Here is a 55974-nt window from a genome sequence, read left to right on the forward strand (position 1 = left end):
CGATTCCACACCGGCCGTGGCGCCGGTAGACAGGGAAGGACCCATGCGACAGGTACTGAGCCGACAGGTACTGGGCAAGGGGATGCTCACGGCGGCAGCCGCTTCGAGTCTGCTGTCGATCGCGACCGGCGCGGCCTACGCGCACCCCGGAGCGACGGCCGAGGCCTCGCATTCACCGGGCGTGCTGGCCGGCAACAGCGTCTCGGTACCGATCACCTTCGCACCCAACGTGTGCGGCAACAGCGTGGACGGCGGTGCGGCGCTCAACCCTTCGATGGGGAACACGTGCGTGACCAGCACCGGCTCGCACCGGGACGACGGCCACGACTACGGCCGCTACCTCAGCCCCGAGCACGCCGAGGCGTTCGAGCGCTACCTCGACGAGCGCGGGGGCGGCCGGCACGCGGTCCCGGAGCAGCGCCACGAGAACGGGTACGAGCAGCCCCGGCAGGAGCGGCCCCGGCACGAGGGACCGCGGCACGCGAAGCCCCGCCACGAGGAGCCCCGCCACGAGGGCGGCTACGGCGGCCAGGGCGGAGAGCGGGACAAGGAGGAGGAGTGCGACGACCACCCCGGGTCCGCGCCGCCCCCGCCGGTCCACCACGCTCCCCCCGCGCCCGAGCAGCCGCACCCCAAGCCGGAACCGGTCCAGGAGCACCCGGCCCCGCTCCCCGCCCCGGAACCGGTCCAGGAGGCGCCCGCGCCGCTTCCCGAGACCCCGCCCGCGCCCCCCGCGCCGCAGCCCCCGGCGGAGGAGGCCCCGGCCCCGCTGCCCGCCCCGGAGCCCTTCCCGGAACCGGAGGCGCCGCACACACTGCCCGCCCCGGCCCCCGGCCCGCCGCCCGTGGTCGAGGAGGGCCCCCCGTCCGGTCCGCCGCACGGCAGCCTTCCCGTGGAACACCCCGCGCCGGCTCCGGCGCCCGCGCCCGGGGTCGTACCGCCGGCGGACCAGCCGCCGGCCGCCCCCGGTGGTGACACCCCGGCCGGCCTCCCCCCGGCACCGCTCCCCGCTCCTGCCCCGGCGCCCGCTCCCGCGCAGCCGGCGGCTCCCGCTCCGGCGCACGTGACCGGCCCGATGCTGGCCGAGACCGGCGCGGGTCAGCCCGCGGCCGCGGCCGCCCTCGCCAGCGCCCTGATCCTGGGCGGCGCCATTCTGTACCGGCGCTCCCGCGTCTCCTGACCGGCAATACCGGTAATCAGAAGAAATATCGGCCGGAGAATCCTCACCGGATTCTCCGGCCGCTGCCATGCCCCGCCCCTTGACCGCGTGCGCGTTCGCGTTTCCGCAGCGGCGGGGAATCGTTACCCAGGGCGAAAGTGGCGCGACGGTCGCCACGACACCTCTGTCCACTAAAAGAAGAGGATTTCGATAATGAAGCTCACGAAGGTCGCCGCTGTCGTCGTCGGCTCCGTCGCCGCGCTCGGCGCCTCCACCACCGCCTTCGCCGCCGACACCACGGCTGCGATGCCCCCCATGAGCCTGACCGGCGGGGTGACCGAGACGCTGAACTCCGTCGGGCCCGTCTCCGAGTCGCTTCCGCAGACCGTGGGCAACGGACTGGCCGAACAGGGCGACACCGTCAACAAGGTCGTGGGTACCGCCCAGAAGGTGAACAAGGTCCGCAACGACGTACCCGGCACCGTGCTCGGCCTCGCCAACGGCGCCACCCAGGCCAACCCGATGCTCGGCGGCGTGAAGCTCAACGGCGGCCAGGGCTGAACCGTCCCGGCTGAACACCCGCCGACACGACTGTGGGCGCCACCGGCAAGGCCGGGGCGCCCACGGTCGGTTGTTCTGCCGACGTCAGTTGTTGACGCAGACGTTGCCGAAGGCCGGGTTCAGCAGGCCGACGACGTTCACGCTGTTGCCGCAGACGTTGACCGGAACGTGGACCGGGACCTGGGCCAGGTTGCCGGAGAGGACGCCGGGGGAACCCACGGCCGCGCCTTCGGCCGACGAGTCGGCGGCGGCGGAGCCGGCGGCACCGGCCGCGGCGAGACCGGCGGTGGCCAGAACCAGGGCGGCCTTCTTGGCAGAGTTCATGGGAAGTGCACCTTCTGTTCGATGTTCTGCCCCGATCCGGGGCTCACACCGAGCGAAACGGTCCATCTTCCCGGACGACACGGTCACACACGCAATGAGACCTGTTCGGCTCAATTGTCGTAACCATCGGACGGGTTCGGTCCGCGACCGCTCCTACGGGACGGCAGGAAGGGCCGGGGTCACGGGGACCGCCGGCGTCACGGGAAGCTCCGGGGTCGCGGGCAGCTCCGGGAGCGCCGGAACCTCGGGGACCGCGGGCAGTTCCGGCACCAGCCCGTCGACCGGCGGAACCTCCACCGGCAGCTCGGGAATGAGGCCGGACAGGTCGGGGAGGGTCAGCTCCGGGAGCTTCGGCAGTTCGATGGGCGGCAGCTTCACCCCGGCGGGCAACAGGCCCCCGACGGAGGCGAGAAGGTCCTGCAGCGTCTTGGTGAGCCCCGCCAGGAGATCGTCGATCGGACCGGCCTTGGCGCGCTGCTCGATCTTCTCGACCTGGCGCTGGACGGAGGCGACTCGGCCGCTCAGGGCCCCGGAGCCGTCGACGTCCGCGGCGACCGCGGGAGCAGCCGCGCCGGACAGTATGACGACGGCGAGGGCCGACGGGACGAGGAGGCGGGCGCGGGACGGCTTCGTGTGGTGCATGGATGTTCCTTCTCGGTGGGGACACACAAACGGACCCGAATGATCCGCTTCCTCACCCACCGTGCGAACACCTCGTACGGAGCGCAACCGGAACCTGCACGGATGCGCGCTGCGTACGGGCTTCGCGCACGCGTCCGGAGGCTCCTCACCCGGGCCGGGGAAAACCTCGACACGCGCAGGCCGTTTGAGTGAAGCAGCGGAACCAACCCCCCGGTCGGGCAGTTGACCAGGGCGCTCCATCAGCGGGCACTCGTGCGACAGAAGGAACAAGATGTTCAAGAAGTTCATGACCGCCGCCGCGGTCTCCGCCGTTGCGATCGGCGCGGGCGCTGCCGCCGCGGCCCCGGCCATGGCCATCGGCAACGACAACGGGGTCAACACCGTCAACGGCAACGGCGCCGTGCAGGCCTACGGCAACCAGAAGACCGCCGGCGACATGAGCCCGCAGCTCAGCCTGGTCCAGGGCACCCTCAACAAGCCCTGCATCGGCCTGCCCGCCAAGGTCAACGCCCAGTCGCTGATCGCCGCGCTCAACATCGGGGTCCAGGACATCAACGTCCTGTCCAACCCGCAGAACCAGCAGTGCACCGAGAACTCCACCCAGGCCAAGGGCGACGAGCCGCTCTCGCACATCCTGGACAACATCCCGGTCCTGTCGGGCAACCTCTCTGCCAACAGCTGACCTGCTCCCCCGCCCTTCGGGCGATCGCGGGCCGCTGAGCCTGTGGAGTGAATGACGAGGGCCCCGGCGACGTCCAGCCGCCGGGGCCCTCTTCGTACGCCGCCCCGGCGGTCAGCCGGTCCAGAAGTCCCACCAGCGCGTGAGGATCAGCATGCCGATCACTCCGATGTGCAGGGCGGGCGGCGCCCAGCCGAACTCGGTGAAGAAGCCCCGCAGCGGGCCGGGCGCGGGCAGGACGCGCGTGCGGACGTTGTGTGCGGTGACCGCCCAGAACATGAGCAGGGTCGCGATCCAGGCCAGGCAGCACCAGAGGCAGAGCGCGTTGATCTCGTAGAGCGACTGGACCATCAGCCAGGTGCAGAATCCGACACCGAAGAGCGTGCCGGCGTTCAGTCCGAGCCAGAACCAGCCGCGGTAGCGGGCGCCGGCGAGCAGACCCGCGCCGACACAGACGACGACGCCGTACGCGACGAGCCCGAGCATCGGATTGGGGAAGCCGAAGGCCGCCGCCTGGTCGCTCTGCATCACGCTGCCGCAGGAGACCACCGGGTTGAGACTGCACGCCGGTTTGAAGTCCGGGTCCTCCAGCAGGAGGAACTTGTCGAGGGTGATCACCCAGGAGGCCAGCAGCCCGGCCGCCCCGGTGACGGCCAGCAGCCAGGCCAGCCCTCTCGGGGCGGTGTTCGGCTCGCCCTCGTGTCCACTGCGGGGCCGTACCTGCTGGCGCGGGAGGCCCACTGTATTCGTTGCCATGTGCCCCATAGTCCCGCGCTCCCTACCAGATCGGGCCCAACCGTGCCCATCCGTACGCAAGTTGACCTGAAGGTGTGGCGGGAACCTCCGATGCTTCCCGGACGTTTTACCGAACCCCGGACGTGATGTCAGAACCAGGGGTTACGTTGAGCTTCCGCGAAGTAACAAGCTGCGACGGCCTGGAGACCCACCTTGAGCGATCCGTACGAGACAACCGAGGCGCACCTCGAACGACTCCTCGGCCGCGCCCTCAACTCCTTCGACCTGCCCGACAGGTTGGTCGAGCGCCTCGGCACGGCGCTCGCCCACAGCTCTTCGCTCTACACCACCCACCACAGCCCGGAGTCGGGAATCCGGCGGGAGACCCACCGGCACACCTACCTGCTGAGCGACGGCGGATCCGTCTCGCTGTGGGAGCTGACGTACCGGCTGGTGGGCGACCGGACCTTCCGGCACGAGGTCTTCGCGAGCAAGGCGGAGACCTGCCTGGCCGTGACCCGGCTGTTCGGCGAGGCGTCCGCCGGGGCGTCGCCCGACCCGGTGCTGGTGCCGGGCGAGGAGGAGCCGGTGAACGACGTGTCGGTGCTGAGCGCGCTGTATGCGGCCTCGGCGCCGGTGCAGCGGCACCGGGAGTACGTGGTGGAGCAGTCCGCCGACCATGCACGCCGGGTGCTGCGCCGCGCGGAGAACGCCGATCGGCCGGGTGAGCCGGTGGCGACGCTGCTGCGGTCGGCGTACGGGCACCAGATCACCCAGGCCTTCGGTGCGCGGCAGTGCCCGGCGGACGGGCGCAGCTCGGGCGCCGGATTCAGCCTGTACGAGCACGCCTTCGTCCTGCTGGACGGAACGGAGCTCAGCCTGTGGGAGGTGGAGCACACGGCGACGCCGGACGGACGTCACATGTGCGAGGTGTACGCGAGCGAGGCGGCCGCACGCGAAGCGATGGAACTCCGCGCGCGCGTCCGGTGAACCGGGCCGATCGGAAGGCCCGGGCCGTCTCTCTCTGATCCTGCGGGCCCGGCAAGAACCGAGAGAGTCGGCCTAGAACCCGTCGTCGAGGGGCAGGTCCAGGGGCGGGTCCTGGGTGATGCGGACCTGATCGGGGAGCAGGTCCGCCGGGGTGGGCATGACGCTGCCCGGCAGCCGGACGGCGGCCGCGCCGTGGGCCAGGGCCGAGGCGAGGGCCTCCGGTCCGGCCCCTCCCGCGATCAGGAAACCGGCCAGTGAAGCGTCTTCGGCCCCTACGCGGCTGCGCACCGCCGAGGTCGGGGCGGTGCCGTGGCAGGCGCCCTCCGCCGAGACCAGGAGCCTGCCGTCCCGGCCGAGGGAGACCAGCACGGCTCGGGCGCCGAGGGTGCGGAGCTCCTCCGCGGCCTTGATCGCGTCGCCCAGGGTGGGCAGCGGGCGGCCGACGGCCGACGCGAGCTCGGCCGCGTCGAGTTCGATCACGTCCGGGCGGGCCGCCAGCGCCGCGGGCAGCGCCGGGCCCGAGGTGTCCAGGGCGATGCGGGCGCCGGCCGCGTGGGCCCGGTGGACCAGTTCGGCGTACCACCCGGGCTCCAGGCCGCGCGGGAGGCTGCCGCAGCAGGCGATCCAGGCGACCTCGGCGGCGCAGGAGCGGACGGTGTCCAGGAGGAGGGCGGACTCCTCCCGGGAGAGCTCCGGACCGGGCGGGTTGATCTTGGTGAGGGTGCCGTCCGGCTCGGCGAGCGCGATGTTCGAGCGGGTCTGCCCGGCGATCGTGACGGCCGTGACGTCCACGCCCTGCGCACCGAGGAGTTCGGCGAGCAGCACGCCGGGGGCGCCGCCCAGCGGGAGGACCGCCGTCGTCCGGACGCCCGCGGCGGCCACCGCGCGGGAGACGTTGACGCCCTTGCCCCCGGGGTCGGCCCGCTCTCCGTCGGCGCGCAGCACCCGCCCCCGGGTCAGCGCGGGGACCCCGTAGGTGCGGTCGAGGGAGGGGTTGGGGGTGACGGTGAGGATCATACGAGCACAACTTCCGTACCGGCGGCCTCGATGGAGGCCTGGTGGGCGGGGCCGAGCCCCGTGTCCGTGATGAGCAGGTCGATGTCGGAGAAGGAGCCGAAGCGCGCGAAGTGTTCCTGGCCCGCCTTGGCCGAGTCGGCGAGGAGGACGACGCGGCGGGCGGCGGCCATCGCGGCGCGCTTGACGGCCGCCTCGGCCTGGTCCGGGGTGGTCAGGCCGCCCTCGGCCGTGAAGCCGTTGGTCGCGAGGAAGAGCACGTCCGCGCGGATCTCGGCGTACGCGCGCAGCGCCCACACGTCCACGGCGGCGCGGGTGCGGTGGCGGACGCGGCCCCCGACGAGGTGGAGGTCGATGCCGGTACGGCCGGCGAGCCGGGCGGCGACGGGCAGCGCGTGGGTGACCACCGTGAGCACCGCGTCGGCGGGGATCGCGGCGGCCAGCCGGGCGACGGTGCTGCCGGCGTCCAGGACGACGCTGCCGCCGTCGGGGATTTCGGCCAGTGCGGCGGCGGCGATGCGGTGCTTCTCGTCGGCGGCGGTGGCCTCGCGCTCGGTGAGGTCGGGCTCGAATTCGAGGCGGCCGGCCGGGATGGCCCCGCCGTGCACCCGGCGGAGGAGGCCGGAGCGGTCGAGGGCCGTGAGGTCCCGGCGGACGGTCTCGGCGGTGACCTGGAACCGGTCGGCGAGGGAGAGCACGTCGACGCTGCCCGCCTCGTGGGCGAGACGGAGGATCTCCTGGCGGCGCTCCGGTGCATACATGTGGGTTTACGTCCGTTTCATGCCCGAATCAGTGGATTCACCCCACCGTACTCACCTTTGTGGCGAGAAACAAAAAAGAACGGACATGTCCGCCTCCAGGGGCGGACATGTCCGTGCGGTGGCGCCGGCGGACCGGGTCAGCCGGCCGGGACCTTCTCGGGGGTCCGGCCCGCGTGCTCGGAGCCGCCCTCGCGCTGCTCCATCGGGAGCGCCCGGCGCGGCAGGACGAACATCACCGCGAAGATCACGACGAGTACGGCCACGACCCACCACAGTGCGCCGCGGAAGGCCTCCACGTAGGGCGGGCCGAAGACCATGTCGTCGTCGATCAGGCCGAAGAAGACGACGGAGGTCAGGGCCAGGCCCAGGGCGTTGCCCATCTGGCCGGTGGTGTTGATCAGACCCGAGGCGGATCCGGCGTGCTCGCGCGGCACCTCGGAGAGCACGGTGTCGTTCAGCGGGGCCACGATCAGGCCCATGCCGACGCCCATGACGACCAGCGGGGCGGCCATCTGCCAGGAAGCGATCTCCATGCCGTAGTGCTGCGACTCCCAGATGTAGAGGAGCAGCCCGGCGCCCATGATCAGCGCGCCGGCCTGGAGCACCTTGCGGCCGAAGCGGGGCACGAGCTTCTCGACCGAGAGGCCCGCGGCGACCGAGACGGCGATGGAGAACGGGATGCCGGTGAGACCGGCGCGCAGCACGCTCCAGCCGAGCCCCATCTGCATGTACATCGTCCAGACCAGGAAGAAGATGCCGGTGGCGATGCCGAAGGTCAGCTGGACGGCGATGCCTCCGGCGAAGCTCTTGACCTTGAAGAGGGAGAGCTCGACGAGCGGGGAGCCGTCCTTCTTGATCTTGTACTTCTCGTACGCGATGAAGGCGGCGAAGACGAACGGCGCGGCGATCATGCAGCCGAAGCCCCAGAGCGGCCAGTCGTTCTCGTGGCCGTGGGTCAGCGGGAAGATCAGCAGGACCAGGGCGAGGGTGGCGAGGACGACGCCGACCAGGTCCAGGCGCAGCGCCTGCGGGGCCTTGGACTCGGCGATGAACTTGCGGCCCAGGATCACGCCCATGATGCCGACGGGCAGGTTGATCAGGAAGATCGGGCGCCAGCCGAGACCGAAGAGGTCCCACTCGATGAGCAGCGCGCCGAGCAGCGGGCCCGAGACGGCCGCGAGGCCCACGATCGCGCCGAACATGCCGAAGACCTTGCCGCGCTCCTGCGGCGGGAAGGTGACGTGGATGATCGCCAGGACCTGCGGAACCATCAGGGCGGCCATACCGCCCTGGAGGAGGCGGGCGACGACGAGCACGTCCGGGGTCGACGCGATGCCGCAGAGCAGCGAGGCCGCGGTGAACCCGGCGATGCCGATGAGGAAGATGCGCTTGCGGCCGTAGATGTCACCGAGACGACCGCCGGTGATCAGGCCGGCGGCGAAGGCGAGCGCATAGCCCGCGGTGATCCACTGGATCGCGCTGGTGGAGGCGCCGAAGTCCTCGCGCATGGTGCGGATGGCTATGTTGACGATCGTGACGTCGACCAGGTCCATGAAGGCCGCGGTCATCACGATGGCGAGCGCCAGCCAGCGGCGGCGGTCGGCGGTCGAGCTGGGTGCGTCGTGGGCTACGTCGTTCCGCTCTTCTTGTGTGGGCCCGTTCTCTCTTTCGGGCGATGTCTTGGGCGTCTCGGTGCTCATGAGGAGAAACCTAGACGGCGTCTAGGTCAGTCTGTGTCCTATTTCGCTGGCAGCCTTGATTCATGACCGACACCCCCGCACGGCTGCTGTCCCTGCTGTCCCTCCTCCAGACCCCGCGCGAATGGCCGGGGAGCGAGCTGGCGCTGCGGCTGCGGGTGAGCGCCCGCACGATCCGGCGCGACATCGAGCGACTGCGGGAGCTCGGCTACCCGGTGGAGGCCACGCTGGGCGCCGAGGGCGGATACCGGCTGGTCGCGGGCGCGGCGATGCCGCCGCTGCTCCTCGACGACGAGGAGGCCGTGGCGATCGCGGTGGGGCTGCGGGCGGGGGCCGGGCATGCGATCGAGGGGGTCGAGGAGGCCTCCGTACGGGCCCTGGCGAAGCTGGAGCAGGTCCTGCCCTCGCGGCTGCGGCACCGGGTGAGCGCGCTCCAGTCGGCCACGATCGCCCTGACCCGGGGCGACGGCGCGAGCGTGGACCCGCGCACGCTGACGACGATGGCGGCCGCGGTGGCCGGGCCGGAGCGACTGCGGTTCGCGTACCGGGCGGGGAACGGCGCCGAGTCGCGCCGACTGGTGGAGCCGTACCGGCTGGTGAGCACCGGGAGCCGGTGGTACCTGGTCGCCTACGACCTGGAACGGGAGGACTGGCGGACCTTCCGGGTGGACCGGGTCGACGAGGCGTTCGCGACGGGCGCCCGGTTCGTACGGCGGAACCTGCCGATGGAGGCGGAGGAGTTCGTACGGCGGGGGCTGCGGGGCGGCGAGAAGCAGCCGTACCTGGTGGAGGTCAGCTTCGCGGCGGCCCCGGCGGAGCTGCCGGCCTGGCTGCGGGCGGTGGCCCTGCCGGGGGCGGACGGCGAGACCCCGGTGCGCTTCGAGAGCGCGGACGCGCCGGAGTGGACCGTGGCTCGCCTCGCCCTGACGGGCCTGCCCTTCACGGTGCGGGAGCCGGCTGCGCTGCGGACTGCGGCGGAGGCGCTGGCCGCGCGGCTGACCGGGGCAGCAGCGCCGTAGAGCGGAGCTCCGCCCCGGTCCCCGCCGAGGAGGGGGGCTGCATCATGCCGGGCAGCCGGGCAGGAGAGAGCCCCGGCGCCTGGGGGGGGATAGGCACCGGGGCTCGTTCAGGGGGCTTGGCCGCGGGCCGCTCTAGGCCACGGCGTCGAAGCCGGTGTCACGCGCCATCCGCTTCAGCTCCAGCAGTGCGTGCTTCTCGATCTGGCGGATCCGCTCGCGGGTCAGGCCGTGCTGCTTGCCGACCTCCGTGAGGGTCCGCTCGCGGCCGTCCTCGATGCCGTACCGCATCTTGATGATCGACGCCGTGCGCCGGTCGAGCTTGCCCAGCAGGTCCTCCAGCTCCTCGCTGCGCAGCAGGGAGAGCACGGACTGCTCGGGCGAGATCGCCGAGGTGTCCTCCAGGAGGTCACCGAACTGGGTGTCGCCGTCGTCGTCGACCGCCATGTTCAGGCTGACCGGGTCGCGCGCCCAGTCCAGTACGTCGCCCACGCGCTTCTCCGTCGAGTCCAGCTCGGCGGCGATCTCGGCGTGTTCCGGGTCGCGGCCGTTCTCGCGGTTGAATTCGCGCTGGATGCGGCGGATCCGGCCGAGCTCCTCGACCAGGTGGACGGGGAGGCGGATGGTGCGGGACTGGTCCGCGATGGACCGGGTGATCGCCTGACGGATCCACCACGTGGCGTACGTGGAGAACTTGAAGCCCTTGGCGTAGTCGAACTTCTCGACCGCGCGGACCAGGCCGGCGTTGCCCTCCTGGATCAGGTCGAGCAGGGGCAGACCGCTGCGCGGATAGCGCCGGGCGACGGCCACCACGAGGCGGAGGTTGGAGCGGATGAAGACTTCCTTGGCGCGCTCGCCCTCGGCGGCCAGCACCTCCAGCTCCTCGCGGGCCGGGGTCTCCCCGTCCCGCTCTATCGCCCCGTCGAGGATCTGCTGGGCGTAGACGCCCGCCTCGATGATCTGGGACAGCTCCACTTCTTTGGCCGCGTCGAGCAGCGGGGTGCGCGCGATCTCGTCCAGGTACATGCCGACCAGGTCGCGGTCTGCGATCTCCCCGCCCACAGCGCGTGCGCTGCTCGTGGACTGACGACGGGCGACGGCGCGGGTTGCCATGCGTGCTCCCTTGCGAAGTGTTCGGTCGCGGTGCGGCTGGTGGACGCCTCCGGGACGGCTGCCAACCGGTCCGGAACGTCACGGACACTCTCCCGAGTGCCCGCTTCCGAAGGAAACAACGACTGGAATCGGGACAGAATTCCCACGCTGCTCCCTCTTTCTCGAGATCTTGCAGTATCCTGCCCCGCCCGCGCCGCGTCCGCGACGGAGCCGGAATACCACGAGAGCTCGAAGGAGCGCAGGTCAGGACCGGTGCGGAGGCGAATTCCGGAGGCGCATGTGGGCCTTTACCTCCACCACACCTCTGAGACCGCCGTCACCATTGACACGACCCCGTTCACCCCGGAAGAGCGCCGATCCCGGCCGCACTCCACCCCTGAAGACGGCCTTCACGGGCTCCCGGTTGCCTGGACTGACGATCGAACGCCTGAATAGCCCACAAGAGCCGCATTCCGGGCGAAAGGGTCCACCGCTCGCCGGGACCGGACGGGAGGGCTAGCCGAACTGGAGGGAGCGCTTCGAGAGGCCCATCCAGAAGCCGTCCACCGGGGTGCGGGCAGCCGTCAGGTCGGATGCGGCCGCGCCGAGGGTGACGAAGAGCGGGGCGAAGTGCTCCGTGCGGGGGTGGGCCAGGCGGCCCGCCGGGGACTTGTTCTCGAAGTCCAGCAGGGCGTCCAGATCGGACGCCGCCAGGGCCTCGCGCCCCCACGCGTCGAACTCCGCCGACCAGGCGGGGACGCCCGGGCCCGTGTGGCGCAGGGCGGCCAGGTTGTGCGTGAAGAAGCCGCTGCCGACGATCAGTACGCCCTCGTCGCGCAGCGGGGCCAGCTTGCGGCCGAGGTCCATCAGCCGGGCCGGGTCCAGGGTGGGCAGGGAGATCTGCAGGACCGGGATGTCGGCCTCCGGGTACATCTCCACCAGGGGGACGTACGCCCCGTGGTCCAGGCCGCGGTCGGGGATGTCCTGGACGGGAGTACCGGGGGCCCGCAGCAGTTTGCGGACCGAGGCGGCCAGCTCCGGGGCGCCGGGGGCGTCGTAGCGGACCCGGTAGTAGTGCTCCGGGAAGCCCCAGAAGTCGTACACGAGCGGGACGCGCTCCGTGGCGCCGAGGGCGAGCGGGGCCTCCTCCCAGTGGGCGGAGACCATGAGGATCGCCCGGGGGCGGGGCAGACCGGCGGACCAGTCGGCGAGCTCGCCGGGCCAGATCGGGTCGTCGGCCAGCGGGGGTGCGCCGTGGCTCAGGTACAGGGCCGGTATGCGGGTCACCGGGGCGCTCCTCCGCTTGGTTGAAATACGTAGTGAAAACAGACTAACCCCATCTCGTTCAAATTTGAACGAGATGGGGTCGTCAGTCATTCCGAAGGGCCCTCGGCCCCGATCAGTGAGCGATCACCGGAACCTTGAGCTCGGCGTCCTCCGCGGAACCGGAGGCAACCGGGCCGCCCGCACCCGGACGGCCGGTGTTGATCAGCGCCAGGGCGATGGCCGCGCTGGCGGCGAGGATGCCGACCGCCCACCAGATGGCGGAGGCGTACCCCTCGACCATGGCCTGCGCCTGGATCAGCTGCCCGGCCGGGCCGCCCGCCGCGGCCTCGGCCGCGTGGTCGGTCAGGTAGGCGGTGGTCGCCGAGGCGGCGATGGTGTTGAGCAGCGCGGTGCCGATGGCGCCGCCGACCTGCTGCGAGGTGTTGACCATGGCGGAGGCGACACCGGCGTCGGCCGGGTTCACCCCGTGCGTGGCCAGGGACATCGCCGGCATGAACGCCGTACCCATGCCGAGGCCGAGCAGCAGCTGCGCCGGCAGGATCAGCGCCGGGTAGGAGGATCCGACCTCCAGCTGGGTCAGCAGCAGCATGCCGAGGGCGGCGACCAGGAAGCCGGGGCCCATCAGCAGGCGCGGCGGGACCCGGGTCATCAGGCGGGCGCCGATCTGGGTGGAGCCCGTGATCATGCCCACGATCATCGGCATGAAGGCGAAGCCGGTCTTGACGGGCGAGAAGCCCTTCACGACCTGCAGGTAGTAGGTGAGGAAGAGGAACAGGCCGAACATCGAGATGACGGCGAGGCCGAGCGAGAGGTAGACACCGCCGCGGTTGCGCTCCAGCAGGACGCGCAGCGGCAGCAGCGGGGACTTCACCTTGGACTCGACGAGGACGAAGGCGGCCAGCAGCAGCGCCGAGGCGACGAACATCGTGATCGTCAGGACGTCCGACCAGCCGGCGGACTCGGCGCGGGTGAAGCCGTACACGAGGGCGACGAGACCGCTGGTGGACAGGACCACGCCCGGGATGTCGAGCGGCGCCCGGTTGCGGGAGCCGGCGGGCTCACGGATGACCATCCAGGCACCCACGGCCGCGACGATCGCGAAGGGGATGTTGACGAAGAAGGTCCAGCGCCAGTTGAGGTACTCGGTCAGGAAGCCGCCGAGGATCAGGCCGACGGCGCCGCCGCCGCCCGCGATGGCTCCGTAGATGCCGAAGGCCTTGGCGCGCTCCTTGGCGTCGGTGAACATGACCGCGAGCAGCGACAGGGCCGCCGGCGCGAGCAGTGCGCCGAAGGCTCCCTGGAGGGCGCGGGCGCCGAGCATCATGGCCTCGCCGTTCGCGGCGCCGCCGAGCGCGGAGGCCAGGGCGAAGCCGATGAGTCCGACGACGAAGGCGTTCTTACGGCCCCACTTGTCGGCGATGCGGCCGCCGAAGAGGAGCAGTCCGCCGAAGGCCAGCGCGTACGCGGTGATGACCCACTGGCGGTTGCCGTCCGAGATGCCGAGGTCGGTCTGGGCGGAGGGGAGCGCGATGTTCACGATGGTCGCGTCGAGGACGACCATCAGCTGGGCCAGGGCTATGAAGACGAGTGCCTTCCAGCGGCTGGGATCGGCAGCCGGCGCGAGGCTCGCGGCTGTTTTTGACATGGAGGTACCCACTTCACTGTGCGGAATGACTGAAAAAGACTAGTTCTTGAGCTTTGTGCGAGTCACATGGTTTTCTGCCGCAGGTCGTCCAGCGTGGCTGCCGAGCCCGGGAGTTCGGAGCGCGCCGGGGCCCGCAAGCCGTCGAGGAAGAGCTGGAGATGGCGGTGGGCGAACCGGTCGGTGTCCAGGCATCCGACGCCCGGGAGGGGGCGGCTGAGCTGGGACAGGGCGACCATCAGGTCACCCGCGCCGATGTCCGTGCGGACCAGTCCGGCGCTCTGGCCGGCGGTCAGCAGGGTCACGACGGCCTCCTCCAACACGGTGCGCGCCTCGATGAGTTCGGGGTGTTCGCCGTCGAAGCCGTCGGCGAGCATCGGGCACAGGGCGCCGATCCGCTCGTCCGCGGCGGCGTGCGTGAACCGGCAGAGCGCGGCGAAGGCGTCGGGCTCCTCGGCGAGGGAGGCCTCGGCCGAGGCCGTCACCCGGCCCATCGTGAAGAGCACGACGTGGTGCACGAGGGAGGCCCGGTCGGGGAAGTGCCGGTAGAGCGTGGCATTGCCGATGCCGGCCCGGCGGGCCACCTCGTCGAAGGGGGTCGTGGAGCCGGATTCGACGAAGGCCTCGCGGGCCGCCGCCAGGATGCGCTCGCGATTGCGGACGGCGTCGGCGCGCGGACGCGGCACCGCCGTCGTCGCCGGCGCCGGTGCCGGTGCCGTCCCCGTCCCTGTCGTCGTCGCCGTCGCCGTCGCCGTCGCCGTCGCCGTCGCCGGGTCCACGCTCGCCGCGGGGGCGGGCCGGACCGCCGTGGCGGTGCTGGTGGAGCGCTTCATCGCGGTGCCTCCCTGGTGCGGACTCGTGGACTCGTGGTGCATGTGGTGCGTGCAGTGCGACCGCCCCAAACGGGGAGCCACTCCCCGCTTGGCGGGACTCACGTACAAACGGGGATCCGGTCCCCGGTTATTTCACTCCTCGGCGTGACCTGGGTCACCACCCCGTCCACGTTCGGCCTCTCCCGACGCGCGGGCGCGGCGCGCCCGGCGGAGGGTGATCGAACAGAGCGCAGACCGGGCAGGGCCGGCTGCCGCGGACCCGAAGGCGATCTCCATGCCGCAGACCCGCCAGCGGATACGCAGACCACGCCGCACCAGCGCGTACATCGGCCTGACCGCGCTGGCCCTCGGTGTCACGACGACCGCGAGCACCGGCATATCCAGCCGCGGGCATTCGGCGGCCGGAGCGGTGGCGACGACCGTGGAATCGGCTCTCGCGCCCTGTCGGATCGCGGGCACCATGGGGGTGCAGATGTCCGAGGGCATGCCGACCCCTCCCGGGTACGCGCGCTCGACCGGCGAGGTCCGGGCCCTGAACCTGATGGTCGACTTCCCCGACGCCAAGGGCGAGGGCACGGCGGCGGACCGGATGGCCGAGTTCTTCCCGCAGACGGCCGAGTGGTTCCGCACCAGCTCCTACGGCCGGCTGGCCTACCGGGCCGAGGCGCCGATAAGGGACTGGTTGCGGATGCCGATGCCCTTCGCGGCGTACGGGATCGAGCGCGGGTCCGCGTACGAGCCCGGCTACCGGCAGCTCGTCGAGCACATCGCGAAGGCCGCCGACCCCGAGGTGGACTTCAGCCGGTACGACCTGATCAACATCCTGGTCACGCCGAACGCCGGGCCGTCCGCCCTGGACACCGTCCTGTCGGTGACCTTCTCGGGCAACGGCGAGGCACCGGTCGCCGACGGGGTGCCGCTGGCCAACACGTCCTTCGTCTACAGCCGGCAGGACGACGGCTCCGGCACCTACCGGGAAACCGGCTACCGGGTGCTCCCGCACGAGAACGGGCACGTCTTCGGACTGCCCGACCTCTACACCTCCGACGGCGGGAGCACGGTCGGGCACTGGGACATCATGAGCGAGGACTGGGGCGCCAACAACGACCTGATGGGCTGGCACAAGTGGAAGCTGGGCTGGCTGGACAGCACGCAGATCAGCTGCGCGTCCAAGTCGGGCACCAGCGACCACACCCTCTCCCCGCTGGGGGTGCGGGGCGGCACCAAGATGGCCTTCGTACCGCTGTCGGAGAGCGCCGGGTACGCGGTGGAGGTGCGGACCCGGGCCGGCAACGACGAGGCCGTCTGCAAGCCCGGCGTCCTCATCTACAAGGTGGACTCCGACGTGGACACCGGGCAGGGCCCGATCACCGTGTCGGACAGCGCGAACGCGAGCGGCGGCTGCACCCGGCGGCCCAACGTCCACGCGGAACTCTCGGACGCGCCGTTCCGGCCGGGCGAGACGTTCACCGACGAGAAGGCGGGCATCAGCGTCTCCGTGGTCGGCGAACTGCGCAACGGCAGCTACCAGGTCCGCATCATCCGGCCGTGACCCCGGCGCCGGGGAACGGACCCGTGCGCCGGGCCTGCGGACATGCCGGGGGCCCCCGCCTCGTGCGAGGGCCCACCGGCATGTCCGCAGGCCGCCGGGGACGGGTCAGCGGTGGACTACGCCTCCCACAGCCCGCTCACGGTGATGTTCGCCGAGGCGGCGAAAACGGCCGCCGCCGCGGGATCTCCCCGCGGGGGAGGCCGTCGGCCGCCGCGCTCCGTCAGTTGTCGGCGAGCGCCCGGCGCAGGACCTCCGCGACCGTGGGGCGGTGCTCCGCGGCCAGCAGGAAGAAGTGGTCGCCGTCGAACCGCAGCACCTGACACGATCCGGTCGTGTGGGCCGCCCAGCCGTCCAGCGGCTCGTGCGGGACCAGCGGGTCCGCCGTGCCGCCGAGCACGTGCAGGGGCACGTCGATCCGTACGTCCTCGAACCCGACCGCGGCCTCCCGACCCAGGTCGAGGTCGGCCCGCAGGACGCGCGTCACGTGGGCCAGCATCTCCGGATCGTGCAGCACCCACTCCGGGGTGCCGCCACCGTCCCGCAGCAGCCGGACGGCGTCCTCCTCGGTGGTGGTCGCGTGCGCCCGGCGCGGGGTCCGGCCGGGTACCTGCCCGCTGACGACGGCCGCCCGGCAGTGCGGGCCGAGCAGGCGTGCGGCGCGGGTGGCCAGGAGCGCGCCGAGGCTGTGCCCGAAGACCACCGTGGGCAGCGGGTCCCGGCCGAGCACCTCGTCGGAGACGGAGTCCAGAACCTGGTCGAGCCGGCAGCCGGGCGGCTCGCCGAACCGGCGCTCGCGGCCGGGCAGCGAGAGCCCGAGCACTTCCACGTGGTCGGGCAGCGACTCGATCACGGGGAAGAGGGTGTTGGGGCCGGACCCGGAGTGCGGGAACACCAGCAGCCGCACGCGCGGTGCGGTCACCGGCTCCCGCTGCCGCAGCAGCGGCCACCACGGCACGGCGGGGGAACGCGTCGTCGTCACGCCGAAGGCCCCCATCACGGGCAGTTGATGATCTGGCCGGCGTAGGACAGACCCCCGCCGAACGCGAAGAGCAGCACGGGCGATCCCTTCTCGATCTCACCCCGTTCGACGATCTTGGACAGCGCCAGCGGGATGCTCGCGGCCGAGGTGTTGCCCGAGTCGACGACGTCCTTGGCTATGACGGCGTTGACCGCCCCGATCTTGCGGGCGAGGGGCTCGATGATTCGCAGGTTGGCCTGGTGCAGCACGACGCCGCCCAGCTCCTCCGGCTTCACACCGGCCCGCTCGCAGACCTCCAGCGCGACCTTCGGCAGCGCCGTGGTGGCCCAGCGGTACACCGACTGCCCTTCCTGGGCGAAGGTGTTGGAGGGCGCCTCGATGCGCACGGCCCGCCCCATCTCGGGTACGGACCCCCACACGACGGGGCTGATCCCCGGTTCCTCGGAGGCGACCACGACGGCCGCGCCCGCACCGTCACCGACCAGCACGCAGGTGGTGCGGTCGGTCCAGTCGGCGAAGTCGGTGAGCTTCTCGACCCCGATGACCAGGGCCTTCGTCGCGGACCCCGTGCGTATGCTCTGGTCGGCCAGGGCCATGGCGTGCGGGAACCCGGAGCAGGCCGTGTTCACGTCGATGGCCGCGGGCGCCTTGGCCCCGACCGCGGCGGCCACGCGGGCCGCCGTGTTGGGCGAGCGGTCGAGCGCCGTGCAGGTGGCCACGATGACGAAGTCGATGTCCGCCCCGGTGAGTCCCGCACGGGCCAGAGCGTGCTCGGCGGCCTTCGCGGCCATGTCCGCCACCGACTCGTCCTCGGCCGCCACACGACGCGTTCTGATCCCGACCCGGCTCTGGATCCATTCGTCGCTGGTCTCGACCATCTGTTCAAGATCCGCGTTGGTCAGGACCCTTGACGGCTGATAGTGCCCGAAGGCAAGGACGCGCGACCCGACCATCAGTGTTTTCTCCTCGCTCCGTGGACCCGCTGCGGGTCCGGATTGACCAATGGTCAGCCTATGCAGCGGACCGCCTTACAGCGCCACCCATAGGTAGGCGTAGAGGTTTCCCAGGTGGAACGGCGGCCGAGGGACTCGAAGGCGGGTATGCCGCGCAGGCCCTCCAGCACCTGTCCGCGCCACAGCGAGATGGCCTGATCCATAGTTTTGGAAGCCTTTCCCTGCCGTCCGCCCTACGGCACTCCCGCGCGACTCCCAGCGGGGAGCGGAGGTCGAGCGCTCCCGCCGGGGACTGCCCGTACCTGGAACGACCGGGGCGGCCGGGGCGGCCGGGGCGGCCGGCCTTTGTATCCGTCGTGTATCAGCCGGCGCTCGGCTGCCGATCGAACCGCGCACCCGGCACCGACCGCGCTCGCCGTGCCCGGTGCCTCCCGTATCGTTCCGTTCGGTCGCCGGCCGCGCGTGGGTTCACGCCCGGAGCGGCATGTCGCCCGGCCCGTACGAACAGGAGTCACCCGTGACCTCGCCCGCCCCGGCCCCGGAATCTCAGCCTCCGGTCCGTGTGCTGCTGGTCGAGGACGACGACCTGATGCGCCGGTCCTTCGCCGTCGCCCTGGAGCGCTACGGCTACCGGGTCACGGCCGCGGCCGACGGTCTGACCGGGCTGGAGCACTTCCGCGACCACGACGACTTCGACCTGCTGATCCTGGACGTGATGCTGCCCGGCCTCGACGGGATCGGCCTGTGCCGCAGGGTCCGGGAGACCAGCCTGGTGCCGGTCCTGATGATGTCCGCCCGAGGCGACGGCCTCGATGTCGTCGCCGGTCTGGAGGCCGGGGCCGACGACTACGTGGTCAAGCCCGTGGAGACGAACGTCCTCGTGGCACGCATCCGCTCGCTGCTGCGCCGGGCGTCCTACGCGCCCGCCCCGGGCGGCGAGCCCGACGCCGGCCAGGAGGACGGCGTACTGGTCTTCGGGGACCTGACCGTCGACACCGGCGGGATGGAGGTCTCCGTCTCCGGCAGCCCGGTGGCGCTCACTCCCACCGAGCTGAAGCTGCTCCTGGAGTTCGCGGCCCACCCGGGCATCGTGCTGGAGCGGCACACCCTGCTGCGCAACGTCTGGGAGTACGGCTGGGACGGCGACAGCCGGGTCGTGGACCTGGCCGTGCAGCGGCTGCGCAGGAAACTGGGCCGGGAGCGGATCGAGACGGTCCGCGGCTTCGGCTACAAGCTCAGGCGCTGAGACCCGTGCGCCTTCTGCCCCGGCCGTGGTGGCCGGCCCGCGTGCCCCTGCGCTGGAAGATCGCCGCGCTGGCGGCGGCCACGGCGTGCCTGGTCGCCCTGGCGGTGGGCGTACTCGTCCACCTCTGGACCGCGCGGGACATCCGCGACCGGGCCGAGATGGAGGCCACCAACTCGGTGTACTCCGCCATGGACGTCTACCGGCGCACCGGCACGCTGGCGGGCGGCGCCGAACTCGATCCGGCCGAGCTGCCCGCCGCCCTGCGCCATCCGTCCGACGGTGACCGGCGGGTGGCCCACGACGGGCACATCGACGGGAACCTGGGGCCGAGCGTCTGGGGCGCCCAACGGGTAGCCGGCCCGGGCAGCCCGGTGCTGGCCGTCCGGATCAACATGAGCCCGCAACTCCACGACCTGGGCCGGCTCGACGCGAGCATGGCGGTGGCCTCCCTGGTCTCGCTCGCGGCGGCCCTGCCCCTGGCGGTCTACGGGGCCGGGCTGGTCGCCCGCCGGCTGCGCCGGGTCGCCGAGACCGCGGCCCGGATCTCCGCCGGGGACCTCGACGCCCGCACCGGCGCCCGCACCGCCGGAGGCGAGGACCACGCCGGCGGCCGCGACGAGGTGACCGACATCGCCGCCACCGTCGACCTCATGGCCGACAGCCTCGGCCGACGGCTGCGCATCGAGCGGCAGTTCACCGCGGACGTGGCCCACGAACTGCGCACCCCGGTCGGCGGCCTGCTGGCCGCCGCCGACCTGCTGCCGCCCGGCGAGACGGAGGACCTGCTGCGGGCCCGCGTGCGCGATCTGCGCGGCCTGGTCGAGGACCTGCTGGAGATCTCCCGGCTGGACGCGGGCGCCGAGGCGCCGGTGCACGCCCAGGTCCCGCTCGCGGCGGTGGTCCGCGAGGCGGTGGCCCGTACCGGCCTCGACACGGAGGTGGAGGCCGGGGCACGTGGCGCATCCGGGGTGTCCGTGGAGGCCGGGGATCCCGGGGAGACCGGGGATCCCGGGGAGACCGGGGAGACCGGGGAGACCGGGGAGACCGGGGAGACCGTGGAGACCGACCCGCGCCGCCTGGAGCGGATCGTCGGCAACCTGGTCGTCAACGCACACCGGCACGGACGGACCCCGGTGCGGGTCACCGTGGCGGGCGGGACCGTCGTCGTCCGCGACCACGGCCCCGGCTTCCCCGCCGACCTGCTGCTCGACGGCCCGCGCCGCTTCCGTACGGGCGCCACCGAGCGCGGCACGGGGCACGGCCTCGGCCTGACCATCGCCCTGGGACAGGCCCGGGTGCTCGGCGCCGAACTGCTCCTGGACAACGCCCCGGACGGCGGCGCCGTCGCCACCCTGCGTCTCCCGCTCTGACCGACCGGCCCGCGACCGCTCCCCCGTACACAACTGCTGCGCAACGGCGCGGAGTCCGATACACGGCGGCCGGGGCCCGGATACGTCCGCCCGACAGCCTTCGGCGTGCACCCCTCTCCCGCACCGCACCCGAAGTGGAGTCCCCGTGACCGTGACCCCCGAGCCGTTCCCCGCCCGCCCGACGCCCGGGATCGCAGCCTCCACCACCGACCTGTCGAAGGTCTACGGCAGCGGCGACACCCGGGTGGTGGCCCTGGAGCGCGTCAGCATCTCCTTCCGGGAGGCCGAGTTGACCGCGATCATGGGCCCCTCCGGCTGCGGCAAATCCACCCTCATGCACTGCGCCGCGGGCCTCGACTCCGTCAGCTCCGGCTCCGTCCGCATCGGCACCACCGAGCTCGGCAGCCTGGACGACCGGCAGCTCACCGAGCTGCGCCGGGACCGGGTCGGCTTCATCTTCCAGGCCTTCAACCTGCTGCCCACGCTGACCGCGCTGGAGAACATCACGCTGCCGCTGTCCATCGCCGGGCGGCGCCCCGACCGGCAGTGGCTGGAGCGCGTGGTGTCCATGGTCGGCCTCTCCGAGCGCCTGGACCACCGGCCCGGACAGCTCTCCGGCGGGCAGCAGCAGCGCGTCGCGGTGGCCCGGGCCCTGGTCACCCGGCCCGCGATCGTCTTCGGTGACGAGCCCACCGGCAACCTCGACTCCCGGGCCGGGGCGGAGGTCCTCGGCTTCCTCCGCGACTCCGTGCGCGAGCTGGGACAGACGGTGGTCATGGTGACGCACGACCCGGTCGCCGCCGGCTTCGCCGACCGCGTCGTGTTCCTCTCCGACGGCCGCCCGGTCGACGAGATGGTGCAGCCCACCCCGGACCGGGTCCTGGACCGGATGAAGCGGTTCGACACCCGCCCCCGCACGAGCTGACGCGCGGCGCCGCGCCTGACCTCGTACCGCCCCGCGGCGCCCCGCGGCGCCCCGCACCGCCCGGTCCCCGTAGCCCTCCCCACCCTCCCGAAAGCCGCCCACCCATGCTGAGAACAGCCCTGCGCAACGTCCTGGCGCACAAGGCCCGGCTGCTGATGACGGTGCTCGCCGTCACCCTCGGCGTCGCCTTCGTCACCGGCACCCTCGTCTTCGCGGACTCCTCCACCGCGGCCCACCGGGCCGCCGTGTCGAAGAACTACGCCGACATCGCCGTCTCGGTGGCCCCGAAGGGCCCCCCGCCCGGCGCGGCCGGGTCCTCCGGACCGGCGCCCGGCGAGCACGCCACCGTGCTCGACGACGCACTCGCCCGCACGCTGGCCGGACTGCCCGGCGTCGCCGCCGTACGGCCCTCCGCCGACGGCCCGGCCACCCTGAACGCCTCGGACGGCTCCCCGCTGCGCACCGGCAGGATCTGGGCGCACCGGGCGGCCGCGTACGTCCCCGGCCCCGACGGCACGGACGGCCGCCACCCGCTGACCGAGGGCCGCGCGCCCCGCACCGGCGACGAGATCGCCGTGGACAGCGGCACCGCCGCCGACGGCGGATTCCGCATCGGCGACCGGATCACCCTGGCCGTCGACGGCCCGACCATGACCAAGCGCCTCGTCGGCATCGTCACCACCGAGGACACCCGGGTGACCGCCGGTGGCACGCTCACCCTCTTCGACCGGACCACCGCACAGCAGTTGTTCGCCTCCCCGGGCCGCTACACCTCGATCGACGTGTCCGCCGTACCGGGCACCGACGAGGCCGAACTCGCCCGACGGGTCGCCGCAGTGCTCCCCGCCGACCGGGCCGAGGCCACCACCGGCACCGCCCTGGCCACCCAGCAGACCGTCCTGGTCGACACGATCACCCGCGGCAAGGAGAAGCTGTCGCTGGTCTTCGCCGGAGTGGCCCTGTTCATCGGGTCGTTCCTCATCGTCAACACCTTCACCATGCTCGTCGCCCGGCGCACGCGTGAGATCGCCCTGCTGCGCGCGATCGGTGCCACGCGCCGCCAGGTCGTCCGTTCCCTCCTGTGGGAGGCCGTCCTGGTCGGCCTCGCCGCATCGGCCCTCGGCTTCCTGCTCGGTCTCGGGATCGCCTCCGTACTGCCGGAACTCCTCGGCACCGCCCAGGAGGAACTGCCCCGCGGGCCCCTGGTGATCGGCCCGCTCCCCGCGGCGGCCGCCCTCGCCGTCGGAGTGGGCGTCACCGTGCTCGCCGCGTGGCTGCCGTCCCGCAAGGCGGCGCGGATCGCCCCGGTCGAGGCCATGCGCACGGCCGAACTGCCGCCCACCGCCACCGCGTCCCGGGTCCGCGGCGCGGCCGGAGCGCTCCTGCTCGCGCTCGGCGTCGGGCTGCTGCTGTCGCTCGCCGGGGCGAAGGACGCCTCCGAGGAGAACCTGCAGAGCGCGATGTTCGGCTGCGCCCTGCTCGTCGTCGCCGTCATCGTGCTGGCGCCGCTCCTCGCCGTCCCCGTGATCGGGCTGAGCGGGCTGCTGACCGGCCGCCTCGGCATCGCCGGCCGCCTGGCCCGGCGCAACGCGCTGCGCGACCCGCGGCGCACCGCCGCCACCGCCTCCGCGCTGATGGTCAGCACGGCCCTGGTCGCCGGGCTCGCCGTCATAGGCCACTCCACCGGCCGGGCCCTCGACCGGCAGGCCGCGGCGGGCCTCAGCGCCGACTACGTGATCAGCACCCACACCTCGACCACCGGCATCGACCCGGCCGCCGTCCAGCGGGTGGCCGATGCTCCCGGGGTGCGGACGGCGACCGCCGTCAGCGACTCCACCCTCTTCATCGGCGGGGGCGTCCGCCACATCTCCGGCGTCGACCCCGCCGCCACCGCGTCCGTGATGAAGCTCGACTTCGTCAGCGGCTCCCTGAAGGACCTCGGCCCCGGCCGCATCGCCGTCTCCCGCACCCTCGCCCGCGAGAACGGCGTGAGCACCGGCGGCAGCGTGAACGCCCGTATCGGCGGCCCCGGCCAGGACCTCACCCCGTACACGGTCGTCGGCGTCTACGAGGACAACCCCACCGCCCAGGACGCGCTCGGCCTGCGCGGCGAGGTGCAGCGGAGCGGCTTCGACCCCGGCTCCGTCCAGCGCGTCCTCGTCCGCGCCGACGGCGGCGCCACCAAGGACCGGCTGCGCACCGCGACGGGCAACAACCCGCTGCTCAAGGTCCAGGACCGCGACGAACTGGTCCACGAGGCCGCCGGCTCCCTGAGTACCCTGCTGACCCTGACGTACGGCCTGCTCGCCCTCGGCGGTGTGATCGCCGTCCTCGGCATCATGAACACCCTGGCCGTGTCCGTCTCGGACCGCACCCGCGAGATCGGGGTGCTGCGCGCCATCGGCATGGACCGCGCCGGCATCCGCCGGATGATCCGCCTCGAATCCCTGACCGTGGCCGCCTTCGGCACCCTCCTGGGCCTGGCGACGGGCCTGTTCGGGGCCTGGACCGTCGGCGCCCTGACCAACGGCGCCCTGAAGGACTACTCCATGGCCCTCCCCTGGGGCACCCTGCTCCTGCTCTGCCTGGTCTCCCTCACCACGGGCACGGTGGCAGCCGCCCTCCCGGCCCGCCGTGCGGCGGGCCTGAGCCCCCTGGAGGCGGTGGCCGAGCTGTGACCCCGCCTCAGGACGGGTCCGCGTAGCGGCCGGCCATCGCCGCGGCGCGGTCGTGCAGGGCCGTACGCAGGGACTGCGGGGCGAGTGCTTCGGCGTCGGTGCCGAGCTGCCACAGGGCCCATTCCGCATGGCGTGCGTCCTGGAAGGTCAACTCCAGCCGCAGCCGGCCGTCCGCGTCGGGTTCCTCGGCGCGGACGGCCACCGCCATGTCCAGCAGGTCCTCCCGCCTCGCCGGGTCCACCCGTACCAGCACCGTGAGGTGGCCGTCGCCGAGGAACCGCGCGGAGCGCTCCCGCCAGATCCGGTCCAGGTCGACCCGGCCGGGCCGCTGCGCCGGTTCGGGAAGTTCCTCGGCGGCCAGCACCCGCGACAGCCGGTAGGTGCGGTCGGCGCCGGATCTGGTGGCCAGCAGGTACCCCCGGTCGCGTACGGTGACCAGCCCGATCGGGTCCACCGTGCGCCACTGCGGGACCCGGCCCGTGGCCGCGTAGTGGATGCGCAGCTTGTGCCCGGCGAGCACCGCCCGCCGGATCTCGATCATCGCGGCGCCGGGCACCTCGTCGGTGACCGGCCGGCGCGAGAGCAGGTCGGTCTCGGGGTCCACGAGGAAGCGCCCGGCCGCGTCGCTCGCGGTGGCCCGGTGGCCTTCGGGGAGCGCGTCGACCACTTTGCGCAGGGCCGAGGCGAGCGCGGGGCCGAGGCCGAAGACCTGCTCGCCGCGCCCCGGTCCGGCGGCCAGCAGGGCGAGGGCCTCGTCGTGGTTCAGTCCGGTGAGCTCGGTCCGGAAGCCGGGCAGCAGCGCGAACCCGCCGTGCCGGCCGCGTTCGGCGTAGACCGGGACGCCGGCCACGGACAGCGCATCGATGTCGCGCAGCACGGTGCGGGTGGACACCCCCAGCTCGCGGGCCAGCGTGTCCGCGGTCAGCCGACCGTGCCGGCGCAGCAGGAGCACCAGTGAGACCAGCCGGTCGGCGCGCATGGACGAACTTTATCGAGATACACGACAGAGGGTGTCGTGATTCGTTGGGAGGCTCGCCACCACGACGTCCGACGAATCGAACGGAGCTGATGGGGCAATGGAGCGAACGGCGGTCAACCCGGTGACATGGTCGGTGGAGATGGGGTTCAACCAGGGCGAGCTGGTCTCCGGGCACACCCGGACCCTGTACATCTCGGGCCAGACCGCGATGAGCGCTGAGGGCAGGCCCCTGCACGAGGGGGACATGGCGGCCCAGTTGGCGCTGAGCATCGACAACCTGGAGGCCGTGCTGGGCGAGGCCGGCATGTCGCTGGCGAACCTGGTGCGGCTGGGCGTCTACACTACGGACGTCGATCTGCTCTTCCGGCACTACGGTGGCCTCGCGGCCCGCCTGGGCGCCGCCCGGGTGGCACCGACCACCACGATGCTCGGCGTGACGCGCCTGGCCGTCCCCGGCCAGCTGGTCGAGCTGGAGGGCACCGCCGTGGCGTGAGGCGACCCTCCCACCAATCGGGGCGACCCCGACCAGCTGATCCGCTAGGCTGTCAGCGGTCAGACGGCTACCAGGCGTGTGCCCGGGAAAGCGTCCGTGAGGACGCTGCCCGATCCGCATGCGCACGCAAACTGACCAGGACGTTTGTCCGTCCGAGTCGGGCGGCCCCAGCGGGGTTTCCGGCAAGGTTCGCGACAAGCCCCCGCCTTCGTAGCTCAGGGGATAGAGCACGGCTCTCCTAAAGCCGGTGTCGCAGGTTCGAATCCTGCCGAGGGCACGGACGAGGCCCCCCGGTCGACATCGACCGGGGGGCCTCTTGGTGTTTCAGCGAGCCGGTGGGGCGGACGGGCCGGGAGCCGGAGGCCCATCTCGACGGGGAGGAGGCGCAGTTGCTCCCCGTGCTGCGGGCCCCGGGAGCGTGACGCGGGCCTCGGCGCCGCCCGCCTCCCGGTTGTGGAAGGTGAGGGTGGCGCCGAGGGTCCGCGCCTGGCCGGCGGCGATGGTCAGGCCCAGCCCGTGGCCCTTGCCGATGCCCTCCGTACGGAACCGCTGCGGGCCCGTGGTCAGCAGGTACTCCGGATAGCCGGGGCCCGAGTCCGTCACCGTCAGGGTCCGGCCGTCGACCGTGAGCGCGACCGGGGGCGCGCCGTGCCGGTGCGCGTTGGCCACGAGGTTGCCCAGGATCCGCTCCAGGCGGCGGCGGTCGGTGTCCACCCGCGGGCGGCCGCGCGAGCCGCGCACCTCGAGGGCCGTGTCGGTGCCGGAGGCGCGGATCGCGTGCGCCGCCAGCTCGGCCAGGTCGTGCGAGTCCAGCTCGACGCGTTCGCTGCGGGTCTCCAGCCGGGAGATCTCCAGCAGGTCCTCGGTCAGCGAGCGCATCGCTCGCACCCGGTCCCGTACGAGCTCGGCCGGGCGGCCCGGCGGCAGCAGCTCGGCGGCCGCGTTCAGGCCGGTCAGCGGGGTGCGGAGCTCGTGGGCCACGTCCGCCGTGAACCGCTGCTCGGCTTCGAGCTTGCCCTGCAACGACGCGGCCATGGTGTCCAGGGCCCGGGAGACGGCCGCCACCTCGTCCTTGCTGCGCGTGCTGTCGTCGACCCGCGCGTCCAGGTCGCCGGCGCTGATCCGGCGGGCCACCTGCGCGGTCAGGTGCAGCCGCCGGGTGATCCGGGTGACGACGAACGCGCCGATGAGGAGGGTGCCGCCGATGGCGAGCCCGGAGGAGCCGAGGATGGCCCGGTCCAGTTCGGCGATGGTCCGCTCGCTGGCGCGGAAGTCCACGGAGACGGCTATCGCCGTGCCCTGGGCGGCCGGCCCCGCCGCCCACATCACGGGGCGGCCGCGGTGCTGGCCGACGGCGGTGCCGCGCTTGCCGCCGACGGCCAGCGCGCGCAGCTCCGGGGGCAGGCCCGGCGGGTCGATGCCCTCGCCGCGCGGCATGCGCGCGCCGGCCTCGTACGCCTCGACGGTCCGTTCCAGCCGGGTCAGTGCCTTCTCGCGGGCCGTGCCCACGGTCTGGCGGGTCATGGCGCCGTGCACGAGGCAGCCCAGCAGCGCCGCGAGGCCGCAGCACATGAGGGTGATGAAGACCGTGGCCTTCCAGGTCAGGGTGGAGGTCCAGGCGGGCAGCAGCCGCCGGCGCGGCCGCAGCCGCTCGCCGCGCTGCATGTTCTTCATGGTCAGCTCACGGTAATGCGCCAGACCCGCCGGGTGAGCGGCGGGATCCGGCCGGATCGCACGGGATCAGGCCAGATTGCGCCCGCGGCGGCTGCAGGGCGTACGAGGCCCTTCCGGCCGCGGCCGGAAGGGCTGCGCCATCACGGTCAGCTCAGGCCACTGGTGCGTTCGCCGATACGGTCGCCCTGCGGAGTGCCGGCCCGCTTGAGCGCGGCCTTCGTGTGCATTCCGCCCTTGACCTTGCTGCGTACCGGACCGTCGAAGCCGTGACCGGCAGAGCGTGGCGGTTGCGCCAGCTCCTGCGCCTTCGCGAGGGCGGCCCGGACATCCCGCTTCTGCTCTTTGTTCATCCCGCCGTCAACTCCTTCGGGAAGCACCCAATCGGACTACTGGGATCGTATGCACATATGCGGACCAACGCACCCGGACCGACGTGCAAAGAATTCCGATCAAGGCACTCGATCAAGGGCGCGGCGGGGCCGGACGGTTCGGCTGGCCCAGCGTCTGGTGCACCAGGTCCTCCGGGCAGGGCGTTCCCCGCGGCAGCTGGTACTTCGCCGCCACCCGGTACTCCCCCGGGGCCGGCGCCAGCAGCTCCGTCCACACGTCCCCGGTGTCGTCCGGAGCGGCCTTGAACAGGCATCCCGCCGCGTTCGCGTACTGCTTCCGCAGCGCGCCGCCCTCCCCGCCGGCGCCCCGCGCCTTCGAGGCGAAGGTCTCCTGCGGCGGCGGCACCGGCTTGCCCGACGCGTCCACCAGCCCCAGCCACGGCGAGTGCGGGATCCGTACCAGCACCCGTCCGGGCTGCTTCACGTCGACGACCAGCCGGTCGGCGCTCGCCCGCACCACGGTCGCCGGCCCGGACACCAGGTCGGTGGGATCGAGGACCTTGAAGAGCTGCCAGTTCGCGTCGCCCCACACCTGCTGGAGGTACGGGACGCCCGCGCGCACCAGCTTCGCCTCGTCCTCCCCGCCCGAGTCGGGCTTGTCGGCGGGCAGCACCACGTAGTGCACGGCCCAGCGCTCCAGCCAGGCCCGGTAGCTGTCGGCGGTGAGGGTGTCGTCGTAGAAGAGCGGGTTGCGCTCCAGGTCGGCCTGCCGGTTCCAGCCGCGCGCGAGGTTCACGTACGAGGGGAAGGCGGAGGACTCTCGGTGGCTGCTGGCCGGGACCACCTCGACCCGGCCGCGGTCGGCGCCCGCCTTCTGCAGCTGGTCGACGAGGGGCGCCAGCTCACGGCTCCAGGCCGCCAGCGGCGTGGTGCGAACGATGTCGGTGACGCTGTTCGCGGTGATCCAGGCGTTCAGGCCGACGCACGCGAGCAGCACGCCGTACCAGCGCCGCGTGCGCGGGACCTCGTACGCGAGGGCCGCGAGCAGCACGGCGCCGCCGAAGAGCATCACCATCCGCGTGACGTTCGAACCGACCTGGGAGTCGATAGCCCAGGTCAGGAAGACGCCGAGGGCGTAGACGGCCGAGGCGATGCGTACGGTCTTCCAGCGCCGCGGTACGAGGAAGAGGATCAGCAGCGCGAACACGAACGGCAGCCCGGCCGAGCCGATCTTCATCGGCTGCGTCCCGGAGAACGGGAACAGCCAGGCCGACAGCCCGACCACGGCCACCGGGGCCAGCCCGAGCGCGTACGCACCCGGCCGCCGCCCGCTGAGGAACAGCGCGGCCGCGATCACCCCGAGGAAGAGGCCCGCGACGGGGCTGGCGGCGGTCGCGAGCCCGGCCAGCGGGGCCGCCACCGCGGCCTTGGCCCAGCGCCGCTCCGCCCACTTGCGGGGCCAGCAGAAGACGGCGGCGACGGCGCCGAGCGCGAACATCACGCCGAGGCCGAAGGTGACGCGGCCCGAGAGGGCGTTGCAGAGCAGGCCGTAGACCCCCGCGAGCGCGGGCCACAGCGGCTCGCGCACGGCCCTGCGGCAACGGGTCAGGATCAGTGCGAACAGCCCGGCCGAGACGGTGCCGGCGATCATCATCGTGGTCCGGACGCCGAGCATGTGCATGAGGTACGGCGAGACCACGCTGTACGAGACCGGGTGCATGCCGCCGTACCAGGCGAGGTTGTACGCCGAGTCGGGATGGCGGCCCACGAACTCGGCCCAGGCGTCCTGCGCGGCGAGGTCGCCGCCGCTGTTGGCGAAGCTGAAGAACCAGGCGACGTGCAGCAGCCCGGCAAGAACGGTGGAGACGGCCACCGGGTGGCGCCGGGCCCGGTCCAGGACGGCCCCGACGGGACCGCGGGACGGCCGTATGCCGTCGGGCGCAACGGCCCCGGAGGACACGGTCGCCGCCGGATGCGCGGCACCGGCGGGATGTGCCGGGTGTACGGGACGGGCGGCATCGGTGGACACGCCGGGAGCGCCGTCGTCGACCGACGGGATGGCCTCCTCGCGCCGGCCCTGCTGCTCAGCGGTGGTCACTGCCGCACTCCCCAACACACACGAGTCCACACTTCGACTTCCCGGCAGCCAAGACGCGGCCCGGCGCCCCGGGGTTGCCCGGGGCGCCGGATCCACGCTCTCACCGGATGTCAGCCGACGCGCGTCAGCTTGCTGCCGATGCCCGGCGCGGCGAGGTCGTCCTTGAGGGCGACCGGCACCTTGACCTGGCTGGCACCCTCGCCGACGGTCAGCAGACCGACCTCGGTACCGGCCTTCGCGGTCTGCGGCAGCTTGCCGCCGCCGTCCGCGAGCTTGACGTCGACGGTCAGCGAGGCCCAGCCGACCGCCTGTACGTCGGCGGTGGCGACGACCGGCGTCCGGCCGCCGAGCCCGTCGTCGACGTAGCCCACGACAGCGCCCTTGGTCACGACCGGCGCACCTTCGAGGGCCTTCTGGGTGGCGATCATGAGCTGCTTGCTCGCGGCGATGACGGTGTCGATGATCGGCGCCCTGTGCTGGCCGAGGACGGCCCCGACGATCAGCTGGTTGGTGTTGCCGACCTTCTTCTGCGCGGCGAAGAGGAGGTTTCCACCGGCCTTCGTCGTCGTGCCGGTCTTGATGCCGAGCGAGTCGTTGTACGGAACCAGGCGGTTCCAGTTGTCCCACTTCTTGCCCGACGGGTCGATCCAGCTGGGCTTCTTGGTGATGTCGAGCAGCGTCTCGATCTCGACGAGCTTCAGGCCCAGCTTCACCTGGTCCTCGGCAGTGCTGACCGTGGTGGCGTCCAGGCCCGAGGGGTCCGTGTACGTCGTTTTGGTCATGCCGAGTTCCTTCGCGGTCTCGTTCATCTTCTTGACGAACGCCTCCTGCGAGCCGGAATCCCAGCGCGCGAGCAGCCGCGCGATGTTGTTGGCGGACGGGATCATGAGGGCGGCGATCGCGTCGTACTCCGAGATCTTGTCGCCCTCCTTGACCGTGTCGAGGGTGGACTCGTTGTCGGTCGAGTTGTTCTTCTTGCCCTCGGACTCGGCCGTCTTGTCGACGTCGATCATCGCGCCCTGCTCACCCTTCTTGATGGGGTGGTCGCGCAGGATGATGTACGCCGTCATCGACTTGGTGACGCTCGCGATCGGCACGGGCTTCTGCTCGCCGGACTGGCCGAGCGTGCCGAGGCCGGCGGCCGCCATGTACGCCTGGCCCTCGGCGGGCCACGGCAGCTGGGGCGCGGCGCCGTCGAAGGTGTACGAGGACTTCGCGGTCATCACGAGCTTCGGCTCGGGCAGCGGGCGCACCAGCTGCACGACGGCCAGGATGAGCGCCAGGAGCGCGACGAGCGGCGCGTAGATCTTGAAGCGCCGGACGGCGGTGCGCATCGGGCTCGGCGGCGGGGGCGGGTTGTTCGTGAGGTCCGCCAGCATGTCCAGCGGCGGCTTGGGCGGCAGCGGCTGCTGGGTGGTCCGCTCGGCCCCGTCGATCCGGTCGAACCGCGAGGCGGGCGTGACCGGGGGCTTGGGCCGCTGCCCGGCCGCCGGGGTGGCCGGCGCGGTGCCCTCCGGGCGCAGCGGCACGAAGGTGCTGCCCTTGGGCGCCTCGGCGGCGGGCTTGGCCTCGGCGGGCTTGACCTCTGCCGGCTTGGCCTCTGCGGGTGCGGCCGGGGTGAACCTGGCTTCGGCCGGCTTGGCCAGGGTCGGCCTCGGGGCGGCCGGCTTGGCGGCGGGCTTCGGGGTCTCCGCCTTGACCGCATCCACCTTCGGGACCCGGAAGACGGCGGTGCGCTCGCTGTCCGCGGGCTTCTCGGCCGCGGGCTTCTCGGCCGCGGGCTTCTCGGCCGCGGGCTTCGCCTCATCGACGGGAGCCGAAGCGGAAGGCGGCTTCAGCGCGCGGAACACGGCCGTACGCTCGCTGTCCGCGGGCTCATCGGCAGCGGGCTCGGGCTTCGCCCGCTCCGGGACGGAGGCTGAAGCGGAATCTGACTTCACGGCCCGGAACACGGCGGTGCGCTCACTGTCGACCGGCTTCGCCTCAGCAGCGGGAGCGGGCGTGGACGGCGGCTTCACCGCACGGAACACGGCAGTGCGCTCGTTGTCCACCGGCTCCTCGGCCGGGTCGGAAGCAGAATCGGAATCGGAGTCGGGATCCTCGGCTTGCGCCTCGGACGCGTCGGACCCGACACTCTCGGGCTTACCCGAGGGCGCCTTGGCATCCACCGAAGCGGAATCCACTGCTTCACCCGGCGCGGGGTCCTCGTCCGCGTCGGCGGAGGTGTCCGCGTCGGCATCGGCGGAGGCGTCAGCGTCGGCATCGTCGGCAGAGGCGACCCATGCCGCCACGGCATCCCGCAGCGCATCCCGCTCGCCGGCTTCACCCTCGGCATCCGTCTCGGCCTCGGCCCGGGTTTCGACCTCGGCACCGCCATCGGTCTCGACATCCGAATCCGAATCGGAACCAGAACCGACCTGAGCGTCGGCGTCGGCGCGGGGCTCGGTCCCGGTCTCGACGTCGACCTCGACGCCCGCACCGGAACGGGCGCCCCCGCCACCCTCGGGATCGCGCGGCCGGAACACCGACAGCCTCGGATCGCGCCCCGCGGACGACTCCGCCGCCCCCGGCACTCCTTCATCTACCGACTTGTCGGGGGACTCGCCCGCCACCGTTCCTCCTCCATCGCCGCCATGTCCGGCTGTCCGAATGTCTAACAGTGTCCCGTCTCGGGAGCATCGCCCCCGTGCCAGACGAGAACGACATAACTGCGGGTTCCCCCACAAAGCGGCCACGCGCTCTCGACAGATGAATGTGAGAGGCGTCACCCTGTCACTCATCCACGCGGGGAGGCATGGATGGGCAGGAGCCGCAGAACAATTCCGGAGGAGCTTCTGCTGCTCGCCTTGGACCCGGCCACGGGTACCACGGCGCAGCCGCAGTCGCTCGACCTCGGCCTGGCCGGGGCACAGCTAGTGGAGCTGGCTCTGGCAGGACGGATAGCCCCTGATGGGGATCGTATCGCCGTGGTGATGCCACGGCCGACAGGAGATCCGACTCTGGACTCCGCACTGGAACTGCTGCGCAGGCGCGGCAGCCCGGTACGGGCCGTCCACTGGATCGGCGGACCCCGACTGGGGCTCCGTCAGATTTACCTCGCTCATCTGGAGCGCTGCGGCATGGTTCATGCCGTCGCAGGACAGATGTGCGGAGTGTTGCCGACGACTCGCTACCAGGCGACGGACACGGAGATCAGCCGGGAGATCCGAGCCCGGCTCGACAGTGCGATCCGCACCGGCGTACCGCCGGACCCGCGGACCGCGGCGCTCGCCGCACTGGCCCACGCGGTCGGACTCGGCAAGCACCTGTACCCCGGCAACGAGGGGCGGTCGTCCAGGTCCCGGCTGCGGGACCTGATCCGACACGACCCGATGGGCGGACTCGTGGCGCACGCCGTGATGGACGTCCAGAACGGTGTGGCTGCACAGCCACGCCGTGACCGCGCACCGGCACCGCCGGCCCGGGCCACGGCGGGCAGCGTTCCGCTGCAGCCGCGCCGGACGGGCGCCATGGCCCGCGCGGCCGCGCACTGATCCACCCCCGTTCGACCCGTTCGACCCGTTTCACCCGTTTCACCCGTTCCATCGCAACGCCACCGCCCGGACCGGCGTCCATGAGGACCCGGTCGGTTCGGGAGCCGCCAGCGCGCGGGGTGGCGGGGCCGGTTCGCCGACCCCGCCACCCCGCGCGTCTGTGTTTCCGGGCCGTTCCCCAGCGGCGCCGCCCGCTTCGGTGGCAGTCTGCTCAACACCAGATACGCAGAGAAACAGCTGCAACGACAGAAGAAGGCGGAGGTGCCGTTCACGTGGCGTCCAATGTCAATCCCACCGTCCGACGCCGCCGACTGGGCATGGAGTTGCGCAAGCTCCGTGAGGACAAGGGCATGACGGCCGAACAGGTCGCCGAGCGCCTGCTCGTCTCCCAGTCGAAGATCAGCCGCCTGGAGAACGGCCGCCGCTCCATCAGCCAGCGCGACGTCCGCGACCTGTGCGACGTCTACGAGGTGGAGGACCGCCGCCTCATCGACTCGCTCATGCAGATGGCGAAGGACTCCCGCCAGCAGGGCTGGTGGCACGCCTTCGGCGACATCCCGTACAGCGTCTACATCGGCCTGGAGACGGACGCCGCCAGCCTGCGCACCTACGAGCCCCTGGTGATCCCGGGACTGCTCCAGACCACCGAGTACGCCCAGTCCCTCGTGCGCGGCGCGTGGCCGGAGACCGCCCCCGCCGACGTGGACAAGCGCGTCCAGGTCCGCATGCACCGCCAGAAGCGGCTCTCCGAGACGGAGAACAACAACCCGGAGCTCGGGCCGCTGCGCCTGTGGGCCGTGATCGACGAGGCCGCGCTGCGCCGACGGGTGGGCGACGCCCAGCTGATGATCCGGCAGCTGGAGTACTTGATAGAGCAGTCGGAGCAGCCGCACGTCACGGTGCAGGTGATGCCCTTCGGCCTGGGCGCGCATCCGGGCGTCAACGGCCAGTACGCGATCCTGGAGTTCCCGGACGCGTCCGACTCGACCGTCGTCTACATCGAGGGCGTGACGAGCGACCTGTACCTGGAGAAGGCCAACGACGTCCAGAAGTACAGCGTGATGTACGAACACCTGCGTGCGCAGGCCCTCAACGTCGACCAGACCCGTGACTTCATCTCGGGGATCATCAACGAATACGCCGACAAGCGCGCATAGCGGCGGGATACGGCTGATATCCATCGGGCGGGCAACGGGCGGGCCGGTACGGTACACCGTCACTCCCCGGCCACAGAAGGCCTGAATGGAATATGCCACCCGGTCGGGTGAATGGTCGCTTCACCCGTCAGGAGCTGCCGGTAGCGTCGATCAGGTCGGCCGGAAATGTGGCCGACAGGACACCGGATCTACCGGCACTACTCGCTCACCGGAGAGAAACATGGCTATTCGCCAGGGCGCCACGACCAACTGGATCAAGTCCTCCTACTCCGCCAACGGCGCATGCGTCGAGGTCAAGTCCCCTGTCATGGAGGCCATCGCCGTCCGCGACTCGAAGGTGCAGGACGGCCCGTCCCTCACCTTCGCGCCCGGATCCTGGACCTCGTTCGTCGCCGACGTCACCGAGGGCCGGCTCGGACGCCTGGCCTGAACATCACGGCGCGCGTCCCGACCGTCCTCGCAGTCCCTACCGTTCGGTCCCCGCATCCGGCACAAGCGGGACCGACTGCCGCACCCCGAGGACGACCTGATTCATCTGCACCACCTGCACCACCTGCACCACTGACTGGGGCCCTCTCGACCGACCCGCCGTCTTGGCCGAGGGGGCTCGGCCATGCCCGGGGCGGCTGCCGGTGGTGGCCCCTCAGCGCAGCTGATCGACGTAGCGGTCGGTCCCCGGCACCGTCGGGATGAAGGGCGCGACCAGCTCCACCCGCCCCAGACCCACCTCCGCGACCTCCGCGTCCAGCCCCCGGAAGCGGTCCCAGCAGGTCCGGGGGTCCTCCTGGAGGAACCACAGCAGCGTGAGGCGGGTGTCGACCCCCTCCACCTGCTTGACGTACGTCATCCGGTCGCCGGGCAGCGGGGTGGGGCGGAAGACCGTCACCATCGCGGCCGGACCGCCGTGCAGCCGCTTCGGCAGGGCGCGCGAGCGCAGCCACTCCAGCAACTCGGCCCGCTGCTCGGGCCCGTCGGCGTCGACGACCTGGACGACGAGGCCGGCGTACGGGTGGTCCAGGGCGTGATGGTCCCGCGGGCCGGCGGCGCCGTCGCGGTAGACCGTGCCCACGTGGTCCTGGAAGGACGTGAAGACGTGGGTCCGGTCCTGGTAGACCCTCCCGTCACGGTTCAGGCGCTTGTTGATGCCGACGGTCCACTTCATGTGCTCGTCGTAGCGGCCCTCGGTGACCCAGTACGTCGATATGTAGCAGCCCGCAGTGACGGGCTGGGCCACGGCCGACTTCTCGGGGTAGCGCAGTTCCTGCAGCTCGCGGGTGGCCACCCAGCGGCGGCCCGCGTACATCCAGGGCATGGCCATGGCGCCGGCGTAGTAGTGGTCGTCCTCGTACCAGCGGTTGTACGCGTACTCGTGGCCCGGGTGCGGTTCCACCATGGTGATCAGCGCGTGGCCCGGACGGACGCCGTAGGGGCCGACGGCCGCGAGTTCGGCGTAGTCCTCGACGCGGGTGTCCTGCTGCGGGTCCTGCTCTCCTGTCGTCATGGGAACGGTGTATCTGATGCAGCATCAGATGGGGAGGGGTCGGGACGGGTCCACCCCCTGATACATACATGCCGTCTACAACTTTCCCTGGCTACGATGCGCCCACCCGCCTCCTGAAGGAGCTGCCCGTGTCCGCTGCCGTGTCCGCTGCCGTGCCTGCCACCGCCACCGCCGCACCGCCGCCAGCGTTCGCCGGGCGCGCCACCTCGGTCGAGGGGTCCCCCGTGCGCGAGATCCTCGCGCTCACCGAGCGCCCCGGGATCATCTCCCTCGCCGGCGGCCTCCCCGCGCCCGAGCTCTTCGACACCGAGGGCCTGCGGGCCGCGTACGACACCGCCTTCGCGGTGTCGGCCCGGCGCGCGCTCCAGTACTCGACCACCGAGGGCGCACCGGAGCTCCGCGAGGCCGTCGCCGCCCGGGCTTCCGCGCGCGGGCTGCCGACCGGCCCGGACGACGTGCTCGTCACCTCGGGCTCCCAGCAGGCCCTCACCCTCATCACCGCCACCCTGGTCGAACCGGGTGACGTGGTCCTGGTGGAGAACCCCACCTACCTCGCGGCGCTCCAGTGCTTCGGGCTGGCGGGGGCGCGGGTCGTGGCCGTGCCCTGCGATGCGGAGGGCATCCTCCCGGACGCCCTGGCGGACATCGTCGTGCGCGAGCGGCCGAAGCTGCTGTACACCGTCCCCACCTTCCAGAACCCGACCGGCCGCACCCTCCCGGCCGCACGCCGGGCGGCGGTCGCCGAGATCGCGGCGCGGCTCGGGCTGTGGCTGGTGGAGGACGATCCGTACGGCGACCTCCGCTACGAGGGCCGCGAGGTCGCGTGGCTCGCCGCGCACCCGGGCGCGGAGGACCGTACGGCGCTGCTCGGCAGCTTCTCGAAGGTCATGGCCCCCGGGCTGCGGCTGGGCTGGCTCCGGGCGCCGGCGGCGCTGCGGCGGGCCGCCGTGGTCGCGAAGCAGTCGGCGGACCTGCACACCTCCACGGTGGACCAGCTGGCCGCGGCGCACTACCTCCGGACGGTGGACCTCGACGCCCACATAGCCACGGTCCGCACGGCGTACCGCGAGCGCCGCGACGCTCTGCAGAACGCCCTGAGCCGCAGCCTTCCGGCCGACTGCGAGTGGAACCTGCCCGCGGGCGGGATGTTCTTCTGGGCCCGGCTGCCGGAGGGCCACGATGCGACGGCCCTCCTCGGGACGGCCGTCGCGCACGGCGTCGCCTTCGTCCCGGGCGCCCCCTTCTTCGCCGCCGACCCGGACCCCCGCACCCTGCGCCTGAACTTCACGACGCACACCCCGGCGGAGATCACCGAGGGCGTCGGCCGGCTGGGCACGGCGCTGGCGGAGTACGGCGGGAAGCGGATCGGGGGCTTCAATGCTGGAGGGCGACCTTGAGCAGCACGATGAGGAGCCCCAGGAAGAGGTTGATCGCGCCGGCCAGCAGCATCAGCCGGCGGGAGGCACCGGCGCGGCTGGCGGCCAGGGTGGCCCAGCCGACCTGCCCGATCAGGGCGACCAGGAGCGCCAGCCACACCACCCCTTGGGGGCCCAGTCCGAACCACGGGCTGATGGCTGCCGCGACGGCGGGCGGGACGGCGGCCTCGATGATCGGGCGCTCCTGCCTGGCCTCGCTGCGGATCACGGGCCAGGTGAGGCGGTTCACGATGCGGGCCCCGAAGAGGCGGGAGAAGACGTGCGCGGCCCAGAACACCACACCGGTGGACAGGAGCAGCACGACGAGTTGGACCCGCGGGTAGGGACCGAGCGTTCCGGCGCCGACCACCACCGAGGCGGCGAGCAGCGAGCCGTAGACGGCGCCGGTGTAGTCACCGCGCTGCTCGCGCCCTGCCGGAGCCTCCTGCGGCAAGGCGTCCTGCGGCACACCCTCCTTCGGCAAGGCGTCCTGCGGCCGGGCCTCCGCCGGGACGCCGCCTTCCGGGCCGCCGCCTTCCGCGCCGCCCTCCGAGGAGGCTGTCACGCGGCCCCGGCCTGCGCAGTGGGCCACTTGAGTTCGATCTCCATCTCGATCTCCCCGTCGCCGACCTCGACCTCGATCTCGGTGCGGAGCTCGTCGGGGACCCGCAGGCTCATCTTCCCCGGGCCGAGTTGCAGTTCGGCGTTGCCGCCGTGCCGCAGGGCCTCCGCGAGCGCGGAGAGCTGATCGGCGGCCTCCAGACGGGAAAGAGAACGCTTCTGCTCGAACTTGAGGTCCTTCACGGATGTCTCCAATCCGCTGCGCACGCCGGGTCGGGCTCATTGGCCATTGTCGCGCCGTACGGGAGGTCGGGCATCCCGGGCCGGCCGGTTGAAGGCGAGTCCGAGCACCTCGCTCCACTGCATGGGCGGCGCGGCCGGCGGAGCACCCGGGCGGAGCCGGGGGACCCGTACGCGCAGTGCGCCCGGCCGGACGGAGCAGGTCACGGGCGTGGGCAGGGTCAGGGCCTCGCCGTCCACGGCGACCGCGATCCGCTCCGCGGCGGAGCCGACGACGACCTGGCGGGAGGTCAGGACCTGGAGGCCGGCCGCCCGCGCTCCGCGGAGCGCGACATCGGCCGCCTGGGCGGCGCTGTTCACCCGGATCCCGACGACACCGAGCACGCCGAGGTCGAGCCGGGCCCTGCGGGCCCCCATCGGCTCGGGGGACGAGTAGGGATTGTTGCTGACCAGCAGCGCCTGCTGGGCTTCCAGCCGCGTCTCGTCGGCCACGGCGTCGAGGGTAGTGCCGGCGTAGCCGAGCAGCAGGTCGGGCAGTGCGGCGAGGGCCGAGTCGGCCTTGGCGTCCCGGTACTCCGGTCGCTGCACGATCTCCGCGTAGACGCCGAAGGAGGCCGTGTTGACGAAGGCCTGGCCGCCCACGAAACCCAGGTCGACCCTGAGCTCCTCCCCGTCGGCCAGCGCGTCCAGGCACCGGGACGGGTCCTCGCGGTCCAGGCCGAGGTCCATGGCGAAGTGGTTCCTGGTGCCCGCGGAGATCACGAGGAACGGCAGGTCGTGCTCGGCCGCCACTTCGGCCACCAGGGCCTGGGTCCCGTCGCCGCCGGCCACCCCGAGCAGGTCCGCGCCCTCGGCGACCGCCCGGCGGGCGAGGGCGGCGACGTCCGTCGCGACCTCCGGGTCGATCAGCACCACCCGCGCGCCGAGCGCCTCGGCCTTCTCGACCAGGCCGAACCGGCCGACCTTTCCGCCGCCGGACTTCGGGTTCATGATCAGAACCGGGTTCCGGGGGCCGGCGCGCGTGACGGCCCGCATGCCGTGGCTCCGGCGCGCCGCGCGCAGCGCGGTCCGCGCGCACGCCACGGCGGCGGCCCAGAGCGCGATGGCGACCAGCGCCGTGGGCCACAGGTCCGCCCGGGCGTAGATGAGCAGGATGGCCACGGGCGCAGCCACCACCAGCAGCATGCCGACCATTCGGACCGCTCCGCGATGGGACACGACCCACCAGGTCCCCATGGCGGTGAGGGCCGCCCCGGCCAGCCCGACGACGAGGACGAGCAGCCCACCGACGATGCCCTCGGCGACCAGGGTCAGCGCCGCGAGCACCGCACAGACCACAGCCAGCAGGGCCCACCACCGAGCACGCCGGGGCGGGCCGGACGGATCCGGAAGCGACATGGTCCTCACGTCCTCGCCTCGTGCCGCGGGGTCATCTCCGATCATCTCCCGAACCCGATCACCCGTCGACGCGGACGCGAACCCGCACAGGACCCGGCCGGCGTCCCGGCTCCGCCTCGCCCCGACGGTGGCCGCGGTCGTACGGACGGCTACCGCTTCCGGGGAGGCCGATTGACCCCGATGCGCCAGGCACGACCACGGACCCGTGGTCGATGCCGGGCGGGCGCCGAGGAGCGCGCCTCCGACTCGCCACTCCGCTCCGCCCCGCCCCTTCACACGGGCGCGGGGCTCACCTAGCCTGACGGGTCGTCAGATCTGTCTGTCGCCTGGAGGTCCGTCGTGCTGCTGCAAGGGAAGACCGTCATCGTCTCCGGCGTCGGGGCCGGGCTCGGGCATCAGGTGGCCGCCACCGTCGTGCGGGACGGCGGGAACGCCGTGCTCGGGGCGCGGACCGAGGCGAATCTCGCCAAATCCGCTGCCGAGATCGACCCCGACGGCGCACACACCGCCCACCGCGCCACCGACATCGGCGACGAGCGGCAGTGCGAGGCCCTGGCCGAGCTCGCGCTCACGCGCTTCGGCCGGATCGACGCCGTCGTGCACGTGGCCGCCTGGGACTCGTACTTCGGGGGCCTGGAGGACGCCGACTTCGGGACCTGGCAGCAGATCATCGACGTCAATCTGCTGGGGACGCTGCGCATGACCCGGGCCGCTCTGCCCGGCCTCAAGGAGCGCGGGGGTTCCGTGGTGATCATCGGGACGCAGTCCGCGGTCGCCGCGCCCAACGAGGTGCAGCAGGCCGCCTACGCCGCCTCCAAGGGGGCGCTGACCTCCGCCATGTACTCCATGGCCCGCGAGCTCGGCCCGCACCGGATCCGCGTCAACACCGTGCTGCCCGGCTGGATGTGGGGCCCGCCCGTGCAGGCCTTCGTCACCTTCACCGCCCATACCGAGGGCATCCCCGAGGCCGAGGTGCACGCCCGGCTGACCCGGCGGATGGCGCTGCCCGATCTGGCCACCGACGGGGACGTGGCCGACTCCGCCGCGTTCCTCGCCTCCGACCGGGCCCGGGCGATAACCGGCCAGTCTCTGCTGGTCAACGCGGGTGAGTTGATGAGATGAGCCACACCACCGCCGGAACGTCGGATCGTATGCTCGGCCCATGACCACTCCGAGTGACGCTCCGACCGAAAACGCGATGCGCCGCGCGCTCCGGCGGGCCCGCGACGGCGTCGCGCTCGACGCGACCGAGGCGGCCGTACTCCTCCAGGCGCGCGGCGAGGACCTCCAGGACCTCGCCGCCTCCGCCGCACGGGTAAGGGACGCCGGGCTCGCCGCCGCCGGCCGGCCCGGTGTCATCACGTACTCCCGCAAGGTCTTCATCCCCCTCACGCGTCTCTGCCGCGACAGGTGTCACTACTGCACCTTCGTCACCGTCCCCGGGAAGCTACGGGGAAGCGGCCACGGGATGTACCTCTCCCCCGACGAGGTCCTCGACATCGCCCGCCAGGGCGCGGCGACGGGCTGCAAGGAAGCCCTCTTCACCCTCGGCGACCGCCCCGAGGACCGCTGGCCCGAGGCCCGCGAGTGGCTCGACGCGCACGGCTACGACGACACCCTCGCCTACGTACGCGCCATGGCGATCCGGGTCCTGGAGGAGACCGGCCTGCTGCCGCACCTCAACCCCGGGGTCATGTCGTGGTCCGACCTCCAGCGGCTGAAGCCGGTCGCGCCGAGCATGGGCATGATGCTGGAGACCACCGCCACCCGCCTGTGGTCCGAGCCCGGCGGCCCCCACCACGGCTCCCCCGACAAGGACCCGGCCGTGCGGCTGCGCGTGCTGGAGGACGCGGGGCGCTCCAACGTCCCCTTCACCACCGGCGTCCTCATCGGCATCGGCGAGTCCTACGGGGAGCGGGCCGAGGCCTTCTTCGAGCTGCGCCGCATCCAGCGCAGCTACCACGGCATCCAGGAGGTCATCGTCCAGAACTTCCGCGCCAAGCCGGACACCGCCATGCGCGGCATGCCGGACGCGGAGCTGGAGGAGCTGGCCGCCGCCATCGCCGTCGCCCGGCACATCCTGGGCCCCGGCGCGCGGATCCAGGCCCCGCCGAACCTGGTGGACGCCGAGTACGCGCTGCTCATCGGCGCGGGCATCGACGACTGGGGCGGGGTCTCGCCGCTGACCCCCGACCACGTGAACCCGGAGCGTCCCTGGCCGCACATCGACGAGCTGGCCGAGCGGACCGCCGCCGCCGGCTTCGAGCTGCGCGAACGCCTCACCATCTACCCGGAGTTCCTGCAGCGCGGCGAGCCCTGGCTCGACCCCCGCCTGCTGCCGCACGTACGGGCGCTGGCCGATCCGCAGACCGGGCTCGCCGACGAGGGCGCGCCCGTCGAGGGCAGGCCGTGGCAGGAGCCGGACGAGGGTTTCACCGCCCACGGGCGCACGGACCTGCACGCCACCATCGACACCGAAGGACGCACCGGCGACCGCCGCGACGACTTCGACGACGTGTACGGCGACTGGGAGGCCCTGCGGGAGGCGGCGGCGCCCGGGATGGTCGCCGAGCGCATCGACACCGACGTACGGGGCGCCCTCGCGCAGGCCGCCGACGATCCGACGAAACTGACGGACGCCCAGGCGCTGGCCCTGCTGCACGCGGACGGGCCGGCGCTCGACGTGCTGTGCCGGATCGCCGACGACCTGCGCAAGTCCGTGGTCGGCGACGAGGTCACCTACATCGTCACGCGGAACATCAACTTCACGAACGTCTGCTACACCGGCTGCCGGTTCTGCGCCTTCGCGCAGCGCCGCACGGACGCCGACGCCTACACCCTCTCGCTCGACCAGGTCGCCGACCGGGCCGCCCAGGCCTGGGACGTGGGCGCGGTCGAGGTGTGCATGCAGGGCGGCATCCACCCGGACCTGCCCGGGACGGCGTACTTCGACATCGCACGCGCCGTGAAGCAGCGGGTCCCCGGCATGCACGTTCACGCCTTCTCGCCGATGGAGGTCGTCAACGGGGCGACCCGCACGGGGATGTCCGTACGGGACTGGCTGACGGCGGCCAAGGAGGCGGGCCTGGACTCGATCCCGGGTACGGCGGCGGAGATCCTGGACGACGAGGTCCGCTGGGTCCTGACGAAGGGAAAGCTGCCGACGGCGGACTGGATCGACGTCATCACCACCGCGCACGAGCTCGGGATCCGCTCCTCGTCCACCATGATGTACGGGCACGTGGACCAGCCGCGGCACTGGCTGGGCCACTTCCGCACGCTGGCCCGCATCCAACAGCAGACCGGCGGTTTCACGGAGTTCGTGACGCTCCCCTTCATCCACACCAACGCGCCCGTCTACCTGGCGGGCATCGCGCGGCCGGGTCCGACGGTCCGCGACAACCGGGCGGTGACGGCGATGGCCCGGATCCTGCTGCACCCGCACATTCCCAACATCCAGACGAGTTGGGTGAAGCTGGGCGCGGAGGGCGCGGCCGAGATGCTCCGGTCCGGTGCGAACGACCTGGGCGGGACGCTGATGGAGGAGACCATCTCGCGCATGGCCGGGTCGAGTTACGGCTCCTACAAGTCGGTCCAGGACCTGATCGCCGTCGCCGAGGCGGCCGGGCGGCCCGCGAAGGCCCGTACGACGCTGTACGGGGAGGTGCCTCGGGAGCGGCAGGAGGCGGCGCGCGCCTCGGACGGGCACCTGCCGGAGCTGCTTCCCGTACTGGACTGAGCGCGGGCGGAGGGGAGCCGGCGCCCCGGCTCCCCTCCGTGGCCGCGTGCCCGGATCAGCCGACGAGCAGGTCCTTCTTGAGCTGCTTCAGCTCACGGGAGTCGATGCCGAGCCCGTCCTCCAGGTAACGGTCGAAGGAGCCGTACGCGGCCCTGACCTCGTCGTAGCCCGCGTTGAGGTACTCGGGGCGCACGTCGAGCATCGGCTTGTATACGGCGGCCTGCTGGGCGGGCAGGTGGGAGAGGATCGCGTCGTTGGCGGCCTTGCGGTAGTCGTTGCTGGCCAGGTAGTCGGCCTCGACGGTCTCGCGCGGCACGCCGAGTGCGGTCAGCAGGGCGGCATTGGCCCAGCCGGTGCGGTCCTTGCCGGCGGTGCAGTGGAAGAGGACGGAGCGGCTGCGGTCGCGCTCGATCCCTTCAAAGACCTGCGTGTACGCCTTCTTGCCGCCGGCGCCGGAGACCATCGCCCGCTCGGCGTCGACCATGGCCCTGACGGCCTCGTCGGGGGTGCGGGGCATGGTCCGGAAGGAACCGGAGCCGGCGAAGACGTCGGCGACGACGTAGGTGGCGCCCGCGGGGACCCTGTCGGCGTCCTTGGTGCGCTCGTCCTCCATGCGGAGGTCGAAGACCGTCTTGATGTGCAGGCGCCGGAGCTTGGCCAGGTCGTTCTCGGTCAGCTTGTCGAGGGCGTCGGAGCGGTAGACCTCGCCCATCCTGACCCACTGGCCGGTGCTGGTGCGATAGCCGCCGGCGTCGCGGAAGTTGGCGGTGCCGTCCAGCTCGATCAGCCGGTCGGCGAGGCGCAGGCCCCGGCCGCGCTGCGGCTCGAAGTCGAACCACTGGCGGTCGGCGGCGGGCAGCCCCTTGACCACGGCCCGGCCCTGGGACCCGCCCTTGGCGACGACCTTGCCGTTCGCCCTGATCTCGACCCGGTCGGTGCCGCGGGCCTTCCACCGGAGGGTGAAGGATCCGTCGGCCCCGGCGGTGACGGTGGCTTCGGTGAACGGGACGGCGGAGCGGTCGTGCCGGTCCCGGCCCGAGGCCGAGGCGAGCGGGGCGGCGACCAGGGATGCGGTGAGCGCGGAGGCGACGACGGTCGCGGCGAGGAGTGCCTTCTTCATGGCTCCGAGGCTGGGCGGCCGGGGAGAACGTCGAATGAACGAGGTGTGACCGAAAACGACCGGCTCGAAGGCAACTGGCAAAACGTGCCACCTTCCTGGTGGCGGCCGGAAGTGTTCGGATTCTGGCCGATCTCCGCTGACTCACGGGCCGCTTGGCCGACCGCTTCCGGATTCGACCGATCGTGTCCACTACAGTGCGGGTTCGCGTGCGCGGCGGGTACGGGTAGGGACGCCGGGCATCGAGTGGACTGGTCAGCGGGGGGCGCGGTGCCGGGGATGGACGCAGTGAACGGTACGAACGACATGAACAGCGGCCCGAGCGCCGCCCCGCCCGTCTCCGCCCCCGCGGGCGGTCACGGCCCGGCCGGCGGCCACGGCCCGGCCGACGGCCCGGTGCCGGGCACGAGCCCGGCGGGCCACGCCCCCGCCGCGTCCCTGCACGACCCCGTCGTCCCGGGCGCCCCCGGTGCTGCGGGCACCCCCGGCCACGCAGCCACCGCCGCCGCATCCGGCCCGGCGGGCGGCCCGGGCCCGGTCGGCGCCCCCGCGGGCGGCGCCCGGACCCCCGCCCCCGCCGGGGCGAACCGCACGCTCGGCAGGGGCGTCGCCACCGGCCTCTGGGGCCGCGTCGAGCAGCAGGACTTCCGCAGCCGCGTCCGCGGCACCCTTCTCGGCTCCGCCCTCGGCGACGCCCTCGGCGCACCCGCCGCCGGCCTCACCCTCGACGCCCTCCGCGAGGCGCACGGCCCGGACGGCCTGACCGGACCGGCCCCCGCCCTCGGACGCCGCGGCCGGGTCACCGCCGCCACCCAGCTCACCCTCTTCACCGTGGACGGGTTGATACGGGCCCACGTACGCCGGGACACCGGCGCCTGGCACCCGCCCACCGACCTCCACCGCGCGTACCTGCGCTGGGCCGCCACCCAACACGACTGGGGCCCCGACGAGCGCCGCCAGGACAACGGCTGGCTCGCGCAGGAGGAATGGCTCTACGCCCGCCGCGCCCCGCACCGCGCGTGCCTGACCGGCTTCGCCGACGACGTGCTCGGCACCCTCGACCAGCCGAAGAACCCGAGCGCCCGCGACGCGGCCGCCGCCACCCGCTCGGCCCCCTTCGGGCTACTCGTCGGCTGGGAGCCCTCCCTCGTCCTCCAGTTGTCCGTCGAATGCGCCGCGCAGAGCCACGGCCACCCCACCGCCGGCCTCTCCGCCGGAGCCGTCGCCGTCATCGTCCACGGCCTGATCCGCGGCGACTCCCTCGACTCCGCCGTCCAGCGCGCACTCGGCCTGCTCGGCGCCCGCCCCGGGCACCAGCCCGTCACGGACGCCCTGCAGCGCGCCCTGGCCGCGGTCACCCAGGGCTCCCCCGGGCCCGAGGCCGTCGAAGCCCTCTCGCCCGGCGGCGACGGCCCGGACGGGCCCGAGGAGGCCTCGGACGCCCTCGCCGTCGCCGTCTACTGCGCGCTGGTCGCCGAGGACGTCCCGCAGGGCCTGCGCCTCGCCGTCAACCACGGCGGCGACTCCATCGCCGCCGGCGCCCTGTGCGGGGCCCTGCTCGGCGCCCTGCACGGCGAGACGGCCCTCCCGGCCGCCTGGCTCGCCGAACTCGAAGGCCGGGCCGCGCTGCTGGAGATCTCCGACGACTTCGCCCTGGAGCTGACCCAGGGCCCGACCCTGCACAACCCGACGACCTCCTCCCCGGGCTGGCTGGCCCGCTACCCGCGCGGCTGATCCGCTACCCGGCACCTGACGCCCCCTCAACATTCGCGGGCCCAGCCCGTACCGTGGCGGGTCCCACGTCTCGGAGGTGTCAGAGCCCATGCGGATCGCCACGACCATCTTCCTCACCGACCGCACCATCTCCCCCGTCCGGCTGGCCCACAGTCTGGAGGAGCGCGGCTTCTCCGGCCTCTACCTCCCCGAGCACACCCACATCCCGGTCACCCGCGACACCGCCGCCCCCATGGGCGGCGAACTCCCCGAGATGTACGGGCGCACCCTCGACCCGTTCGTCGCCCTCGGCCAGGCCGCCGCCGTCACCGAGCGGCTGCACCTCGGCACCGGCATCACCCTGGTCGCCCAGCACGATCCGATCGACCTCGCCAAACAGGTCGCCACCCTGGACCACCTCTCCCACGGCCGTTTCACCCTCGGCATCGGCTACGGCTGGAACGTCGAGGAGGCCGCCGACCACGGCGTCGAGTGGCGCACCCGCCGCGACCTGGTCCGCGACCGGATGGCACTGATGCGGGCCCTGTGGTCCCCCGAGCCCACGGCGTACGTGGGCCAGTACTGCTCCGTCCAGGCCAGCGCCGCCCACCCCAAACCGGTCCGGGCTCCGCGCGAACTCGGCCCCGGCGCCCCCCTGTACGGCCCGCGCACCCTGATCGGCGGCGCGGCCGGCCCCAAGCTCTTCGCCGCCGTCGCCGACCACGCCGACGGCTGGCTCCCCATCGGCGGCGGCGGCCTCACCGAGTCCCTCCCGGTGCTGCGCCAGGTCTGGGAGACGGCCGGGCGCGACCCGAAGTCCCTCCAGGTGGTTCCGTACGCCGTCCAGCCCTCCCCCGGCAAGATGAGCCACTACGCCGACCTCGGCATCGAGGAGGTCGTCCTCCAGCTCCCCTCCGCAGCGAAGCCGGAAGTCCTGCGCACCCTGGACCAGTTCGCCCAGTACCTCTGATCGGCCGAACCGGGACCGAGCCGGGGCGGGCCGGGGCGGGCCCGTAATCCCCTCGACGGCACGCCGCCGCCCTGCCGATCATGACGCCATGACGAACCGAGGGGCGGGCGGCGTGGACCGGGGCATCGAGGACCAGTGGGCGGGACTCCCGGCGGGCATCCGCACGCAGGTCGACGGATACGTCCTCCAGGACCGCTTCATGCAGGCGGTCAAGCTGGTGTGGGACGCCGGCCGCGCCCGGGGCACCGGCCTCCACGAGGCACAGCAGATCGTCCACCTGCGCTACGAGCACCTCGGCGACCGGGTGGCCCGCACGCCCGACTCCCCGCTCGACCTGGACTCGCTCGCCGCCCTCGCCCACGGCGTCCCGGGCCGGGTGGTGGCGATCGAGGCGGTCTGGGACGGGGACACCGTGCACGACTGGTTCGTGCACCTGCTGGCCCTCGCGGACGAGCCCGTCTCGGAGAAGTGCCTCGCCACGATCTACTGGGGCACGGCGGTACGCGCCCTGGACGGCGCCGACACCGGCGGCCGCCACCCCTCCGCCGCCGCGGCCACCCGCGCGGGCACCGCCCTCGCCGAACACCTGGGCGTCCCGTTCCACTTCGCGAGCCCCGACACTCCGGACGACGAGGCACCCCGCCTGCGCCCCTGACCGGCGGTCGGCCGACGACGGAGGGGCCCTTCCGGCCGGGGTCACCGCCCGTCCCCGAGGCGCCACGCCCGAATTACAGAGGGTGACCGCCATTGGGGTGAAGCACCGTTTCCCGTGAACTCTCCGTGATGTTGAGCCGGTCGCGGGCCGTCTGTCCGGCGCGTTGATCGAGATCTTAGGAGAGTGTCATGCGTATTCGCTCTGCCCTGACGGCGTCTGTCCTGGCTGCCGGCATCCTGCTGGGCGGCGCCGGCGCGGCCCTGGCCAACGACGGTGTCGACATCGATTACTTCTCCGGCGGCCACAAGGCCTTCGCGTCCACCTGCTCGTCCTTCGCCGGCATCCCGGCCAAGATCGGCCCCCTGTACGCCGCCAACTGCGAGGCCGAGGGCGAGAAGGAGTGGGCGGACTACCACCACCTGGGCGCCTGACCATCTGCGCTCGCCGGCCCGGGGCCCGTCACACGGGCCCCGGGCCGGCGGCTCGGCCGTCCGTCTGTCGTGGACGACCGTCGCGTCGCCGGACCACTGCTCGCTCGGGTCAAGGGCGGCCGCAGGGGTCGGGCAGGTGGGACTGCCCTCGGCGTTCGCGCCGGTACAAGCGCTGAACGGCCCGCGGGAACCCCCGTAACCCTGCCGCTCCCCCCGTGCAAGCGACATGGCCCGGCGGTCCGGAGCCGTTCAGCAAGGTCGATCCTAGGCAAGGATCCCGCGCCCCGCGAAACGCATTTCCCCAGGTCAAACCCTATTTGGCCAATACTCGTCCAGATCCCGAATGCGGGGGAACCGTGGACGCCACCCGTACCGCCCGGCCGGGACACGGACCTCGGGCGAAGCGGAATCCGGACACCCGATCCGCGCGGCCAATACCGGCCATGTCTCGCTCGCGCGTGTTCCGTAGGCTGCCGAGCATGATCGATTCACGTACGCATGTCCGCGTCGCCCGGCCCTCCCTCGACCTCGCGGCCGCCGAGCGGTTCTATGTCGACGGGCTCGGGCTGGAAGTGCAGTGGCGCAGCGCCGGAGGCGGGCCCGGGGAGCACGAGCTGCTGATGGTCGGACCGGCCGGTGGCGGCTGGCACTTCGAGCTCACTCGTGACGCCTCGAACCCGCTCGTGCCCGCGCCCACGGTCGACGACCTGTTCGTGGTGTACCTCGGCAAGACCCCCGACGAAGCCCTGGTGCAGCGGCTCGTCCAGCACGGCGGGACGCGGGTCGCCGCGCACAACCCGTACTGGGACGAGTGGGGAGTCACCGTCGCCGACCCGGACGGCTACCGGCTGGTGCTCTGCTCCCGCACCTGGGGCCGGACCTAGGTCACCGTCGTCCACAGGTGCTTGAAGGCCGCCAGGAGGCGGTGCCCTGAGCCCCCGTCGTCGCCGTGCACCGGCGCCGTGGAGGCGTGGGTGGTGTGCGGCGTCGCGGGGACCGTGCGGGCGCCGTGGGTCAGGGAGGCGGCGGCTCCCACGAGCAACGCGGCCGAAGCGATGATCACGACGAGACGCCACGTGCGGGTACGGGCGCCGGTAGGGGTGGCGTTGCCGGAGGCGGTGGCGGTGGCGGTGGCGGTGCGGTCCATGGGATTGCTCCTCGGGGAGAGCGGAAGGCGGGAGTCCGTACTTCCAGTCAGCCGCAGGGAGCGCATGGCGTCACGTCGCTGAAGTTCGGGGCTTGACAGTCCGGGCGCCTTGGGCGGGTCGTCAGCCGGCGGCCCAGAACTGCGCCAGGGCCGCTTCCCTGTAGGGCGCCGGGGTCACGCTCAGGTCCCCCGCGAAGGGCCGGTCCAGTGCGACCACCAGGAGCAGGCTGAAGCCGATCAGCCCGGCCACCGCCGAAACGAAGAGCAGCTGCATCTTCAGGCTGCGCAGCCCGAACAGGAAGGTGAGCGGGACGATCACGAACGCGCCCCCGTACACCAGCACCTGGAGCAGGATCGGCAGCGAGCTCTCCGCCATCGTGATGCGGGCCCGGCGCTGGGCGGCGGCGTCGTTGAGGCGGGTGACCGCCTCGGCGTAGAAGGTCTCGGCGCGGGCGCCCTGCGGCTCGTACGCCTGGAGGGCCCGGTACAGGGCCTCCGTCTGCGCGCCGGTCGCTTCGTGGCTCGGCCGGCCCTCGCGCATCAGCGGCCACTGCACCTCGACGACGGCGTGTGTGTACGCGCCGACGGCCCGGTGCACCCGGTCGCGGTCGGCCGGCGGGAAGGCGTCGGCGCTGCGGACGACGAGGGCCAGGTCGGTGGCCTCACTGGCGACGATGTTTTGGGTGTTCTCCAGCTGCGTCCACAGAGTGACGACGACGAAGGCGAGGATGATGCCGTAGATCGCGCCGAACATGCCGAGCGCGACCCCGACCATCTCGTTGTGGTCGCCGTCGGCCAGGTGCGGGAAGCGGCGGCGGGCGGCCACGCTCCCGGCCACGGCGAGGCCGGTGAGGCCGCCGACCAGCAGGACGGCGATGACGAAGGTGCTGAGGTGGTTGAGCAGCCAGAGAATCATGCCCTGCTCAACGAGCGCCACCGCTCGACAGACCGGCCCCGGCGGGTGCCGGTCACCCGTACCGGCGGCCGGGTCACTCGACCTTCGGGGTCTTGGGGAGACCACCGGTCAGGGCCGTGCCGGTGCCCTTGAGGGAGGAGTCGGTGGCCCGGGTGGCGGACCCGGCCGCCGAGGCGGTCACGCCGACGGCGGTCTTGGTGTCCTGCACGGCCTGGCCGGGGTGGTCGACGATGCCTCCGACGCGCTCGACGATCGGGGGCCCCTGGACGGCGGGCTCGTCGGCGTGCGCGGCGACGGGGGCGAGTGCGAGGGCTCCACCGGAGACGACCAGGGCGGCGAGGGTGCGCTTCAAGGCGTTCATGCACCGTCCAACGACCCTGCCGCGCCCCGGGTCACCGCCCGTGCCCGACTTGGGGGCGCGAATCGGCCCTGAACGCCCGCGGCCCCGGATCGGGGGAATCGATCCGGGGCCGTGGGCATGACTCAGCGGGTGGTGCGCAGGGGGTGGGTCAGTCCTCGACCACCAGGGCGGGGGTGGACTTCGTCAGGACCTGGCCGCGGAAGAAGGCGGGGCTGCGGCGCTCGGTGACGAACATGATCACCAGGCCGAGGGCCAGCAGGCCGACGCCGATGATGAAGACGCTGCCGACGCCGAGGACGGTGGAGCCGGAGCCGTAGGCCGGGTCCCACATGTCGTAGAGGGTCTTGCAGAAGACCGCGGCCAGCAGCAGTCCGCCCAGGACCGGGAAGACGCCCTTGAAGAACAGGTCGCGGGAGGAGCGGCGCAGTTCGCCGCGGAAGTACCAGGCGCAGGCGAAAGCGGTCAGCGAGTAGTAGAAGCAGATCATCAGGCCGAGCGCGAAGATCGTGTCGGTCAGGACGTTCTCGCTGAGCAGGGTCATCACCGTGTAGAAGACGCCGGTCGCGACGCCCGCCATGACGGTGGCGCGGCCCGGGGTCTTGAAGCGCGGGTGGACCTTGGCGTAGGAGGGCGGCAGTGCCTCGTACGTGGACATGGCGAGGACCGTGCGGGCCACCGGGATGAAGGTGGTCTGCAGGGAGGCCGCGGCGGAGGCCAGGACGGCCACGAAGAGCAGGATGCCGAGGGCCGGGCCCATGACGGGGCCGGCGAGGGCCGCGAAGACGTTGTCGGAGGTCTCCTCGTTGGCGAGGCCCAGGCCTGCGCCGCCGGAGCCGACGGCCATCTGGGCGGCGACGCCGGTGGCCAGGTAGGAGCCGACCAGGACGATCATCGCGATGAGCGAGGCGCGGCCCGGGGTCTTCGTGGAGCCGGTGGTCTCCTCGTTGGTGGCCAGGCAGGCGTCCCAGCCCCAGTACATGAAGATCGAGAGCGAGAGTCCGGCGGTGAAGGCCGCCATGGACTCGACCGCGAAGGGGTTCATCCAGGACCAGGAGAAGTCCAGGCCGGTGTCGAAGGTGCCGGCGGAGGCCTTCTGGAAGGCCATGGCGACGAAGATCGCGAGCACGACGAGCTGGAGGCCGACCAGGGCGTACTGGACGCCCTTGGTGGCGGTCATGCCGCGGTAGCTGATGGCGGTCGCCACGGCGATCAGGGTGAGGCAGGTGGCGATGTGGACGAGCTTGTTGTCGTCCAGGGCGGCGATCGACGGGTTGTTCGTGATCTCGCCGGCCAGCAGCCAGAAGTAGGAGGTGGCGACGCCCGCGAGGTTGGAGAGCACGATGATCGTGGCGATCACCAGGCCCCAGCCGCACATCCAGCCGATCCGCGGGCCGAAGGCCTTGACGGTCCAGGTGAAGGAGGTGCCGCAGTCCGGCATGGCCTTGTTGAGCTCGCGGTAGGCGAAGGCGACCAGGAGCATCGGGAGGAAGCCGGCGAGGAAGATCGCGGGCATCTGCATGCCGACCTCACCGGCGGTGGAGCCGAGGGTCGAGGTCAGGCAGTAGACGGGGGCGACGGTGGAGATGCCGATGACGGCGCTTCCGACCAGTCCGACGGACCCCTTGCCGAGGCCCTTGCCGCGAACGTCGCCCTCGGCGACGCCGCTTACCGTGTCTCCGGCCTGAGGCCGAACGTCCAGCTGAGTCATGGGTCAGGACGTTAGATGGTGCGTTTTCCACATCTGGACGATCGAAGTCCGGAAGCGTGGGCCCACGAATGCCTTGGAATCCTGAGACCGAGGCCGTTCATGAGCACTTAATCCAAGGTTCACATTGGAGCACGCCCGCGTTTCGGCAGGCTCGGCCGAGACTCTTTCGGCATGCGGAAACCGCAGCCATGTCCGTTATGGGTATTTCCAAAGTTTCCGTCGTGACTTTGCGGTGACCGGTGGTAACAGGGGTGCGGACGCGGTGCCGCCCGGGGTCCGGGCAGGTTTGCCGCGGACATGATCACCGCCCTAGAGTCGCCGCCGTTCAAGGTCATTTACCCGGGGGACGAAGACGCACATGCGCACCACCACATCACTCATGGCATCGGCCACGGCCGTCGCCGCCGCTCTGCTCGTGCTCACCGCCTGCGGCGGGAGCGGGGACGGCAACGAATCGCCCCTCGTCGGCATCGGCTCCGGCGCGGACGGCGGCACGGGCGCCGCCACCGACGGCGGCCCCGACGAGGGCACCCTGGAAAACCCCACCAAGAACGGCGGGGTCAACGGAAACGCGCCCAAGGACGGGACGGCCTTCCAGAAGCTGCCCAAGGCGGGCACCATGGCCGCCGCCGCCCGCTTCGTCAACGGCTACACCCCCTGCGACCCGGTCAGCCGCACCCCGGCCGACGGCAAGCCGAGCGAAGGCCCGGACACCGGGTTCGGCCCGGCCTTCTCCGTCACCGAAATCGGCTACTGCGGCAGGCGGGGCATCACGACCATCGCCCTGATCAAGGATCCGAAGGCCTTCCAGACGGCCTTCAAGGCCCAGGTCGACGCGAAGAAGGGCAGCGGGAACCCCGACAGCGGCATCGTCGTCGGACAGGACTTCGCCATGGGATCCGAGAGCTCGGACGCCATGAGTGCCCTGCTCCAGCCGCAGGCCGGGCTGCTCATGCTCAACTGCCACGCCGACTTCAACCCGCCGAGCGGGTACCGCAAGGAGCCCGCCCTGGTGAAGGGCTGCGTCCTCACGGACTACTACAAGGACTGAGCGCCACCGGACGGGCCGCGGCCCCGGGTCCCAGGGCCGGGGCGCGGGACCGGGGCCCGGAAGAACTCCGGCCCGGAACCGGGGGTTCATCCGTGAGACTGGGCCCATGCCCACGGCCGATGAGCTCCTCAGTGCGGAAACCGTCACCACCCTCGCCCGACTGCTCGCGCGCGCGGGCGGCCGCCGCTCCTCGCCCGCCCTGCGGGCCCGCGCCGATGCCCTCGACGGCCTGAGCTACAGCGAGCGCGTCACCGCCGTCCGCGACGCCGTGCTCGACGACCTCCCCGCCGAATGGCCCGCCTTCGAGGCCGTCGTGCGGACCGCCCTCGCCGGGCGCGGCTTCGAGGGGTGGATGACCTTCCCCGTCAACGAGGCCGTGGCCGTCCGCGGGCTGGAGGTGTTCGAGCCGGGACTGGACCTGCTGCACGACCTGACCTCCCGGCTGACCGCCGAGTCCGCCGTACGGCCCTTCGTGCGCGCCGACCCGGCCCGCGCCCTGGCCGTCGTACAGAAGTGGACCACCGACCCGGACCCGCACGTACGCCGCCTCGCCAGCGAGGGCACCCGGCCCCGGCTGCCGTGGGCCGCGCAGCTGCCCGCCTTCGTCGCCGACCCGCGGCCCGCCCTGCCCGTGCTGGACGCGCTGTACCGGGACGGGTCCGAGTACGTCCGCCGGTCCGTCTCCAACCACCTCAACGACATCAGCCGCGACCACCCCGCCCTCGCCGTCGAGACCGCGGCCCGCTGGCTGGCCGCGCCCGAGGCCACGACGGACCGCGTCGTACGGCACGGCCTGCGCACCCTGGTCAAGGCCGGCCGACCCGAGGCGCTGACCCTGCTCGGGCACTCCCCCGACGTGCCGGTGAGCGTGAGCGGGCCGGTCGTCGCCACCCCGGAGGTCGCCGTCGGCGAGTACCTCGTCTTCGACTGGGCGGTCACCAACACCGGCCCGCTGTCGGCGGAGCTGGTCGTCGACTACGTCGTGCACCACGCGAAGGCGAACGGCGCCCGCACCCCGAAGGTGTTTAAGCTCGTCACCCGCGCGCTGTCCCCCGGCGAAACCCTCAGCGGCACCAAGCGCCACTCCTTCAAACCGATCACCACCCGCCGCTACCACTCCGGCGAACACCTGGTTCAGCTCCAGATCAACGGGCGGGTCCGCGGCGAGGCCGCTTTTTCACTGGACGCGTCCTGACCCCGCCTGGCACCCTCCCGTCATGACCTATGGAATCGAGTCCCACCCCGCCCGTTGAGCGCCCGCGAGGAGCGCGCGGCGCTCACCCCCGGTACCTCCCTCCACGACTACGCCCTCTTTCTGCACGGCATCGAGCCGGACGGCCGGATCCCGGCCGGGGGATACCCCTTGCCCGACGGCTCCCCGCCCGTCGGCCGGCGCAACCGTCTCGGCCGCACCGCCGCCGAAGCGGCGGTCACCGAGGCCGTCGTCCCGCTGCTGGCCGACCGGGTCAGCGCCCGTTCCGCCGCGGCCGTCCAGTCACGGCTGGCCGAACTCCCCGTTCCACCGCAGCACATCCACCGGATCGTCCTCGGGATCGTCCCCGAGGACGGGCACACCGGCCGTGCCCGGCGCCTGGCCCGTCGGCTGATCCGCACCGGGACGCACCCGTCCGCGGTCCACGCCGGGCTGGCCCTTCTGTCCGGTCTCGGTGACACCACCGACACGCCCGCCGTCCAGGCCCTCGGCATGCTGCGGGAGTTCTCCTCCGACGCGGTGGCCGTCCTCGACCGGATCGACCGACGGGCGGCGGCCGAGCTCGAACTCCGCATCACGGCCGGGGCACCCGGGCCGGGCACCTTCCTCGACGCCGTGACGGCCGGGGACCGCGAGGCGGTCCGCGCCGCCCTGACCGGCGACTCCACGGCCACGGCGCAGGGCCCGCCCCGCCGGATCGCCGAGGCCGCCCGGCTGGACGAATTGCTCGACGAATACCCCCAGGACCCGGACCTGACCCTCGCGGCGGGCCGGCTGCTGCTCGCCATGGCCCACACGAGCCAGTACCGGCCGCAGGTCCTCGACTACGCGCGGGCCCGTCCCGTGTACGAGGCCGTGGTCGGCGGAGCCCCTCGGCTCACCCCGTCGCCGGACTCGTACGCCCTGCTGCTCGCGCTCGCCCAGGATCTGCGCAGCGGGGCGGGGGCCGTTCTGCAGTGGCCGCGGGGCCGGCGGGCCGAACTGCTCGATGCCCTGGGCCGGCTGCTGGCGGAACCGCTCTGGGCGGCCGTACCCGACGAAGCGGCGACCGCCGCGCGCCTGCGCCCCGGCAAGGAACCGGGCGGCCACCGGGCCGGCTGGATGCTCCGCGCCGAACGCCGACCGTTCACCCCGCCCGGCGCACCGGCCACGTTCGAGATCGAGGTCGTCGTCTCCGACCCGGCCGTGCGCAACGTGGTGGAGACCCGGATCGTGCTCGGCGGCAGGCCGTTGGTTCCCGACCTGTTCGCCTCGGGCGGCTCCAACTCCCCCGAGTCCCTGCTCGACGCCGGGCGGCTGCGGGCCGGTCCCGAACCCCGCGAGGTCAAGCTGGCCGAGGCCTACTGCACCGAGGGCTGTTGCGGGGCCCTCTACGTGACGATCCGCCGGGACGGCGACACGGTGGTGTGGGACGGCTGGCGGGGCGTCGAGGGGAAGCGG

50 protein-coding genes, 1 tRNA gene and 1 pseudogene (1 of these 52 only partly in view) are annotated in these 55974 nt (G+C 72.5%); 26 read left to right on the plus strand and 26 right to left on the minus strand.

The genetic code is table 11. The features are described from left to right. The first annotated feature begins 43 nt into the window (after positions 1–43). Entirely contained in the window at positions 44–1180 is a 1137-nt protein-coding gene (locus IE257_RS22510; protein WP_189971331.1) for a chaplin, read from the plus strand. 192 nt (positions 1181–1372) lie between these two features. Next, positions 1373–1720, plus strand: a complete 348-nt coding sequence (locus IE257_RS22515) for a hypothetical protein (protein WP_189971333.1) — start codon at positions 1373–1375, stop codon at positions 1718–1720. 84 nt (positions 1721–1804) lie between these two features. Here IE257_RS22515 and IE257_RS22520 read toward each other — a convergent pair whose 3' ends face one another. Together IE257_RS22520 and IE257_RS22525 are read right to left on the minus strand one after the other, a co-directional pair. Continuing rightward, positions 1805–2044, minus strand: coding sequence for a chaplin (locus tag IE257_RS22520; protein WP_189971335.1), 240 nt, complete (start codon positions 2042–2044; stop codon positions 1805–1807). Between the two features lie 153 nt (positions 2045–2197). After that, complete coding sequence (locus tag IE257_RS22525) at positions 2198–2686, minus strand: hypothetical protein (RefSeq protein ID WP_189971337.1); 489 nt, start codon at positions 2684–2686, stop codon at positions 2198–2200. Between the two features lie 271 nt (positions 2687–2957). On the opposite strand from IE257_RS22525, the gene IE257_RS22530 reads away from it, so the two are divergent. Beyond that, positions 2958–3368 (plus strand): rodlin, encoded by a 411-nt coding sequence (locus IE257_RS22530; RefSeq protein ID WP_189971339.1) that lies wholly within the window; start codon positions 2958–2960, stop codon positions 3366–3368. A 111-nt stretch (positions 3369–3479) separates the two neighbouring features. Here the strand turns inward: IE257_RS22530 and IE257_RS22535 are convergent, their stop codons facing one another. Then, entirely contained in the window at positions 3480–4121 is a 642-nt protein-coding gene (locus IE257_RS22535) for a vitamin K epoxide reductase family protein (protein WP_189971341.1), read from the minus strand. Between the two features lie 192 nt (positions 4122–4313). On the opposite strand from IE257_RS22535, the gene IE257_RS22540 reads away from it, so the two are divergent. Continuing rightward, positions 4314–5090, plus strand: a complete 777-nt coding sequence (locus IE257_RS22540) for a DUF6227 family protein (RefSeq protein WP_189971343.1) — start codon at positions 4314–4316, stop codon at positions 5088–5090. Positions 5091–5162: 72 nt separating this feature from the next. Here the strand turns inward: IE257_RS22540 and pfkB are convergent, their stop codons facing one another. The 3 genes from pfkB to IE257_RS22555 form a co-directional block, all read right to left on the minus strand. Further along, on the minus strand, positions 5163–6107 hold the full coding sequence (gene pfkB, locus IE257_RS22545; protein WP_189971345.1) for a 1-phosphofructokinase: 945 nt from the start codon (positions 6105–6107) through the stop codon (positions 5163–5165). Next, positions 6104–6865, minus strand: a complete 762-nt coding sequence (locus IE257_RS22550) for a DeoR/GlpR family DNA-binding transcription regulator (protein ID WP_189971348.1) — start codon at positions 6863–6865, stop codon at positions 6104–6106. The genes pfkB and IE257_RS22550 overlap by 4 nt, the downstream gene beginning before the upstream one ends. A 137-nt stretch (positions 6866–7002) precedes the next feature. Then, the gene (locus IE257_RS22555; RefSeq protein WP_189971350.1) at positions 7003–8565 is read right to left on the minus strand and encodes an MFS transporter; all 1563 of its coding nucleotides are present in this window, start codon (positions 8563–8565) and stop codon (positions 7003–7005) included. A 62-nt stretch (positions 8566–8627) separates the two neighbouring features. On the opposite strand from IE257_RS22555, the gene IE257_RS22560 reads away from it, so the two are divergent. Further along, a complete protein-coding gene (locus IE257_RS22560; protein ID WP_189971352.1) occupies positions 8628–9581 on the plus strand; it encodes a helix-turn-helix transcriptional regulator in 954 nt (317 codons plus the stop codon). 132 nt (positions 9582–9713) lie between these two features. On the opposite strand, the gene IE257_RS22565 is transcribed toward IE257_RS22560, so the two are convergent. The 4 genes from IE257_RS22565 to IE257_RS22580 all read right to left on the minus strand — a co-directional run bounded on the left by IE257_RS22565 (position 9714) and on the right by IE257_RS22580 (position 14432). Next, positions 9714–10691, minus strand: coding sequence for a sigma-70 family RNA polymerase sigma factor (locus IE257_RS22565; RefSeq protein WP_189971354.1), 978 nt, complete (start codon positions 10689–10691; stop codon positions 9714–9716). A gap of 495 nt (positions 10692–11186) precedes the next feature. After that, a complete protein-coding gene (locus IE257_RS22570) occupies positions 11187–11948 on the minus strand; it encodes a dioxygenase family protein (protein ID WP_189971591.1) in 762 nt (253 codons plus the stop codon). A gap of 121 nt (positions 11949–12069) precedes the next feature. Beyond that, positions 12070–13602: an MFS transporter gene (locus IE257_RS22575; protein ID WP_189971356.1), complete on the minus strand. Its 1533-nt coding sequence runs from the start codon at positions 13600–13602 to the stop codon at positions 12070–12072. 62 nt (positions 13603–13664) lie between these two features. Next, the gene (locus tag IE257_RS22580) at positions 13665–14432 is read right to left on the minus strand and encodes a TetR/AcrR family transcriptional regulator (RefSeq protein ID WP_189971358.1); all 768 of its coding nucleotides are present in this window, start codon (positions 14430–14432) and stop codon (positions 13665–13667) included. A gap of 274 nt (positions 14433–14706) precedes the next feature. On the opposite strand from IE257_RS22580, the gene IE257_RS22585 reads away from it, so the two are divergent. Next, positions 14707–15984, plus strand: a complete 1278-nt coding sequence (locus IE257_RS22585; protein WP_189971360.1) for a M6 family metalloprotease domain-containing protein — start codon at positions 14707–14709, stop codon at positions 15982–15984. Positions 15985–16204: 220 nt separating this feature from the next. Here the strand turns inward: IE257_RS22585 and IE257_RS22590 are convergent, their stop codons facing one another. Continuing rightward, positions 16205–16963, minus strand: coding sequence for a thioesterase II family protein (locus IE257_RS22590; RefSeq protein WP_189971362.1), 759 nt, complete (start codon positions 16961–16963; stop codon positions 16205–16207). A 14-nt stretch (positions 16964–16977) separates the two neighbouring features. Next, on the minus strand, positions 16978–17916 hold the full coding sequence (locus IE257_RS22595; RefSeq protein ID WP_189971364.1) for a beta-ketoacyl-ACP synthase III: 939 nt from the start codon (positions 17914–17916) through the stop codon (positions 16978–16980). 484 nt (positions 17917–18400) lie between these two features. Between IE257_RS22595 and cseB the strand changes: the two genes are divergently transcribed. The 4 genes from cseB (at position 18401) to IE257_RS22615 (ending at position 24135) form a co-directional block, all read left to right on the plus strand. Next, positions 18401–19162: a two-component system response regulator CseB gene (gene cseB / locus IE257_RS22600; RefSeq protein WP_189971366.1), complete on the plus strand. Its 762-nt coding sequence runs from the start codon at positions 18401–18403 to the stop codon at positions 19160–19162. Continuing rightward, positions 19159–20532, plus strand: coding sequence for an ATP-binding protein (locus IE257_RS22605; RefSeq protein ID WP_209468402.1), 1374 nt, complete (start codon positions 19159–19161; stop codon positions 20530–20532). The genes cseB and IE257_RS22605 overlap by 4 nt, the downstream gene beginning before the upstream one ends. A gap of 145 nt (positions 20533–20677) precedes the next feature. Then, complete coding sequence (locus IE257_RS22610) at positions 20678–21457, plus strand: ABC transporter ATP-binding protein (protein WP_189971368.1); 780 nt, start codon at positions 20678–20680, stop codon at positions 21455–21457. A 104-nt stretch (positions 21458–21561) separates the two neighbouring features. After that, the gene (locus IE257_RS22615) at positions 21562–24135 is read left to right on the plus strand and encodes an ABC transporter permease (RefSeq protein ID WP_189971370.1); all 2574 of its coding nucleotides are present in this window, start codon (positions 21562–21564) and stop codon (positions 24133–24135) included. Positions 24136–24142: 7 nt separating this feature from the next. Here IE257_RS22615 and IE257_RS22620 read toward each other — a convergent pair whose 3' ends face one another. Next, positions 24143–25114 (minus strand): helix-turn-helix transcriptional regulator, encoded by a 972-nt coding sequence (locus IE257_RS22620; protein WP_189971372.1) that lies wholly within the window; start codon positions 25112–25114, stop codon positions 24143–24145. Between the two features lie 97 nt (positions 25115–25211). On the opposite strand from IE257_RS22620, the gene IE257_RS22625 reads away from it, so the two are divergent. Then, the gene (locus IE257_RS22625) at positions 25212–25607 is read left to right on the plus strand and encodes a RidA family protein (protein ID WP_189971374.1); all 396 of its coding nucleotides are present in this window, start codon (positions 25212–25214) and stop codon (positions 25605–25607) included. A gap of 204 nt (positions 25608–25811) precedes the next feature. Further along, a tRNA-Arg gene (locus IE257_RS22630) sits at positions 25812–25884 on the plus strand. 47 nt (positions 25885–25931) lie between these two features. Here IE257_RS22630 and IE257_RS22635 read toward each other — a convergent pair. The 4 genes from IE257_RS22635 to IE257_RS22650 form a co-directional block, all read right to left on the minus strand. Further along, positions 25932–27281: an ATP-binding protein gene (locus IE257_RS22635; RefSeq protein WP_229920586.1), complete on the minus strand. Its 1350-nt coding sequence runs from the start codon at positions 27279–27281 to the stop codon at positions 25932–25934. Positions 27282–27427: 146 nt separating this feature from the next. After that, a complete protein-coding gene (locus IE257_RS22640) occupies positions 27428–27631 on the minus strand; it encodes a hypothetical protein (protein WP_229920587.1) in 204 nt (67 codons plus the stop codon). A 112-nt stretch (positions 27632–27743) separates the two neighbouring features. Beyond that, positions 27744–29708: a DUF8823 domain-containing protein gene (locus tag IE257_RS22645; RefSeq protein WP_372453090.1), complete on the minus strand. Its 1965-nt coding sequence runs from the start codon at positions 29706–29708 to the stop codon at positions 27744–27746. A 110-nt stretch (positions 29709–29818) separates the two neighbouring features. Continuing rightward, positions 29819–32320, minus strand: a complete 2502-nt coding sequence (locus tag IE257_RS22650; protein WP_229920588.1) for a D-alanyl-D-alanine carboxypeptidase — start codon at positions 32318–32320, stop codon at positions 29819–29821. A 186-nt stretch (positions 32321–32506) separates the two neighbouring features. Here IE257_RS22650 and IE257_RS22655 point away from each other — a divergent pair, with 186 nt between their 5' ends. The 3 genes from IE257_RS22655 to IE257_RS22665 all read left to right on the plus strand — a co-directional run bounded on the left by IE257_RS22655 (position 32507) and on the right by IE257_RS22665 (position 34828). Next, positions 32507–33241, plus strand: coding sequence for a GOLPH3/VPS74 family protein (locus tag IE257_RS22655; RefSeq protein WP_189971380.1), 735 nt, complete (start codon positions 32507–32509; stop codon positions 33239–33241). A 272-nt stretch (positions 33242–33513) separates the two neighbouring features. Continuing rightward, positions 33514–34398, plus strand: a complete 885-nt coding sequence (locus IE257_RS22660) for a helix-turn-helix domain-containing protein (protein WP_189971382.1) — start codon at positions 33514–33516, stop codon at positions 34396–34398. Positions 34399–34618: 220 nt separating this feature from the next. Beyond that, positions 34619–34828 (plus strand): DUF397 domain-containing protein, encoded by a 210-nt coding sequence (locus tag IE257_RS22665; protein ID WP_189971384.1) that lies wholly within the window; start codon positions 34619–34621, stop codon positions 34826–34828. A gap of 213 nt (positions 34829–35041) precedes the next feature. Here the strand turns inward: IE257_RS22665 and IE257_RS22670 are convergent, their stop codons facing one another. Then, on the minus strand, positions 35042–35899 hold the full coding sequence (locus IE257_RS22670) for a hypothetical protein (RefSeq protein WP_189971387.1): 858 nt from the start codon (positions 35897–35899) through the stop codon (positions 35042–35044). Positions 35900–36027: 128 nt separating this feature from the next. Here IE257_RS22670 and IE257_RS22675 point away from each other — a divergent pair, with 128 nt between their 5' ends. Next, complete coding sequence (locus tag IE257_RS22675) at positions 36028–37296, plus strand: aminotransferase-like domain-containing protein (RefSeq protein ID WP_229920589.1); 1269 nt, start codon at positions 36028–36030, stop codon at positions 37294–37296. Here IE257_RS22675 and IE257_RS22680 read toward each other — a convergent pair. From IE257_RS22680 to IE257_RS22690, 3 genes are all read right to left on the minus strand, one after another. Further along, the gene (locus IE257_RS22680) at positions 37274–37783 is read right to left on the minus strand and encodes a hypothetical protein (protein WP_189971599.1); all 510 of its coding nucleotides are present in this window, start codon (positions 37781–37783) and stop codon (positions 37274–37276) included. The genes IE257_RS22675 and IE257_RS22680 overlap by 23 nt on opposite strands. Positions 37784–37875: 92 nt before the next feature. Beyond that, entirely contained in the window at positions 37876–38118 is a 243-nt protein-coding gene (locus IE257_RS22685; protein WP_189971391.1) for an amphi-Trp domain-containing protein, read from the minus strand. Positions 38119–38154: 36 nt separating this feature from the next. After that, positions 38155–39513, minus strand: coding sequence for a diacylglycerol/lipid kinase family protein (locus IE257_RS22690; RefSeq protein ID WP_189971393.1), 1359 nt, complete (start codon positions 39511–39513; stop codon positions 38155–38157). A gap of 339 nt (positions 39514–39852) precedes the next feature. Between IE257_RS22690 and IE257_RS22695 the strand changes: the two genes are divergently transcribed. Then, the gene (locus IE257_RS22695) at positions 39853–40635 is read left to right on the plus strand and encodes an SDR family oxidoreductase (protein ID WP_189971395.1); all 783 of its coding nucleotides are present in this window, start codon (positions 39853–39855) and stop codon (positions 40633–40635) included. 40 nt (positions 40636–40675) lie between these two features. Continuing rightward, entirely contained in the window at positions 40676–43252 is a 2577-nt protein-coding gene (locus tag IE257_RS22700; RefSeq protein ID WP_189971397.1) for a bifunctional FO biosynthesis protein CofGH, read from the plus strand. Between the two features lie 55 nt (positions 43253–43307). Here IE257_RS22700 and IE257_RS22705 read toward each other — a convergent pair whose 3' ends face one another. Beyond that, positions 43308–44372 (minus strand): tyrosine-protein phosphatase, encoded by a 1065-nt coding sequence (locus IE257_RS22705; RefSeq protein ID WP_189971399.1) that lies wholly within the window; start codon positions 44370–44372, stop codon positions 43308–43310. Positions 44373–44981: 609 nt separating this feature from the next. Between IE257_RS22705 and IE257_RS22710 the strand changes: the two are divergent. From IE257_RS22710 to IE257_RS22730, 5 genes and pseudogenes are all read left to right on the plus strand, one after another. Continuing rightward, positions 44982–46103: pseudogene (locus tag IE257_RS22710) on the plus strand (ADP-ribosylglycohydrolase family protein); the annotation flags it as partial. A gap of 88 nt (positions 46104–46191) precedes the next feature. Continuing rightward, entirely contained in the window at positions 46192–47052 is an 861-nt protein-coding gene (locus IE257_RS22715) for a TIGR03619 family F420-dependent LLM class oxidoreductase (protein ID WP_189971401.1), read from the plus strand. Between the two features lie 88 nt (positions 47053–47140). Beyond that, positions 47141–47707 (plus strand): hypothetical protein, encoded by a 567-nt coding sequence (locus tag IE257_RS22720; RefSeq protein ID WP_189971403.1) that lies wholly within the window; start codon positions 47141–47143, stop codon positions 47705–47707. A 188-nt stretch (positions 47708–47895) separates the two neighbouring features. After that, positions 47896–48138 carry a hypothetical protein gene (locus IE257_RS22725; protein WP_229920590.1) on the plus strand — a complete coding sequence of 81 codons (243 nt, stop codon included), beginning with the start codon at positions 47896–47898 and terminating at the stop codon, positions 48136–48138. Between the two features lie 479 nt (positions 48139–48617). After that, positions 48618–49022, plus strand: a complete 405-nt coding sequence (locus tag IE257_RS22730) for a VOC family protein (RefSeq protein ID WP_189971404.1) — start codon at positions 48618–48620, stop codon at positions 49020–49022. On the opposite strand, the gene IE257_RS22735 is transcribed toward IE257_RS22730, so the two are convergent. From IE257_RS22735 to IE257_RS22750, 4 genes are all read right to left on the minus strand, one after another. Continuing rightward, positions 49019–49285: a hypothetical protein gene (locus IE257_RS22735; RefSeq protein WP_189971406.1), complete on the minus strand. Its 267-nt coding sequence runs from the start codon at positions 49283–49285 to the stop codon at positions 49019–49021. The two genes, IE257_RS22730 and IE257_RS22735, sit on opposite strands and share 4 nt — an antisense overlap. A gap of 121 nt (positions 49286–49406) precedes the next feature. Further along, a complete protein-coding gene (locus IE257_RS22740) occupies positions 49407–50201 on the minus strand; it encodes a bestrophin-like domain (protein ID WP_189971408.1) in 795 nt (264 codons plus the stop codon). Between the two features lie 73 nt (positions 50202–50274). Further along, the gene (locus IE257_RS22745) at positions 50275–50562 is read right to left on the minus strand and encodes a hypothetical protein (RefSeq protein ID WP_189971410.1); all 288 of its coding nucleotides are present in this window, start codon (positions 50560–50562) and stop codon (positions 50275–50277) included. A gap of 148 nt (positions 50563–50710) precedes the next feature. Then, positions 50711–52270 (minus strand): APC family permease, encoded by a 1560-nt coding sequence (locus IE257_RS22750; RefSeq protein ID WP_189971412.1) that lies wholly within the window; start codon positions 52268–52270, stop codon positions 50711–50713. Between the two features lie 379 nt (positions 52271–52649). Between IE257_RS22750 and IE257_RS22755 the strand changes: the two genes are divergently transcribed. From IE257_RS22755 to IE257_RS22765, 3 genes are all read left to right on the plus strand, one after another. After that, positions 52650–53321, plus strand: coding sequence for a hypothetical protein (locus IE257_RS22755; RefSeq protein WP_189971414.1), 672 nt, complete (start codon positions 52650–52652; stop codon positions 53319–53321). A gap of 106 nt (positions 53322–53427) precedes the next feature. Next, complete coding sequence (locus IE257_RS22760; protein WP_189971416.1) at positions 53428–54516, plus strand: DNA alkylation repair protein; 1089 nt, start codon at positions 53428–53430, stop codon at positions 54514–54516. A gap of 54 nt (positions 54517–54570) precedes the next feature. Then, positions 54571–55974, plus strand: partial view of a hypothetical protein gene (locus IE257_RS22765; RefSeq protein WP_189971417.1) — the 5' portion only. It continues 435 nt past the right edge of the window; the window shows 1404 of its 1839 coding nt (coding positions 1–1404); its start codon is at positions 54571–54573; the stop codon falls past the right edge of the window.

The organism is Streptomyces avidinii, from assembly GCF_014650695.1.
Classification (GTDB): Bacteria; Actinomycetota; Actinomycetes; order Streptomycetales; family Streptomycetaceae; genus Streptomyces; species Streptomyces avidinii.

What these genes read in the sequence shown, in the direction of transcription:
- IE257_RS22580 (WP_189971358.1), bottom strand. Translation starts at nt 14,432, where the DNA reads ATGAAGCGCTCCACCAGCACCGCCACGGCGGTCCGGCCCGCCCCCGCG.
- IE257_RS22700 (WP_189971397.1), top strand. Translation starts at nt 40,676, where the DNA reads ATGACCACTCCGAGTGACGCTCCGACCGAAAACGCGATGCGCCGCGCG.
- IE257_RS22565 (WP_189971354.1), bottom strand. Translation starts at nt 10,691, where the DNA reads ATGGCAACCCGCGCCGTCGCCCGTCGTCAGTCCACGAGCAGCGCACGC.
- pfkB (WP_189971345.1), bottom strand. Translation starts at nt 6,107, where the DNA reads ATGATCCTCACCGTCACCCCCAACCCCTCCCTCGACCGCACCTACGGG.
- IE257_RS22745 (WP_189971410.1), bottom strand. Translation starts at nt 50,562, where the DNA reads ATGAACGCCTTGAAGCGCACCCTCGCCGCCCTGGTCGTCTCCGGTGGA.
- IE257_RS22640 (WP_229920587.1), bottom strand. Translation starts at nt 27,631, where the DNA reads ATGAACAAAGAGCAGAAGCGGGATGTCCGGGCCGCCCTCGCGAAGGCG.
- IE257_RS22555 (WP_189971350.1), bottom strand. Translation starts at nt 8,565, where the DNA reads ATGAGCACCGAGACGCCCAAGACATCGCCCGAAAGAGAGAACGGGCCC.
- IE257_RS22725 (WP_229920590.1), top strand. Translation starts at nt 47,896, where the DNA reads ATGCGTATTCGCTCTGCCCTGACGGCGTCTGTCCTGGCTGCCGGCATC.
- IE257_RS22655 (WP_189971380.1), top strand. Translation starts at nt 32,507, where the DNA reads ATGGGCAGGAGCCGCAGAACAATTCCGGAGGAGCTTCTGCTGCTCGCC.
- IE257_RS22595 (WP_189971364.1), bottom strand. Translation starts at nt 17,916, where the DNA reads ATGGTCGGGTCGCGCGTCCTTGCCTTCGGGCACTATCAGCCGTCAAGG.
- IE257_RS22705 (WP_189971399.1), bottom strand. Translation starts at nt 44,372, where the DNA reads ATGAAGAAGGCACTCCTCGCCGCGACCGTCGTCGCCTCCGCGCTCACC.
- IE257_RS22535 (WP_189971341.1), bottom strand. Translation starts at nt 4,121, where the DNA reads ATGGCAACGAATACAGTGGGCCTCCCGCGCCAGCAGGTACGGCCCCGC.
- IE257_RS22510 (WP_189971331.1), top strand. Translation starts at nt 44, where the DNA reads ATGCGACAGGTACTGAGCCGACAGGTACTGGGCAAGGGGATGCTCACG.
- cseB (WP_189971366.1), top strand. Translation starts at nt 18,401, where the DNA reads ATGTCGCCCGGCCCGTACGAACAGGAGTCACCCGTGACCTCGCCCGCC.
- IE257_RS22750 (WP_189971412.1), bottom strand. Translation starts at nt 52,270, where the DNA reads ATGACTCAGCTGGACGTTCGGCCTCAGGCCGGAGACACGGTAAGCGGC.
- IE257_RS22635 (WP_229920586.1), bottom strand. Translation starts at nt 27,281, where the DNA reads ATGAAGAACATGCAGCGCGGCGAGCGGCTGCGGCCGCGCCGGCGGCTG.
- IE257_RS22530 (WP_189971339.1), top strand. Translation starts at nt 2,958, where the DNA reads ATGTTCAAGAAGTTCATGACCGCCGCCGCGGTCTCCGCCGTTGCGATC.
- IE257_RS22715 (WP_189971401.1), top strand. Translation starts at nt 46,192, where the DNA reads ATGCGGATCGCCACGACCATCTTCCTCACCGACCGCACCATCTCCCCC.
- IE257_RS22585 (WP_189971360.1), top strand. Translation starts at nt 14,707, where the DNA reads ATGCCGCAGACCCGCCAGCGGATACGCAGACCACGCCGCACCAGCGCG.
- IE257_RS22740 (WP_189971408.1), bottom strand. Translation starts at nt 50,201, where the DNA reads ATGATTCTCTGGCTGCTCAACCACCTCAGCACCTTCGTCATCGCCGTC.
- IE257_RS22760 (WP_189971416.1), top strand. Translation starts at nt 53,428, where the DNA reads ATGCCCACGGCCGATGAGCTCCTCAGTGCGGAAACCGTCACCACCCTC.
- IE257_RS22520 (WP_189971335.1), bottom strand. Translation starts at nt 2,044, where the DNA reads ATGAACTCTGCCAAGAAGGCCGCCCTGGTTCTGGCCACCGCCGGTCTC.
- IE257_RS22730 (WP_189971404.1), top strand. Translation starts at nt 48,618, where the DNA reads ATGATCGATTCACGTACGCATGTCCGCGTCGCCCGGCCCTCCCTCGAC.
- IE257_RS22665 (WP_189971384.1), top strand. Translation starts at nt 34,619, where the DNA reads ATGGCTATTCGCCAGGGCGCCACGACCAACTGGATCAAGTCCTCCTAC.
- IE257_RS22755 (WP_189971414.1), top strand. Translation starts at nt 52,650, where the DNA reads ATGGCATCGGCCACGGCCGTCGCCGCCGCTCTGCTCGTGCTCACCGCC.
- IE257_RS22560 (WP_189971352.1), top strand. Translation starts at nt 8,628, where the DNA reads ATGACCGACACCCCCGCACGGCTGCTGTCCCTGCTGTCCCTCCTCCAG.
- IE257_RS22690 (WP_189971393.1), bottom strand. Translation starts at nt 39,513, where the DNA reads ATGTCGCTTCCGGATCCGTCCGGCCCGCCCCGGCGTGCTCGGTGGTGG.
- IE257_RS22720 (WP_189971403.1), top strand. Translation starts at nt 47,141, where the DNA reads ATGACGAACCGAGGGGCGGGCGGCGTGGACCGGGGCATCGAGGACCAG.
- IE257_RS22575 (WP_189971356.1), bottom strand. Translation starts at nt 13,602, where the DNA reads ATGTCAAAAACAGCCGCGAGCCTCGCGCCGGCTGCCGATCCCAGCCGC.
- IE257_RS22525 (WP_189971337.1), bottom strand. Translation starts at nt 2,686, where the DNA reads ATGCACCACACGAAGCCGTCCCGCGCCCGCCTCCTCGTCCCGTCGGCC.
- IE257_RS22515 (WP_189971333.1), top strand. Translation starts at nt 1,373, where the DNA reads ATGAAGCTCACGAAGGTCGCCGCTGTCGTCGTCGGCTCCGTCGCCGCG.
- IE257_RS22620 (WP_189971372.1), bottom strand. Translation starts at nt 25,114, where the DNA reads ATGCGCGCCGACCGGCTGGTCTCACTGGTGCTCCTGCTGCGCCGGCAC.
- IE257_RS22615 (WP_189971370.1), top strand. Translation starts at nt 21,562, where the DNA reads ATGCTGAGAACAGCCCTGCGCAACGTCCTGGCGCACAAGGCCCGGCTG.
- IE257_RS22735 (WP_189971406.1), bottom strand. Translation starts at nt 49,285, where the DNA reads ATGGACCGCACCGCCACCGCCACCGCCACCGCCTCCGGCAACGCCACC.
- IE257_RS22550 (WP_189971348.1), bottom strand. Translation starts at nt 6,865, where the DNA reads ATGTATGCACCGGAGCGCCGCCAGGAGATCCTCCGTCTCGCCCACGAG.
- IE257_RS22625 (WP_189971374.1), top strand. Translation starts at nt 25,212, where the DNA reads ATGGAGCGAACGGCGGTCAACCCGGTGACATGGTCGGTGGAGATGGGG.
- IE257_RS22670 (WP_189971387.1), bottom strand. Translation starts at nt 35,899, where the DNA reads ATGACGACAGGAGAGCAGGACCCGCAGCAGGACACCCGCGTCGAGGAC.